The organism is Streptomyces sp. NPDC057099, from assembly GCF_042671245.1.
Lineage (GTDB): Bacteria > Actinomycetota > Actinomycetes > Streptomycetales > Streptomycetaceae > Streptomyces > Streptomyces purpurascens.
Genome location: NZ_JBHUTX010000057.1, coordinates 1 through 47487 on the forward strand (window position 1 = coordinate 1; position 47487 = coordinate 47487).

Annotated in this window: 48 protein-coding genes and 1 pseudogene; 18 read left to right on the plus strand and 31 right to left on the minus strand. The window is 71.0% G+C overall.

What is annotated here, in order from left to right; translation table 11 throughout:
* Positions 1-37: 37 nt before the first annotated feature.
* From ACFT4A_RS37490 to ACFT4A_RS37550, 13 genes are all read right to left on the minus strand, one after another.
* Positions 38-1123 (minus strand): ABC transporter ATP-binding protein, encoded by a 1086-nt coding sequence (locus ACFT4A_RS37490; protein WP_382839738.1) that lies wholly within the window; start codon positions 1121-1123, stop codon positions 38-40.
* Positions 1120-2211 (minus strand): ABC transporter ATP-binding protein, encoded by a 1092-nt coding sequence (locus tag ACFT4A_RS37495; protein ID WP_382839740.1) that lies wholly within the window; start codon positions 2209-2211, stop codon positions 1120-1122. The genes ACFT4A_RS37490 and ACFT4A_RS37495 overlap by 4 nt, the downstream gene beginning before the upstream one ends.
* Positions 2212-2237: 26 nt before the next feature.
* Positions 2238-3230, minus strand: coding sequence for an ABC transporter permease (locus tag ACFT4A_RS37500; RefSeq protein WP_382839743.1), 993 nt, complete (start codon positions 3228-3230; stop codon positions 2238-2240).
* Positions 3231-3304: 74 nt separating this feature from the next.
* Complete coding sequence (locus tag ACFT4A_RS37505) at positions 3305-4981, minus strand: ABC transporter substrate-binding protein (RefSeq protein ID WP_382839746.1); 1677 nt, start codon at positions 4979-4981, stop codon at positions 3305-3307.
* 76 nt (positions 4982-5057) lie between these two features.
* Entirely contained in the window at positions 5058-6089 is a 1032-nt protein-coding gene (locus ACFT4A_RS37510; protein ID WP_382839748.1) for an ABC transporter permease, read from the minus strand.
* Positions 6090-6394: 305 nt separating this feature from the next.
* Complete coding sequence (locus ACFT4A_RS37515; protein WP_382839751.1) at positions 6395-7438, minus strand: NUDIX domain-containing protein; 1044 nt, start codon at positions 7436-7438, stop codon at positions 6395-6397.
* A gap of 148 nt (positions 7439-7586) precedes the next feature.
* Positions 7587-7826, minus strand: coding sequence for a hypothetical protein (locus ACFT4A_RS37520; RefSeq protein WP_382839753.1), 240 nt, complete (start codon positions 7824-7826; stop codon positions 7587-7589).
* 66 nt (positions 7827-7892) lie between these two features.
* Positions 7893-8117: a hypothetical protein gene (locus ACFT4A_RS37525; RefSeq protein ID WP_382839756.1), complete on the minus strand. Its 225-nt coding sequence runs from the start codon at positions 8115-8117 to the stop codon at positions 7893-7895.
* 73 nt (positions 8118-8190) lie between these two features.
* Positions 8191-10584 carry an ATP-binding cassette domain-containing protein gene (locus tag ACFT4A_RS37530; RefSeq protein ID WP_382839758.1) on the minus strand — a complete coding sequence of 798 codons (2394 nt, stop codon included), beginning with the start codon at positions 10582-10584 and terminating at the stop codon, positions 8191-8193.
* Between the two features lie 98 nt (positions 10585-10682).
* Positions 10683-11096, minus strand: coding sequence for a VOC family protein (locus ACFT4A_RS37535; RefSeq protein ID WP_382839761.1), 414 nt, complete (start codon positions 11094-11096; stop codon positions 10683-10685).
* Positions 11097-11106: 10 nt separating this feature from the next.
* Positions 11107-11580: a helix-turn-helix transcriptional regulator gene (locus ACFT4A_RS37540; protein WP_382839764.1), complete on the minus strand. Its 474-nt coding sequence runs from the start codon at positions 11578-11580 to the stop codon at positions 11107-11109.
* Between the two features lie 47 nt (positions 11581-11627).
* A complete protein-coding gene (locus ACFT4A_RS37545; RefSeq protein WP_382839767.1) occupies positions 11628-12095 on the minus strand; it encodes a hypothetical protein in 468 nt (155 codons plus the stop codon).
* 31 nt (positions 12096-12126) lie between these two features.
* Positions 12127-13080 (minus strand): ROK family protein, encoded by a 954-nt coding sequence (locus ACFT4A_RS37550; protein ID WP_382839770.1) that lies wholly within the window; start codon positions 13078-13080, stop codon positions 12127-12129.
* Positions 13081-13251: 171 nt separating this feature from the next.
* Between ACFT4A_RS37550 and ACFT4A_RS37555 the strand changes: the two genes are divergently transcribed.
* Positions 13252-14316 carry a LacI family DNA-binding transcriptional regulator gene (locus tag ACFT4A_RS37555; protein ID WP_382839773.1) on the plus strand — a complete coding sequence of 355 codons (1065 nt, stop codon included), beginning with the start codon at positions 13252-13254 and terminating at the stop codon, positions 14314-14316.
* Positions 14317-14323: 7 nt separating this feature from the next.
* On the plus strand, positions 14324-15142 hold the full coding sequence (locus ACFT4A_RS37560; protein ID WP_382839776.1) for a hypothetical protein: 819 nt from the start codon (positions 14324-14326) through the stop codon (positions 15140-15142).
* Here the strand turns inward: ACFT4A_RS37560 and ACFT4A_RS37565 are convergent.
* Both ACFT4A_RS37565 and ACFT4A_RS37570 read right to left on the minus strand, forming a co-directional pair.
* Entirely contained in the window at positions 15088-16773 is a 1686-nt protein-coding gene (locus tag ACFT4A_RS37565) for a protein kinase (RefSeq protein WP_382839778.1), read from the minus strand. The genes ACFT4A_RS37560 and ACFT4A_RS37565 overlap by 55 nt on opposite strands.
* A gap of 85 nt (positions 16774-16858) precedes the next feature.
* Positions 16859-18160: a DUF6986 family protein gene (locus ACFT4A_RS37570; protein ID WP_382839781.1), complete on the minus strand. Its 1302-nt coding sequence runs from the start codon at positions 18158-18160 to the stop codon at positions 16859-16861.
* A gap of 192 nt (positions 18161-18352) precedes the next feature.
* Between ACFT4A_RS37570 and ACFT4A_RS37575 the strand changes: the two genes are divergently transcribed.
* Complete coding sequence (locus tag ACFT4A_RS37575; protein ID WP_382839784.1) at positions 18353-19258, plus strand: endonuclease/exonuclease/phosphatase family protein; 906 nt, start codon at positions 18353-18355, stop codon at positions 19256-19258.
* Positions 19259-19313: 55 nt separating this feature from the next.
* On the opposite strand, the gene ACFT4A_RS37580 is transcribed toward ACFT4A_RS37575, so the two are convergent.
* The 4 genes from ACFT4A_RS37580 to ACFT4A_RS37595 all read right to left on the minus strand — a co-directional run bounded on the left by ACFT4A_RS37580 (position 19314) and on the right by ACFT4A_RS37595 (position 22349).
* Positions 19314-20276 (minus strand): electron transfer flavoprotein subunit alpha/FixB family protein, encoded by a 963-nt coding sequence (locus ACFT4A_RS37580; protein WP_382839786.1) that lies wholly within the window; start codon positions 20274-20276, stop codon positions 19314-19316.
* Between the two features lie 55 nt (positions 20277-20331).
* A complete protein-coding gene (locus ACFT4A_RS37585; RefSeq protein ID WP_382839789.1) occupies positions 20332-21129 on the minus strand; it encodes an electron transfer flavoprotein subunit beta/FixA family protein in 798 nt (265 codons plus the stop codon).
* 219 nt (positions 21130-21348) lie between these two features.
* The gene (locus ACFT4A_RS37590; protein WP_382839791.1) at positions 21349-21840 is read right to left on the minus strand and encodes a flavin reductase family protein; all 492 of its coding nucleotides are present in this window, start codon (positions 21838-21840) and stop codon (positions 21349-21351) included.
* A gap of 95 nt (positions 21841-21935) precedes the next feature.
* Complete coding sequence (locus ACFT4A_RS37595) at positions 21936-22349, minus strand: thioredoxin family protein (protein WP_382839849.1); 414 nt, start codon at positions 22347-22349, stop codon at positions 21936-21938.
* A 77-nt stretch (positions 22350-22426) separates the two neighbouring features.
* On the opposite strand from ACFT4A_RS37595, the gene ACFT4A_RS37600 reads away from it, so the two are divergent.
* Both ACFT4A_RS37600 and ACFT4A_RS37605 read left to right on the plus strand, forming a co-directional pair.
* Complete coding sequence (locus ACFT4A_RS37600) at positions 22427-22843, plus strand: DUF4395 domain-containing protein (RefSeq protein WP_382839793.1); 417 nt, start codon at positions 22427-22429, stop codon at positions 22841-22843.
* Between the two features lie 187 nt (positions 22844-23030).
* On the plus strand, positions 23031-23759 hold the full coding sequence (locus tag ACFT4A_RS37605) for a lysophospholipid acyltransferase family protein (RefSeq protein WP_382487870.1): 729 nt from the start codon (positions 23031-23033) through the stop codon (positions 23757-23759).
* 7 nt (positions 23760-23766) lie between these two features.
* On the opposite strand, the pseudogene ACFT4A_RS37610 reads toward ACFT4A_RS37605, so the two are convergent.
* Positions 23767-24024: pseudogene (locus tag ACFT4A_RS37610) on the minus strand (transglutaminase); the annotation flags it as partial.
* Positions 24025-24289: 265 nt separating this feature from the next.
* Here ACFT4A_RS37610 and ACFT4A_RS37615 point away from each other — a divergent pair.
* Complete coding sequence (locus tag ACFT4A_RS37615; protein WP_382839795.1) at positions 24290-24649, plus strand: hypothetical protein; 360 nt, start codon at positions 24290-24292, stop codon at positions 24647-24649.
* 10 nt (positions 24650-24659) lie between these two features.
* On the opposite strand, the gene ACFT4A_RS37620 is transcribed toward ACFT4A_RS37615, so the two are convergent.
* Genes ACFT4A_RS37620 through ACFT4A_RS37630 form a run of 3 tightly spaced genes read right to left on the minus strand, consistent with a single transcriptional unit; the run spans position 24660 to position 27924 of the window.
* Positions 24660-25730, minus strand: a complete 1071-nt coding sequence (locus ACFT4A_RS37620; RefSeq protein ID WP_382839797.1) for a threonine aldolase family protein — start codon at positions 25728-25730, stop codon at positions 24660-24662.
* Positions 25727-26476 carry an SDR family NAD(P)-dependent oxidoreductase gene (locus ACFT4A_RS37625; protein ID WP_382839852.1) on the minus strand — a complete coding sequence of 250 codons (750 nt, stop codon included), beginning with the start codon at positions 26474-26476 and terminating at the stop codon, positions 25727-25729. The genes ACFT4A_RS37620 and ACFT4A_RS37625 overlap by 4 nt, the downstream gene beginning before the upstream one ends.
* Positions 26477-26526: 50 nt before the next feature.
* Complete coding sequence (locus ACFT4A_RS37630; RefSeq protein ID WP_382839799.1) at positions 26527-27924, minus strand: DUF6421 family protein; 1398 nt, start codon at positions 27922-27924, stop codon at positions 26527-26529.
* A 250-nt stretch (positions 27925-28174) separates the two neighbouring features.
* Between ACFT4A_RS37630 and ACFT4A_RS37635 the strand changes: the two genes are divergently transcribed.
* A complete protein-coding gene (locus tag ACFT4A_RS37635; protein ID WP_382839801.1) occupies positions 28175-28858 on the plus strand; it encodes a glycerophosphodiester phosphodiesterase in 684 nt (227 codons plus the stop codon).
* A 3-nt stretch (positions 28859-28861) separates the two neighbouring features.
* Here the strand turns inward: ACFT4A_RS37635 and ACFT4A_RS37640 are convergent, their stop codons facing one another.
* Positions 28862-29401, minus strand: coding sequence for a GNAT family N-acetyltransferase (locus tag ACFT4A_RS37640; RefSeq protein WP_382839803.1), 540 nt, complete (start codon positions 29399-29401; stop codon positions 28862-28864).
* 71 nt (positions 29402-29472) lie between these two features.
* Here ACFT4A_RS37640 and ACFT4A_RS37645 point away from each other — a divergent pair, with 71 nt between their 5' ends.
* Entirely contained in the window at positions 29473-29865 is a 393-nt protein-coding gene (locus ACFT4A_RS37645; RefSeq protein ID WP_382839805.1) for a VOC family protein, read from the plus strand.
* A 2-nt stretch (positions 29866-29867) separates the two neighbouring features.
* Here the strand turns inward: ACFT4A_RS37645 and ACFT4A_RS37650 are convergent, their stop codons facing one another.
* The 3 genes from ACFT4A_RS37650 to ACFT4A_RS37660 all read right to left on the minus strand — a co-directional run bounded on the left by ACFT4A_RS37650 (position 29868) and on the right by ACFT4A_RS37660 (position 33489).
* Positions 29868-30794 (minus strand): N-acetyltransferase, encoded by a 927-nt coding sequence (locus ACFT4A_RS37650; protein ID WP_382839807.1) that lies wholly within the window; start codon positions 30792-30794, stop codon positions 29868-29870.
* Positions 30795-30916: 122 nt separating this feature from the next.
* Positions 30917-31396, minus strand: a complete 480-nt coding sequence (locus tag ACFT4A_RS37655; RefSeq protein ID WP_382839853.1) for a MarR family winged helix-turn-helix transcriptional regulator — start codon at positions 31394-31396, stop codon at positions 30917-30919.
* A 428-nt stretch (positions 31397-31824) separates the two neighbouring features.
* On the minus strand, positions 31825-33489 hold the full coding sequence (locus ACFT4A_RS37660; protein ID WP_382839810.1) for an FUSC family protein: 1665 nt from the start codon (positions 33487-33489) through the stop codon (positions 31825-31827).
* A 161-nt stretch (positions 33490-33650) separates the two neighbouring features.
* Here ACFT4A_RS37660 and ACFT4A_RS37665 point away from each other — a divergent pair, with 161 nt between their 5' ends.
* The 5 genes from ACFT4A_RS37665 (at position 33651) to ACFT4A_RS37685 (ending at position 37557) form a co-directional block, all read left to right on the plus strand.
* Positions 33651-34172, plus strand: a complete 522-nt coding sequence (locus ACFT4A_RS37665) for a DUF5134 domain-containing protein (protein ID WP_382839813.1) — start codon at positions 33651-33653, stop codon at positions 34170-34172.
* 71 nt (positions 34173-34243) lie between these two features.
* Positions 34244-35179 (plus strand): M56 family metallopeptidase, encoded by a 936-nt coding sequence (locus ACFT4A_RS37670; RefSeq protein ID WP_382839815.1) that lies wholly within the window; start codon positions 34244-34246, stop codon positions 35177-35179.
* A gap of 115 nt (positions 35180-35294) precedes the next feature.
* Complete coding sequence (locus ACFT4A_RS37675) at positions 35295-35963, plus strand: phosphatase PAP2 family protein (RefSeq protein WP_382839818.1); 669 nt, start codon at positions 35295-35297, stop codon at positions 35961-35963.
* A 40-nt stretch (positions 35964-36003) separates the two neighbouring features.
* Complete coding sequence (locus tag ACFT4A_RS37680) at positions 36004-36693, plus strand: HAD family hydrolase (RefSeq protein WP_382839821.1); 690 nt, start codon at positions 36004-36006, stop codon at positions 36691-36693.
* A gap of 177 nt (positions 36694-36870) precedes the next feature.
* Positions 36871-37557 (plus strand): TetR/AcrR family transcriptional regulator, encoded by a 687-nt coding sequence (locus ACFT4A_RS37685; RefSeq protein WP_382839824.1) that lies wholly within the window; start codon positions 36871-36873, stop codon positions 37555-37557.
* Here ACFT4A_RS37685 and ACFT4A_RS37690 read toward each other — a convergent pair.
* Positions 37545-39047, minus strand: a complete 1503-nt coding sequence (locus ACFT4A_RS37690) for an LVIVD repeat-containing protein (RefSeq protein WP_382839827.1) — start codon at positions 39045-39047, stop codon at positions 37545-37547. The genes ACFT4A_RS37685 and ACFT4A_RS37690 overlap by 13 nt on opposite strands.
* Before the next feature lie 140 nt (positions 39048-39187).
* Between ACFT4A_RS37690 and ACFT4A_RS37695 the strand changes: the two genes are divergently transcribed.
* On the plus strand, positions 39188-39841 hold the full coding sequence (locus ACFT4A_RS37695) for a DUF305 domain-containing protein (protein ID WP_382839830.1): 654 nt from the start codon (positions 39188-39190) through the stop codon (positions 39839-39841).
* Between the two features lie 39 nt (positions 39842-39880).
* On the opposite strand, the gene ACFT4A_RS37700 is transcribed toward ACFT4A_RS37695, so the two are convergent.
* Complete coding sequence (locus tag ACFT4A_RS37700; RefSeq protein WP_382839833.1) at positions 39881-40351, minus strand: DUF6214 family protein; 471 nt, start codon at positions 40349-40351, stop codon at positions 39881-39883.
* A 210-nt stretch (positions 40352-40561) separates the two neighbouring features.
* Here ACFT4A_RS37700 and ACFT4A_RS37705 point away from each other — a divergent pair, with 210 nt between their 5' ends.
* The gene (locus tag ACFT4A_RS37705) at positions 40562-41905 is read left to right on the plus strand and encodes an FAD-dependent oxidoreductase (RefSeq protein WP_382839837.1); all 1344 of its coding nucleotides are present in this window, start codon (positions 40562-40564) and stop codon (positions 41903-41905) included.
* A gap of 80 nt (positions 41906-41985) precedes the next feature.
* On the opposite strand, the gene ACFT4A_RS37710 is transcribed toward ACFT4A_RS37705, so the two are convergent.
* Entirely contained in the window at positions 41986-42336 is a 351-nt protein-coding gene (locus ACFT4A_RS37710; protein WP_382839840.1) for an ArsR/SmtB family transcription factor, read from the minus strand.
* A gap of 118 nt (positions 42337-42454) precedes the next feature.
* Between ACFT4A_RS37710 and ACFT4A_RS37715 the strand changes: the two genes are divergently transcribed.
* On the plus strand, positions 42455-43534 hold the full coding sequence (locus ACFT4A_RS37715) for an NADH:flavin oxidoreductase/NADH oxidase (protein WP_382839843.1): 1080 nt from the start codon (positions 42455-42457) through the stop codon (positions 43532-43534).
* Between the two features lie 31 nt (positions 43535-43565).
* Here ACFT4A_RS37715 and ACFT4A_RS37720 read toward each other — a convergent pair whose 3' ends face one another.
* Positions 43566-44828: a PHB depolymerase family esterase gene (locus ACFT4A_RS37720; protein WP_382839855.1), complete on the minus strand. Its 1263-nt coding sequence runs from the start codon at positions 44826-44828 to the stop codon at positions 43566-43568.
* Between the two features lie 692 nt (positions 44829-45520).
* On the opposite strand from ACFT4A_RS37720, the gene ACFT4A_RS37725 reads away from it, so the two are divergent.
* Both ACFT4A_RS37725 and ACFT4A_RS37730 read left to right on the plus strand, forming a co-directional pair.
* Positions 45521-46498: a polysaccharide lyase family 1 protein gene (locus ACFT4A_RS37725; RefSeq protein WP_382839845.1), complete on the plus strand. Its 978-nt coding sequence runs from the start codon at positions 45521-45523 to the stop codon at positions 46496-46498.
* A 61-nt stretch (positions 46499-46559) separates the two neighbouring features.
* Entirely contained in the window at positions 46560-47348 is a 789-nt protein-coding gene (locus ACFT4A_RS37730; protein ID WP_382839847.1) for a pectate lyase, read from the plus strand.
* Positions 47349-47487 lie beyond the last annotated feature (139 nt).

Below are 47487 nucleotides of genomic sequence, written 5' to 3' on the forward strand. Positions count from 1 at the left end.
GGCCCGCCACGCCGTACGGCGACGGAGCGCGGGGCGTCTAACCGAGGGCTGGGTCCAGGACGATGTCCTCCTCGCGGGCGGTGACGGACGGCTCCTCGGGAAAGTGACAAGCGGTCAGATGACCGGCGGGGCTGCCCTCGACGCGCACCAGCTGGGGTTCCTCGAGGGCGCACTTCTCCTGCGCCTTCCAGCAGCGGGTGCGGAAGCGGCAGCCGGAGGGCGGGTCGATCGGGGAGGGCACGTCCCCGGCCAGCCGGATGCGTTCGCGCCGCAAAGTGGCGTCCGGGTCGGCCTCGGGTACGGCGGACAGCAGCGCGTGGGTGTAGGGGTGCCGTGGGCGGGTGTAGAGCGACTCGCGGTCGGCGATCTCGACGATCTTGCCGAGGTACATCACGGCGACCCGTTCGGAGAAGTGCCGTACGACGGCGAGGTCGTGGGCGATGAAGACGAAGGCGATGCCGAACTCCCGCTGGAGGTCCTGGAGCAGGTTGACGACCTGCGCCTGGATGGAGACGTCCAACGCGGAGACGGGCTCGTCGGCGACGATCAGCTTCGGGCGCAGGGCGAGGGCGCGGGCGATGCCGATGCGCTGGCGCTGGCCTCCGGAGAACTCGTTCGGGTAGCGGTTGTAGTGCTCGGGGTTGAGGCCCACGGTCTCCAGGAGTTCCTGGACGCGCCGCTTGTGGCCCTGGGGCGGGTTGATGCCGTTGAGCCGCATCGGTGTCTCGATGATGGTGCCGACGGTGTGCCGGGGGTTCAGCGACGAGTACGGGTCCTGGAAGATCATCTGGAGGTTGCGGCGGGCTTCCCGCATCCGTGCGGCGGGCCGGTGGGTGATGTCCTCGCCGTCGAACAGGACGGAGCCGCCGGTGGGTTCGAGCAGCCGGGTGATCAGCCGGCCCGTGGTCGACTTGCCGCAGCCGGACTCGCCGACCAGACCCAGCGACTCGGCGGGCCCCACCGCGAAGTCGATGCCGTCGACGGCTCGGACGGCCCCGATCTGCCGCTGGAAGATGATGCCCTGCCGGAGGGGGAAGTGCTTCTGAAGACCGCGCACTTCGAGGAGGTTCTCGCCGGTGGGGCGTTCGGTGGTCGGCCCGGTGAGGGGCTGGGTGGTGCTCACGGCGTGTTCCCTTTCGTCGGCTCGTCCCCGTCGGCCCCGCCGCGGATCTCCTGCTTGGCCTCGTCGGTGAGATGGCACGCGGCGAGGTGCCCCGCCGTGCCGGAGACGAGGCGCAGCTCGGGCCGCTCCACGGTGCAGCGCCCCTGCGGCTCCCAGCCCTTGTAGGCGCAGCGGGGGTTGAAGGAGCAGCCGTCCGGCAGGTTGATCAGGCTCGGCGGTGTGCCGGGGATCGGGTTGAGCCGCTCGCCGACGTCGCCGGTGAGGTGCGGCATCGACTGCAACAGGCCCCAGGTGTAGGGGTGCTGAGGCTGCTTGAGCACCTCACGGGTGGTGCCGTACTCGATCCGGCGGCCGCCGTACATCACCAGGATGTCGTCGGCGATGTCGGAGACCACGCCGAGATCGTGCGTGATGATGACGACGGCGGAGCCGAACTCCTCCTGCAGATCGCGGATCAGGTCGAGGATCTGGGCCTGGACGGTGACGTCCAGGGCGGTGGTGGGTTCGTCGGCGATGAGCAGGGCGGGGTCGCAGACCAGGGACATGGCGATCATGGCGCGCTGGCGCATGCCGCCGGAGAACTGGTGCGGATAGTCCCTGACGCGGTGCTCGGGCTGCGGGATGCCGACCCGCTTCAGCATCTCCACGGCCCGCTCCCTGGCCTCCTTCTTGGAGACCTTGTGGTGCACGCGGTAGGCCTCGGCGATCTGGGCGCCGACGGTGAAGAAGGGGTGCAGCGCGGAGAGCGGGTCCTGGAAGATCATGGAGACCGTACGGCCGCGCAGTTCACGCATCTCGGCCTCGGGCAGGGCGACGAGTTCCCTGCCCTCCAGGCGGATCTCTCCGGAGACCTTGGCGCGGGTGCCCTTGTGCAGTCCGAGCAGGGCCAGCGAGGTCACCGACTTGCCGGAGCCGGACTCGCCGACGATGCCGAGGGTCCTGCCCTTCTCCAGGCTGAAGGAGACGCCGTCGACGGACTTGACGATGCCGTCCTCGGTCGGGAAGTGCACCCTCAGGTCGCGTACGTCGAGGAAGGGTGCGGGCGCGGGCGTGACGTCCGCGGGCTGCGGTGAGGTCTGAACGGACACGGGTGTTCCTAAGGACGATGAAGGGCTCAGGCGAGGCGTACGCGCGGGTCGACGAGGCCGTACACCAGGTCGACGACGACGTTGGCGAGGACGACGAACGTCGCGGCGAAGAGCGTGGTGCCGAGGATGACCGGCAGGTCGGAGTTCTGGACGGAGTCGACGGCGAGCTTGCCGATGCCGTTGATGCCGAAGACCGACTCGGTGATGACCGCGGAGCCTCCGATCAGGGAGCCGACGTCCATGCCGAAGATGGTGATGATGGGGGTGATGGCGGCCCGCAGCCCGTGCTTGAGGACGACGCTGGAGGCCGTCAGTCCCTTGGCGCGGGCGGTGCGCATGTAGTCCTCGGCGAAGACTTCCAGCATGGAGGAGCGAGTGAGCCTGGTGTACATCGCGAGGTAGACGATGACCAGGGTGGTCCACGGCAGGATCAGCCCCTGGAACCAGCCGGCCGGGTCCTCGGTGATCGGTGTGTAGCCGGAGGTCGGCAGGATCTGGAACTTGTCGACGAAGAGGTACAGCAGAAGCAGGCCGATGAAGTAGATCTGCACCGACACGCCGAACAGGGCCAGTCCGACCGCCGCCTTGTCGGCGGCCCGGCCCCGTCGGACCGCGGCGACGGTGCCGAGGCCGACCCCCAGGATCAGGAACGCCACCGCGGCGCCGAGACCGAGGGAGAGGTCCGCCGGGAAGTCCTGGAGCAGGGTCGTCAGGACGGGGGTGTCGGTCTGGAAGGAGACGCCGAGGCAGGGCGCGCCGCAGTGGATGCGGACGCTCTGGTCGCCGAAGTCACGGCCGGCGACCAGCCCCTTGAGGAACTCCCAGTACTGCGTCAGGTAGCCCTGGTCCAGGCCCAGCGAGTGTTTGATCTCCGCGAGGCGGGAGGGGGAGCAGGTCTTGCCGCAGGCCAGGAGTGCGGGGTCGGACGGCAGCGCGAAGAAGATGAAGAAGGTGATCGTGGTGATCACCAGCATGATCACGGCCGCTGCCAGCAGGCGTCTGATGAGGTAACGAAACATGGGGTGCCAGGACCTGACGTGAGTGGGCTGCCCGCCGGCGGCCAAAGCCGCCGGCGGGGTTCAGAGGAGATGCGTCAGTGCTTGACGTAGACGTGGACCAGGCTCGGCTCGGCCAGGATCGTGTCGGGGATGACACCGCCGACCTTGGAGCCGGACATGTCGCTGAAGTTCATGTACGTCAGCGGGACCACGGCGGCGTCCTTCAGGATCTGCTGGTCCATCCGGCCGTAGGCGGCGTTGCGCTGCTTGACGTCGGTCATCGTGGCGGCCTTGTCGATCAGCGCGTTGACCTTCGGGTCGTTCAGGTACGACAGGTCCTGGTTGGCCTGCGGGTTCTTCTTGATGAGCCGGCCGTCGAAGAGGGTGGGCAGCACCGTGGAGGCGTTCGGCCAGTCGGCGATCCAGTCGCCCCAGGTCAGGTCGTACTGGTTCTTCGTGTTGTTGACGGTGCTGAAGTAGTTCGCCGCGTCGATCGGGCTGATGTTGACGTGGATGCCGATGCGCTCCAGCGCGGTCTTCACGGCGTCGGCGAAGTGCTCCTGGGTGGGGGTGTTCTCCACGGCGATCGACATGGCCGGCTTGGGGTTGCCTGCCTGCTTCATCAGCGCCTTGGCCTTGGCGAGGTTGCCGGCCGGGTTGGCGCTGTACAGGTTGAACTTCCGGTAGCCGCCGATGCCGGGGCTCAGCATGGTGGTGGCGTAGTCGCCGTACGCGGAGCCGCCGAAGGCGCCGCGGACCGTGGTCTTGTCGATGGCGTACTCGATCGCCTGGCGGACCTTGAGGTCCTTGACGCGGGTGGTGTTGATCGCCAGGTAGTTGATGCCGGGCGCGGGGATCTTGTAGTAACGGCTCTTCAAGGACGGGTCGTTGGCGAGCGACGCAAGGTCGGAACCGGCGATCGGCCACTGCTGGATCGACGTCTGGGCGGTTCCCGCGTCGGCCTTGATCTGCTGGTCGATGGCCGACTCGTCCTGGCCGAACCTGACGTCCATCGCGTCGACGTTCTGCTGCCGGATCGGGTCGGTCGCCTGGGACCAGTGCTTGTTCCGGGTGAGGACGAGTTCCTTGTTCTTGGTGTACGACTTGATCATGTACGGGCCGTCGGACCACACATGGGTGTCGTAGGTCGAGCCGGTGTCATGGGCCTTGGGCACGGCGGCCCAGCCGGGCATGGCGGTGGTCTCGTTGAAGTCGGCCACCGGCTGGTTCAGATGGAAGACGATGGTGTACTTGTCCGGCGTCCCGATGGAGCCGAGTTCCTTGCCCTGGTACGGGCCCTTGTAGTCGGAGCCGCCGACGAGCCACTGGCCCGCGTAGGGCGGTCCGCCGTTGATGTCGGAGGAGAAGAACCGCTCGACGCCGTACTTGATGTCCGGTGCGGTGACCTCGGTGCCGTCCTGGTACTTGACGCCGTGCCGCAGGTGGAAGGTCCAGACGGTGGCGCCCTTGCTGGGCGTTCCGGTGTCGGTGGCCAGGTCGCCGACCAGTTTCGGCGTCGAGCCCGTCTCGTCCCAGCCGGTGAGGGTCCGGACGATCTCCTCGTCCATGCTCGAACCCTCGGTCGTGTAGACGCGCTGGGGGTCGAGGTGGTCGAAGTCCGCCTTGTCGAGAATGGTGAGTGTGCCGCCCTTGCCGGGGGCGCCGCTTCCGCCGGTGCCGGAGGACCCTCCGCATGCGGTGGCTCCCAGGGCGATCACCACGGCGGTTGCCGTGAGAGCGACCGTGCGCGATCTGCGCGTGCTGCGCGTCATTGAGGAAACTCCTTCTTGCTACGGGCGCGGCGGCCGTTCGTGGGGCCGCCGGGCCGACACTCGGGGGGTGGCTCGGTCAGCCGCGCCGGGCGCGGGGATCCAGGGCGTCCCGGACGCCGTCCCCGAGGAGGTTGAGCGCCAGGACCAGGAGGAAGAGCAGGACGCCGGGCACGAAGAGGTACATCGGGTCCTGGAGGAAGAACTGGGAGGCGTCCGAGAGCAGGGCTCCCCAGTCGGGGTTGGGCGGGATGACGCCGACGCCCAGGTACGACAGGGCCGCCTCGGTGGTGATGTTCTGCGGGACGGCCAGCGCGAAGGAGATCAGGATCGGCGCCCACAGGTTGGGCAGCAGCTGCCGGAAGAGGATGTGCCGCCGGCCGGCGCTCATCAGCCGCGCGGCGTCGACGAACTCCCGCTCGCGCAGGGACAGTACCTGTCCGCGCACCAGACGGGCGGTGTACGCCCAGGCGAAGACGGCGATGTTGAGGACCAGGACGAGGAGGCGGAGGTTCTCGTCGGTGCCGCCGTGGGTGTTGGTCTGCAGCGCGTTCTGGATCACCGGGGTGAGCGCGATGATGAACAGCAGCTGCGGGAACGCCAGCATCACGTCCATGACCCGGGACAGCAGGGAGTCGACCCAGCCGCCGAAGTAGCCGGCCGCGAGCCCCGCGACGACACCGACCACGGTGGACAGCACGGCCGAGGCGAAGCCCACGTACAGGGAGGTGCGCAGGCCGTAGACGATACGGGCGAACAGGTCGTAGCCCGTGCCCGGTTCGACGCCGAGCAGATGCCGGGCGCTGATGCCGCCCAGCGACCCGTAGGGGAAGTTGCCCGTGTCCGGGTTGATCGCCTTGTTGTCGGGGGTGATCGGCCCCCAGCCGGTCAGCGCGGTGAGGACCGGCGCGAGCAGGGCGATCACGATGAACAGGGCGGTGGCCACCAGGGCGGCCGTGGTGACCTTGTCCCGCCTGATCCGTCGCCAGGCCATCCGGGCCGGTGAGCGGCCGGCGACGACCGGGCCGCCGGGTCTGCTGTCCTGCGTCGACGGCTCGGTCAGCAGCGCGGTGCCGCCGCCGGTGTCGACCGGCTGGTGTTGCGTGGTCATCGTACGGACATCCCGGATCTGCCCCTGAGGCAAGGAAATTGAGTGGCGGTCGTGAGCGCCGCCGTGAGACATTGCGGACTTTCGCAATGCCGTGCGAGGGCGGTCAAGCCGCGCAGGGGCCAGAAAAGGGATTGTTTGCGGTCATGGAAAAGTGTTGACGAGAGCAGGGAATGTGATTACCCGCCACGTGAGGGAACGAGGGAGATTCCTTGGGCGGTGTTTGACATTGCCTCCGGGTGCGTTTCCTCTTGCTTTTCCCTCGGAATCCCCCGCGCCGGGTAAAGGGCACGAACCCAGCCCCCGGCTCAGCCGACCGGCACCCCGGCCTCCAGGTAGAACGCCGCTCCGCGTTCGCGCGCCCTCAGGGCCCAGCGCAAGCGCTCGTAGCGCACCGGTGGCAGCAGGTCGGCGGCCTCCTCCTCGGTGACGAACCGCCACTCGCGCAGCTCCGGCCCGGGCAGCAGCACCCGGCCGGCCTCCGCTGAGTCGAGGAGACCGCCGTCGAAGAGGAGGCGCAGGCCGCCGAAGCCGGGGGGCGCGGGGCGCTCCCAGTCGACGACGAGCAGGCTCGGCACCTCGTCGAGGTGGATGCCGGTCTCCTCGGCGACCTCCCGCACACCGGCCCGCGCGGGCGCCTCACCCGGCTCGACGACTCCGCCGGGGAACTCCCAGCCGGCCTTGTAGGTGGGGTCGACGAGGAGCACGCGGTCCTGTTCGTCGAAGAGGAGCACACCGGCGGCGAGTGTCTCGGCGGTGGGCTCGGGCGTCTGCACGATGTCGCAGACGGGCACGGAGCCGTTGTTCACGGCCTCGGCGATGCGGGCGGCGGTCTCGTACGGCGTGAGGTCGCTGGTGTCGACCGGGTGCGCGTCCGCGGTGAGCCAGGAGGCGAGCGCGGCCCGGTACGGCTCGATGTGGTCGGAGGACCACTGGCGTATTCGTATCTCGCCGTCGGGGAGGTCCCGCGGCACCTCGCGGCCCGCCACCCGCTCCCGCAGTATCGTTTCGGCCGGAGCGAGCAGGATGTGGCTGACCGGAATCCTGCGCGCGGCCAGGCCGCCGAAGATCTCGTCGCGGTACTCCTGACGCAGCAGCGTCATCGGGACGACCAGGGTTCCGCCGAGCTCGGCGAGCATCGCGGCCGCCGTGTCGATCACGAGCCGTCGCCAGATCGGCAGGTCCTGGAAGTCGCCGACCTCGGCGAGGCGCTTGGGCGGCAGCAGATACCGCAGCGCTCCGCCGATGACCTCGGGGTCGAAGAGCGTGCTGTTCGGGATCAGTTCGATCAGTTCCTGTGCGGTGGTGGTCTTCCCCGCACCGAACGCGCCGTTGATCCAGACGACGGTCACAGGTCCCCCTCTTCTGTTGGCCCCCTGAGGCTTGCCCGCTCCACCCTGCCACGGAAACCAGCCCCAGTTGAGGGCGCATGACGACGGCGCCGGCGCTCCCCGTGCGAGGGGGAGCGCCGGCGCCGTGGGCCGAGGCTGGAGCGGCTCGTCAGCCCTTCTTCTGAACGCCCTTCTTCTGGGCACCCTTCTTCTGAGCGCCCTTCTTCTGGACGCCGTCCTTCCCTGCCACGGACAGCCCGTCCTTGCCGACGGCCTGGTTGAGCGTGTTGAGAGTCTCGTCCACGTTGATCCCGGGGAGCTTCTCTCCGACCGCGTGCGACGGAGTGACCGCCGCGACGACGAAGCCGGTGGCCAGGGAGGCGATGGCGAGCATGCTGCGCTTCTTCATGACCGATTCAACTGCCGAACCCGCTCCGGGGTCACGCCACTGGGCCGTTCGGGCGACGCGACGGCTTCATTCGGGACCGTTGTCCCAGGTCGCGGGCCCGCCGCCGCGCCATTCGATCAGCCCCGACGACGCCGCGTACGCCGCGTCCGCGTCCTCGATCCCCGCCCGCCGCAGGAACTCGGCCACGTCCAGCAGTCCGTACGCGATCCCGAGGAACTGATCGTCCACACGGACCCGCCGGCCACCGTCCACGGCCGGCGGGTAGACCACGACGGGCTTCACGGACGCCATGGCACCAGGGTGCGCGGGGACGGCGCCGGGCGCGCGCCGGGATGGGCCGTTCAGCCTGCCTTTCGCCTCCGTGTCAGGCGCCCACGTAGGCCGCGAGATGCTCCCCGGTCAGGGTGGAGCCGTCCGCGACCAGTTCGGCCGGGGTGCCCTCGAAGACGATCCGGCCGCCGTCGTGTCCGGCGCCCGGGCCGAGGTCGATGATCCAGTCGGCGTGCGCCATGACCGCCTGGTGGTGCTCGATGACGATGACCGACTTGCCGGCGTCGACGAGCCGGTCCAGCAGGCCGAGCAGCTGCTCCACGTCGGCGAGGTGGAGACCGGTGGTCGGCTCGTCGAGTACGTAGACACCGCCCTTGTCGCCCATGTGCGTGGCGAGCTTGAGCCGCTGCCGCTCGCCGCCGGAGAGGGTGGTGAGCGGCTGGCCGAGGGTGAGGTAGCCGAGTCCGACGTCCGCCATCCGTTCGATGATCCGGTGGGCCGCCGGGGTGCGCGCCTCACCGGCGCCGAAGAACTTCTCGGCCTCGGCCACCGACATCGCCAGCACCTCGCTGATGTCGCGGCCGCCGAAGCGGTACTCCAGCACCGACGCCTCGAACCGCTTGCCTTCGCACACCTCGCAGGGGGTCGCGACGCTCTGCATGATCGCCAGGTCGGTGTAGATGACACCGGCACCGTTGCAGGTGGGGCAGGCGCCCTCGGAGTTGGCACTGAAGAGCGCCGGCTTCACGCCGTTGGCCTTGGCGAAGGCCTTGCGGATCGGGTCGGCAAGACCGGTGTACGTCGCCGGGTTGCTGCGCCGGGAGCCGCGGATCGCGGTCTGGTCGATCGACACCACGCCCTCGGTGGTGGGGATCGAACCGTGCACGAGCGAACTCTTGCCGGAGCCGGCGACACCGGTGACGACGGTGAGCACGCCGAGCGGGATGTCGACGTCGACGTTGTCCAGGTTGTTCGCTGTCGCGCCGCGGATCGCGAGGGTGCCGGTGGGCTCGCGGACCGTCTCCTTCAGCGCTGCCCGGTCGCCGAGATGACGGCCGGTGACGGTGCCGCTCTTGTGCAGTCCCTCCAGGGTGCCCTCGAAGCAGACGGTGCCGCCCGCCGTGCCCGCGCCGGGGCCGAGGTCCACGACATGGTCGGCGATGGCGATCGTCTCCGGCTTGTGCTCCACCACCAGAACGGTGTTGCCCTTGTCGCGCAGCCGCAGCAGCAGGTTGTTCATCCGCTGGATGTCATGGGGGTGCAGTCCGATGGTCGGCTCGTCGAAGACGTAGGTGACGTCGGTGAGCGAGGAGCCGAGGTGCCGGATCATCTTGGTGCGCTGCGCCTCGCCGCCGGAGAGCGTGCCCGAGGCCCGGTCGAGCGAGAGATAGCCGAGCCCGATCTCCACGAACGAGTCCAGGGTGTGCCGGAGCTTGGCGAGCAGCGGCGCCACCGACGGATCCTCGATCCCACGGGCCCATGCGGCCAGGTCTCGGATCTCCATCGCGCAGGCGTCGGCGATGTTGACCTTGCCGATCCTGGAGGAGCGGACCAGCTCGCTGAGCCGGGTGCCGTCACACTCGGGGCACTCCGTGAAGGTGACCGCCCGGTCCACGAAGGCCCGGATGTGCGGCTGCATCGACTCGCGGTCCTTGGCGAGGAAGGTCTTCTGGATCTTCGGGATCAGCCCCTCGTACGTGAGGTTGACGCCGTTGATCTTCACCTTGGTCGGCTCGCGGTACAGGAAGTCGTGCCGCTCCTTCTTGGTGTACTTGCGGATCGGCTTCTCCTTGTCGAAGAAGCCCGACTCGGTGATGACCCGCACCACCCAGCCGTCCCCGGTGTAGGTGGGGATGGTGAACGGGTCCTCGGAGAGCGACTTGGAGTCGTCGAACAGCTGGGTGAGGTCGATGTCGGAGACCTTGCCCCGGCCCTCGCAGTGCGTGCACATGCCGCCGGTGCGGCTGAAGGTCACCTTCTGCGTCTTGGTCTTGTCGGCACCCCGGTCGACCGTGATCCCGCCGCTCGCCGAGACCGAGGCGACATTGAAGGAGAACGCGCCGGGCGGGCCGATGTACGGCGTGCCGAGCCGGCTGAAGAGGATGCGCAGCATCGCGTTGGCGTCGGTGGCGGTGCCGACGGTGGAGCGCGGGTCGGACCCCATGCGCTGCTGGTCGACGGTGATCGCGGTGGTCAGCCCGTCCAGTACATCGACCTCGGGCCGGGCCAGGTTCGGCATGAAGCCCTGGAGGAAGGCGCTGTACGTCTCGTTGATCAGCCGCTGCGACTCCGCGGCGATCGTGTCGAACACCAGCGAGCTCTTGCCCGAGCCGGAGACGCCCGTGAACACCGTGAGCCTGCGCTTCGGAATCTCGATGCTGACGTCCTTGAGGTTGTTCTCGCGCGCACCGTGCACACGGATCACGTCATGGCTGTCGGCAGCGTGCGGCCCGGGCGACTGTCTGTCCGTCGTCGTGGCCTTGCTCATCGTGTCTCCATCTGTCGCTCGGACGTTCTGTCCCCCGCACCGGACCGGTGAGTTCGGCGCGGGGGATGGGGTGCGTGGGGCCGGCCGCCGCTACGGCGTCACGGCTTCAGCTGCTGGATGCGGATCATGTTGCCCGCGGGGTCGCGGAAGGCACAGTCGCGGACGCCGTACGGCTGGTCCACCGGCTCCTGGACCACCTCGGCGTCGCCCGCCTGCAGCCGATCGAAGGCGCCGTCGACGTCGGTGGTGGCCAGGACGATGCTCGCGTAGGTGCCCTTGGCCATCATCTCGGCGATGGTGCGGCCCTCGTCCTCGGTGATGCCCGGGTCGGCGGCCGGCGGATGCAGGACGATGTTGGTGCCGGGCTGGCCGACGGGCCCGACCGTGATCCAGCGCATGCCCTCGTACCCGACGTCGTTGCGGACTTCGAAGCCGAGGGTGTCGCGGTAGAACGCCAGAGCGGCGTCCGGGTCGTCGTGCGGCAGGAAACTGGCGTGAATGTTGAGGTCCATGGCCACCACGCTAGTTTCGGCTCGGTGCGGGCGCTTCTCGATTCCTGACCGGTCTGGTGACCTGCTTCGCCACGCACGACGGGATGCCCGCGGTCGCGCGCGCCGCCTCGCGCCGGTAGGCGCTGGGCGGCATCCCGACCAGCTCGGTGAAGCGGGTGCTGAAGGTGCCCAGCGACGAGCAGCCGACCTCGAAGCACACCTCGGTGACACTGCGGTCGCCCCGGCGCAGCAGGGCCATCGCGCGCTCGATGCGCCGCGTCATGAGGTAGCTGTATGGCGACTCGCCGTACGCCTGCCGGAACTCCCGGCTGAGATGCCCGGCCGACATGTGCACACCCCGGGCCAGCGCCTCCACGTCCAGCGGCTGTGCGTACTCCCGGTCGATCCGGTCCTTGACCCGGCGCAGACGGGCCAGGTCACGCAGGCGCTGCGCCGAGGTGGGTCTGCTGGTCACATGCGGGATCGTGCCACATCGCACGGACATTCGGTCGATTTCGGAGGGAAAAAGCCGGTGTCCCGGGCCGGGGCCCGTCAGGTGAAGTACGTGTCGAACGTTCCGATCCACCAGGCCGCGAGCGGCAGGACGCACATCTGCACACCCGCTGTGATCCAGCAGCGGCCGAGCACCGCGATCCCGAAGGTCCACCACGCGGTGGAGCGCAGCGCGCTCACGACTGCGGCCTGGTAGCCCTGACCGGTGGAATCGACCATGCCGGGGTAGCCCATCCAGTCCTCGGTGAAGACACCGTCCGCCCCGAACACGAGGATCGCCGACACGAACCACAGGTCGGCCAGGAGGGCCGTCACAGCGAGCGCCACGTCGAAGCGCCGGAACGCGGGCGCCGGCAGCAGCAGCCGTACCGCGAAGTGCCCTTGGCGGCGCACCCAGTCCCGCCGCCGGACCCGCACCAGCGTGACGACGGCGAACACCAGCGCCCCGAGAGCCGCCGCCCACCCGCCCGTGAAGAACAGCCCGAAGAACAGCATCCCGGCACTCACGTCGGGACCGCCTGAACGTTCCTGCCCGGTCTCACACCCCCGCCGCGGCCGTGTCCGGCCGCTTCGCGAGTGCTGCCGCCGCAGCGCCCACCAGGCCGGCGTCGGTGCCCATCTGGGCCGGTGCCACCGTCAGGTTACGGACGAAAGACAGGGTCGCGTAGGCGCTCAGAGCCTTGCGCAGCGGGGCGAAGAGGATGTCGCCCGCCTTGCCCACTCCCCCGCCGATCACCGCTATGTCGATCTCCACGAGGGTCGCGGTGGCGGCGATCCCTGCGGCCAGGGCCTGGGCGGCACGCTCGAAGGAGGCGAGGGCGACCGGGTCGCCGGACCGGGCGGCGGCGGCCACCGCGGCGGCGGAGGTGTCACCGTCGGGGCCGGGCCGCCAGCCGTTCTCCAGGGCGCGCCGGGCGATGTTGGGGCCACTCGCGATGCGCTCGACGCAGCCGTGCGAGCCGCACGGGCACAGATCGCCGTCGAGGTCCACGCTGATGTGGCCGATATGGCCGGCGTTGCCGGTGGGCCCGGGATGCAGCCGGCCGCCGAGCACCAGGCCGCCGCCGACCCCCGTGGAGACGACCATGCACAGCGCGTTGTCGTGACCGCGGGCGGCGCCCTGCCAGTGTTCGGCCGCCGTGATCGCCACACCGTCGCCGATCAGCTCGACGGGCAGGTCCCCGGCCGCGGCCCGGACACGTCCGACGAGCGGGTAGCCGCGCCAGCCGGGCACGTTCACCGGGCTCACCGTGCCCGCCGAGGCGTCCACGGGCCCGGCGCTGCCGATGCCCACGGCCGTGGCGCGCTCCCACAGCGGCGACACGGTGAGCTCGCCGAGCACCTCCTCCACGGCCCGCATCACGGTGTCGCCGTCCTCCCGGGCGGGCGTCGGCCGCTGGGCGCGGACCAGGATCCGGCCGTGGCCGTCCACCAGAGCGCCGGCGATCTTGGTACCGCCGATGTCGAGCGCGGCCACGAGGTCGGTGTGCATCAGTGTCGGATCTCCCCGTCAACCATGAGAAAGAACGCCGAGCGGCACCGGTCCCGCACGGGTGCGCGGGCCGGACATTGCGGTGGACAGTCTCCCCCGAGCCTGACAACGTTGTCCAGGCTCTATGCTCGACGCCACATCCTCATACAAACCCAGGACCGACGCACCCCCGTGGACGACAGGACAGGACACCGCACCGTGCCCCAGACCCCCCTCCGATCCGCAACGCGCTACGGCACCCGGCCGACCATGAAGGACGTCGCGGCACGCGCCGGAGTCGGGCTCAAGACGGTCTCCCGGGTGGTGAACGGGGAACCGGGGGTCACCCCGGAGACGGAGCGGCGGGTCCAGGAGGCGATCGACGCCCTCGGCTTCCGCCGCAACGACAGCGCGCGGGTGCTGCGCAAGGGCCGCACGGCCAGCATCGGCCTGGTCCTGGAGGACCTCGCGGACCCGTTCTACGGGCCGCTGAGCCGCTCGGTCGAGGAGGTGGCCCGCGCGCACGGCGCCCTGCTGATCAACGGCTCCAGCGCGGAGGACCCGGAGCGTGAGCAGGAGCTGGTGCTGGCGCTGTGCGCGCGGCGGGTGGACGGGCTGGTGGTGATTCCTGCCGGTGACGACCACCGGTATCTGGAACCGGAGCTCAAGGCGGGTGTCGCCACGGTGTTCGTGGACCGGCCGGCCGGGTACATCGACGCCGACGTGGTCCTGTCGGACAACTTCGGGGGCGCCCGCGGCGGCGTCGCCCATCTCATCGCGCACGGGCACCGCCGGATCGGCTTCATCGGCGACATGCCCCGCATCCACACCGCCGCCGAGCGGCTGCGCGGCTACCGGGCCGCGCTGGAGGACGCGGGCATACCGGTGGCGGACTCCTGGATGTCCCTCGGCGTCACCGACCCCGAGCGGGTGCGCAGGGCGGCCGAGGAGATGCTGTCCGGCCCGGACCCGGTCACCGCGATCTTCACGGCCAACAACCGGGTGACGGTCACCGTGATCCGCGTGCTCGCCGAGCACGCCCGCCGGGTCGCCCTGGTCGGCTTCGACGACATCGAGCTGGCCGACCTGCTCCAGCCGGGCGTCACGGTCGTCGCCCAGGACGCGGCGGACATCGGCCGCACCGCGGCGGAACGTCTCTTCCGGCAGCTCGACGGCACCCAGATCGCCCCCGAGCGGGTCGAGCTGCCGACCCGGCTGATCACCCGCGGCTCCGGTGAGCTGCCCCCGGCGGACTGAGCGGCCCATGGACCACCTCACCGATCGCACGCTGCGGGCACTCGGCCTGGCCGAGGCACCGCGCGAGCATCCGCTGCTGTATCCGGGCGCGTGGCCGGCCGACTCCGGGCTCCTCGACGGGGACTGCTTCCTGCCGTTGGAGCAGCTGGTGCACGAGGACCGCACCCCGGTCCTCGCCATCGGCTCCAACGGCTGCCCGGGACAACTGCGGCACAAGATGGCCGAGTTCGGGATCAGGTCTCCTCTCCCGATGGTGAAGGCCCGGGTGCGGGGTGTCGACGCGGGCGTCTCGGCGCATGTGAGCCGCATGGGGTACATGTCCGCCTCGCCCGTCAGCGCCCCGGACACCGTGCGGGAGCTGTTCGTCCTCTGGCTCGACGACGAGCAGCTCACGGTGATCGACGCGAGCGAGGGCGCGCCGCTGCCGAACGGCAACTTCAACCGTGCCTGGCTGCCCGCGCCCGATGTGCGGATCGACCTCGCGGACGGCACCCGGCTGCCCGGCGCGTACGCGTACGTCAACCGGCACGGGGTCCTGCACGACGGCAGCGGCGTGCCGCGCACCCACCCGGGCCAGCGGGAGCTGCTCACCGAACTGCTCTCCGGCCTGCCGCGGTTCAGGGAGCTCTTCGGCGTGGTGCCCGAGGAGTTCAGCGCGCGGGCCCGCGGTGACCGGCGGTTGTGCGAGCGGGGCACGCGGCTGTTCATCGAGGAGAAGCTGGTGATCGCCTCCGGCCTGGAGCGGTACGTCGGCTCCCGGCCGACGGGGTCTCAGCAGACGGGGAGCCCGGGGACCGGCCCGTCGTTGTCCCCGCCCTTGACGTAGACGTCGCTGACCCAGACGTTCGTGTTGCCGCTGTCGTCGTCGGTCTTCGCCCACCAGACGTTGGTCCACCGGCCGTCCGTCTCGCGGCGGCCCAGGTTCTGCTGGCAGTAGAAGTAGTTGGTGCCGGCGTTGAGGACACCGACCTTGGTGCCGGAGGCGGTGTAGGAGTCGGCGGTCTTCCAGACCTGGCAGTTGTACTTGCCGCCGCCGATGGCGTGGCAGGCCGGTTCGGGGGCCGGGGTGGTCGGAGCGCCGTCCGTCCCGTCGTTGCCGGAACCGCCTGCGGTGTCGCTGCCGCCGGAGGGCTTGGACGGGGCCGAAGTGGTGGGCTCCGGAGCCTTCTTGTCGCCGGACTTCTGGGACGGGGCCTTGCCCTTCTCGTCGCCCTGCTGGGTGGGCCGGGGTGCGTTCGAGCCGTCGTCGGTAGGGCGGGGCTCGGAGGAGGCCGCGGCATCCGCACGGGCCGCGTCGGTCCGGGTGCCCGTTTCCTTGTCGCCGGATTCGCTGAGCACGGCGGCCGTGACACCGGCTGCGGCGAGAACGACGGTGGCGGCCGCTGTGGCGAGCAGGACGCGGGACCTGCGGCGGGGCGGGCGGCCGGAGTCGACCGGGCTCGTGGGAGCGGAGGAGGCGGGGGCGGTGCCGCCCGGCTGTACGTGCTGCGGTGGTCCGAACCCCGGCGGTACCGCAGGAACGCTCCGCTCCGTCTCCGGGCGCGAGGGTGTGGACGATGCCGCGGGGCCTCGCAGCGGAGAGGTCGGCGTGTCCGTACCGCCCGAGTCCGCCACCGACCGCAGCAGCTCTCGGGCCTGGTCGGCCTCCGGGCGGGACTCGGGGCGCTTGTCCATCAACCGATGGAGGACGGGGCCGAGCGGGCCGGCCCGCAGGGGCTCGGGCATCGGCTCGGTGACGATCGCCGTGAGGGTCGAGAACGTGGACGTACGGCGGAAGGGCGAGGCCCCCTCGACGGCCGCGTACAGCGTGGCGCCCAGGGCCCAGATGTCGGAGGCGGGGCCCGGGTCGGCGCCCTGGGCACGCTCGGGGGCCAGGTAGTCGAGGGAGCCGACGAGTTCACCGCTGCGAGTGAGGTGGGTGGTCGAACCGTCGCCCGGGTCGTCCATGGTGGCGATGCCGAAGTCGGTGAGGACGACCCGGCCCGAGCGGTCGAGCAGGATGTTGCCGGGCTTCACGTCTCGGTGCAGGACGCCCGCCCGGTGGGCGGCGGACAGCGCGTCCATGACCTCGGCGCCGATCCCCGCCGCCTCGCGCGGGTCCAGCGTGCCGCGTTCGCGCAGGACATCGTCCAGGGACGGCCCGTCGACCAGTTCCATGACGATGAGCGGCCGGCCGTCGACCTCCGCGATGTCGTGCACGGCGATGACGCCGGGGTGGCGCACCCGGGCCGCCGCACGCGCCTCGCGCTGCATCCGCAGACGCAGAGCGGCCAGTTCGGGGCCGGCCACGTCCGTGTAGGTGCGCAGTTCCTTGACGGCGACCTCGCGGCCGAGGACCTCGTCGACGGCCTTCCAGACGATGCCCATGCCGCCGCGTCCCAGCCGGCCCGCGACGCGATAACGGCCCGCCAGCAGCCGACCGGCCCCCTCGGTCTGCCCGTACTCCCCCGTTGACACCGCTGCCCCGTTCCTGTGACACCGCTGGATCCACCGACACGTCAGTACGTGGCGTACAGAGTACGGGGCGGCCGGAGCGATGCCGTCAGGCGGACGCCGTCAGGTCCGCCCGCCTGGGCGTCGCGAAGCTCTCCAGGTCGGCGCGGGTCAGGCCGGTCAGCCGGGCGACCTCGCCGATGTCGAGGGCGCCGCAGTCCAGGCCCCGGAGCAGGTAGCCGCTGAGGGCCTTGGCGGTGGCGGGTTCGTCCATGACGTCGCCGCCGGTGCGGTTGGCGTAGCGGGCGAGACGGGCGGCGGCCTGCTCGTAGCCCTCGCGGTAGAAGGCGAAGACGGCCGCGTACCGGGTCGGGATGTGGCCGGGGTGCATGTCCCAGCCCTGGTAGTAGGCACGGGCCAGGGCACGGCGGGTGAGTCCGTAGTGCAGGCGCCAGGCGGCGTGCACCTTCTCGGTGGGGCCGACGGGCAGCACATTGGTGGAGCCGTCCGAGATGCGGACGCCGGTGCCGGCCGCCGCGACCTGCATGACGGCCTTGGCATGGTCGGCGGCGGGGTGGTCACTGGCCTGGTGGGCGGCGGAGACGCCGAGGCAGGCGCTGTAGTCGAAGGTGCCGTAGTGCAGGCCGGTGGCGCGGCCCTCGGCGGCCTGGATCATGCGCGCGACGGTGGCGGTGCCGTCGGCGGCGAGGATGGACTGGCTGGTCTCGATCTGGATCTCGAAGCCGATCCGGCCGGGCTCCAGGCCGTGGGTCTTCTCGAAGGCGTCCAGCAGCCGCGCCATGGCGGTGACCTGCTCGGCGTAGGTCACCTTGGGCAGGGTGAGCACCAGCCCGCGGGGCAGGCCGCCGGCCTCCATCAGGCCGGTGAGGAAGATGTCCAGGGTGCGGATGCCCCGGTCGCGTACGGGCGCCTCCATGCACTTCATCCGGATGCCCATGTACGGGGCCGCGGTGCGCTCCTCGTACGCCTCCGCGATCAGCCGGGCGGCGCGGGCCGCGGCCTCGTCCTCCTCGGCGTCGGGGCGGTTGCCGTAGCCGTCCTCGAAGTCGACGCGCAGGTCCTCGATCGGCTCGCGCTCCAGCTTGGCGCGCACGCGCGCGTGGACGGGCTCGGCGAGTTCCTCGGCGAGGCCGAGGGCGGCGGCGAAGGACGCGGCGTCCGGGGCGTGTTCGTCGAGGGCCGCCAGGGCACGGTCGCCCCAGGAGCGGACGGTGTCGGCGGCGAAGACGTCGCCGGGTACGTAGACGGTGTGGACGGGCTGGCGCGTGCCGGGGTCGCCGGGGTAGCGGCGCTCCAGTTCGGCGTCGACCGCCGTGAGGGAGGCGCTGATCTCCTCGCTGACGGCGCCCGCGAGGCTCGTCGCCACCTTCTCCTGCCGGCCCTGCCCCATCTGACACCCTCCATTTTCCGTACAGCGGAATCAATAATCCGTATGACGAAGCTAACTGTCGATCTTCGCCCAGGTCAACACCCTCTTGAAGTGGGATTCCCCATCCTTCACCCTTGGTCACTGCCGACCCGCCCTCATCTTCCGTATTCAGAAGGCAAGCTTCATCCTGACGTGCAAGGGGAGGGAGACCACGTGCCGAACGAGGTCGGAGTGACGCGCCGCCACGGGCTCAAGGCAGCGGCGGCCGCCGCCATCGCAGGACCGCTGCTCACCACCGCGGGTCCCACACATCCCGCTTCCGCCGGCGAGCACGAGGGCGCCCTGAACGTCATGACGTTCAATGTGCGTTTCGGGACCGTCGTCGACAAGACACCGCGCTGGACCGTGCGCCGACCGGTGATGCGGGAACTGCTGCGCCGCGAGCGACCGCACGTCATCGGCACCCAGGAAGGGCTCTACTACCAGCTGCGCATGATCGAGAAGGATCTCGGCGAGCACTACGACTGGATCGGCACCGGGCGCGGGGGCGGCAGCAAGGACGAGTTCATGGCGATCTTCTACGACACGCGCAGACTCGACCCGCTCGAGTTCGATCACTTCTGGCTGTCCGGCACCCCGTACGCGATCGCTTCGAACACCTGGGGCGCGGACTGGCTGCGGATGGTGACCTGGGTCCGTTTCGCCGATCTCGCCGACGGGGGACGGGAGTTCTACGTCCTCAACACCCATCTGGACAGCGTCAGCCAGTACGCCCGGGAACGCTCGGTGGGGCTCATCGGCGAGACGATCGCCGGGTGGGACCGGTCGTTACCCGTCATCGTCACCGGCGACTTCAACGCCGGCGCCCACGACAACCGGGTCTACGACCTCATGCTGGACATCGGGCTGGTGGACGCGTGGGACGCGGCGGCCTCGCGGGGTCCGGCGTACGGGACGTACCACGGCTACCGGGAGCTCACGCCCGGCGGCCGGCGCATCGACTGGATCCTCACCACGCCCGGGGTGACCACGCACTGGGCCGGGATGAACACCTTCTCCGCGGACGGGACGTACCCGAGCGACCATCTGCCGGTGCAGGCCTCCATGACCCTGAGATGAAGAACCCCCGTGACCGTTCGCGCGGTCACGGGGGGCCTTGTGCAGCCGGGGTCGATCAGCCCTTGCGGGTCTTGATCTCCTCGGTGAGGGACGGGACGACGTCGAAGAGGTCGCCGACGATGCCGTAGTCGACGAGGTCGAAGATCGGGGCCTCGGCGTCCTTGTTGATCGCGACGATGGTCTTCGAGGTCTGCATACCGGCGCGGTGCTGGATCGCGCCGGAGATGCCGGAGGCGATGTACAGCTGCGGCGAGACACTCTTGCCGGTCTGGCCGACCTGGTTGGTGTGCGGGTACCAGCCGGCGTCCACCGCGGCACGCGAGGCGCCGACGGCGGCACCGAGGGAGTCGGCGAGGGCCTCGATGATCGCGAAGTTCTCCGCGCCGTTGACGCCACGGCCGCCGGAGACCACGATCGCGGCCTCGGTCAGGTCCGGACGGCCCGTCGACTCACGCGGCGTACGGCCGGTGACCTTGGTGCCGGTCGCGGCGGCGGAGAAGGACACGGACAGCGCCTCGACCGCACCGGCGGCCGGGGCGGCCTCGACGGCCGCGCTGTTGGGCTTGACCGTGATGACCGGGGTGCCCTTGGAGACACGGGACTTGGTGGTGAAGGACGCGGCGAACACCGACTGCGTGGCCACCGGGCCCTCGTCGCCGGCCTCCAGGTCGACGGCGTCGGTGATGATGCCGGAGCCCAGACGCAGCGCCAGACGCGCGGCGATCTCCTTGCCCTCGGCGGAGGACGGGACCAGCACGGCGGCCGGGGACACGGCCTCGTGGGCGGCCTGCAGGGCGTCCACCTTCGGTACGACCAGGTAGTCGGCGTACTCGGCGGCCTCGTGGGTGAGGACCTTGACCGCGCCGTGCTCGGCGAGCGTGGCGGCGGTGTCGGCGGCGCCGTTGCCCAGCGCGACGGCGACCGGCTCGCCGATGCGGCGGGCCAGGGTCAGCAGCTCCAGGGTGGGCTTGCGGACGGCGCCGTCCACGTGGTCGACGTAGACGAGAACTTCAGCCATGGGACTTCTTCTCTCCTGCTTGCGAAAGATGAGGGGCGGTCAGCGAATGCCGGGCTCAGATGAACTTCTGGCCCGCGAGGAACTCAGCGAGCTGCTTGCCGCCCTCGCCCTCGTCCTTGACGATCGTGCCCGCGGTACGGGCCGGGCGCTCGGCCGCGTTGTCGACCGTGGTGTAGGCACCCTCGAGGCCGACCTCCTCGGCCTCCAGGTCCAGGTCGGACAGGTCCCAGGACTCCACCGGCTTCTTCTTCGCGGCCATGATGCCCTTGAAGGAGGGGTAACGCGCCTCGCCCGACTGGTCGGTCACCGACACGACCGCCGGCAGGGAGGCCTCCAGGCTCTCCGTGGCGGCGTCGCCGTCGCGGCGGCCCTTGACGGTTCCGTTGGCGCCACCCTCGACCGACACCTCGGACAGCAGGGTGACCTGCGGGACGCCCAGGCGCTCGGCGAGCAGTGCGGGGACGACGCCCATGGTGCCGTCGGTGGAGGCCATACCGGAGATGACCAGGTCGTAACCGGCCTTCTCGACGGCCTTGGCCAGGACCAGGGAGGTGCCGATGGCGTCGGTGCCGTGGATGTCGTCGTCCTCGACGTGGATCGCCTTGTCGGCGCCCATGGACAGCGCCTTGCGCAGGGCGTCCTTGGCGTCCTCGGGGCCCACCGTCAGAACGGTGATCTCCACGTCGTCGTCGGAGTTCTCGGAGATCTGCAGCGCCTGCTCGACCGCGTACTCGTCGAGCTCGGAGAGCAGACCGTCCACGTCGTCCCGGTCGACGGTCAGGTCATCGGCGAAGTGCCGGTCGCCAGTGGCGTCGGGCACGTACTTCACAGTGACAACGATCCTCAAGCTCACGCCGGCTCTCCTACTGCAATCGTCATTTCTCGGCTGCCTACTTGCAGGCAGCATAGGCGCCTCAAGCGGCCGATTCCGGTCGGGGCGACCCACGCTCCGAGCGAAATATTACTCGTCAGTACACCTAGTTCGTTCCCGCTAAGCAAGCGCTTTGAACTGTGACCTTCGCAACGCAGCGTAACCGGAACTCGACGGTCCCGCAGCCCGGGGGTACGTCCCTCAGTCGGGCAGTCTCCGGAAACGCCCCTGGTGGTAGAGGAGCGGACGGCCGGTACCCGTGGGGTCCCCGTGCTGGACCTCGGCGAGCACGAGCCGGTGGTCCCCGGCGGGTACGCGGGCGACCACCCGGGCCACCAGCCAGGCCAGCACTCCGTCGAGCAGGGGCACGCCCTCGGGTCCCTCCCGCCAGACGGTGGGCGGAGCGAAGCGGTCGGCTCCGTTGCGGGCGAAGGTGGCGGCCAGCTCCTGCTGGTGCTCGCCGAGGATGTGGACGCCGACGTGCTCGGCCGCCGCCATCGCGGGCCAGCTGGAGGAGCCGGTGCCGACGCCGAAGGACAGCAGGGGCGGTTCGGCCGAGACGGAGGCGAGGGAGGTGGCAGTGAAGCCCACCGGACCGGTGTCGCCACGAGCGGTGATCACGGCGACCCCCGCCGCGTGTCGCCGGAAGACCGAGCGCAGGAGATCGGGCGTGGCGAGGAGGTCCGAAGGCATGGGGTCAGGCTGACGATAAATGGTGTGCACAGTCAAGTTCGTTTCGTGAGGTGGGAGATGACTCACTGGACGCCCTCACCGGCCGCGCCGGGACCTCACACCGCCTCCCCCAGCGCGGCGATCACATCGGCCTTGCGTGGCTGTCCGGTGGCCCGTCGCACCACCCGGCCGTCGGCGTCGAGGACCAGCACGGTCGGGGTCTTGAGGATGTCCAGCCGTCGTACGAGGTCCAGCTGGGCCTCGGCGTCGATCTCGACATGGGTCACGCCCGGGACCACGCCGGCGACCTCTCCGAGGACCCGCCGGGTCGCCCGGCAGGGCGCGCAGAACGCGCTGGAGAACTGGACGAGCGTGGCCCGCTCGCCGAGTTCCGCGCCCAGCTCCGCCGCACCCAGCCGCTTGCCGTCGTCCCGCCCGCGCACCCGCACTCTCCCGCTCCGCCGCCGTTGCAGCACTCCGTAGGCGCTCGCCGCCGCGAGCACCAGGACACACACCACCAGTCCGGTCATCACCTGGTTCAAGCGTTAACGAGACCGCAAAGATTCCCGCCCCCTCAACGGGGCCGCGTTGCGGAATGCTTGGTTCCATGGACATCGATGCGAGAGGGCCGCGTTTCGGCGCGGCCGTGACGGCCGTCGTCCTGGCGGTCGTTCTGGTCACGGGGAGCGCGTGGCTGCTGGCCTGGCAGACGCTGGCGTTCCTGCTCGGCGCGGCGGGCGGGGTGGGCCGGTCGCCGTACGGCCTGCTGTTCCGGAAGGCCGTACGGCCGCGGCTCGGACCGCCGGCCGACTTCGAGGCGCCCGAACCGCCGCGTTTCGCCCAGGCGGTGGGGCTGCTCTTCGCCGGACTCGGGCTCGTCGGCTACACCCTGGGGCCCGACTGGCTGGGACTCGCGGCAACCGGCGCGGCGCTCGCGGCGGCCTTCCTGAACGCGGCATTCGGGTACTGCCTGGGCTGCGAGTTGTACCTGCTCGTGCGGCGGGTTGCGGTGCGCGCGGAGTAATACGGGCGTAAAAGCACGAGGTGGGGTCACACGGGCGACGTGACGAGAATCTCCTCCCCGGCGGGCACGAGGACTGGCTACCCGGCCGTTCTTCGGGCACGATCTGCGACAAGCCGTAAACCTACGGCTGCGTAACTTTCCGCTGGGAATCCCTTCCCAGGCAGAGCAGGAAGGGTCCGACCCGCCCATGGCAGAGCTCGTCTACCGTCCCGTCGTCGGTTTCGCCCGCACGCTGTTCAAGGCGTGGGACCTCAAGATCGACTGCCAGGGTTCGGAGAACATCCCGCGCTCGGGCGGCGCCGTGCTGGTGAGCAATCACATCAGCTACCTGGACTTCGTCTTCGACGGCCTGGCGGCCCTGCCGCAGAAACGTCTCGTGCGCTTCATGGCGAAGGAGTCCGTGTTCCGGCACCGGGTCTCCGGCCCGCTGATGCGCGGCATGAAGCACATCCCCGTGGACCGCAAGCAGGGCGAGACGGCCTACGCGCACGCCCTGGACTCGCTGCGGTCGGGCGAGATCGTCGGGGTCTTCCCCGAGGCCACCATCTCGCAGTCGTTCACGCTGAAGAGCTTCAAGTCGGGCGCCGCGCGCATGGCGCAGGAGGCCGGCGTCCCGCTGATCCCGATGGCGGTGTGGGGCACGCAGCGGCTGTGGACGAAGGGTCACCCCCGCAACTTCAAGCGCAGCCACATCCCCATCACGATCCGGGTCGGCGAGGCCATCGAGGCCTCCCGCGACAAGTACGCGGGCGCGATCACGCGTCAGCTGCGCGAGCGCGTCCAGGAGCTCCTCGAGGCCGCCCAGCGCGCCTACCCCGTACGCCCGAAGGGCCCGGAGGACACCTGGTGGATGCCGGCCCACCTCGGCGGCACGGCACCGACTCCGGAGCAGGTGCGGGCGGCGGAGGCGCACTGACGGGCCCTCACAGCGTGGTGGGCAGCGTCTCCCACAAGTGGGGCCGGTCGCGGGCCCACGTGAGGGCGCCCAGCACGGCCGGGTGAGGCGCGGCGTACAGGACCGGACAGTCCGTCTCACCGGACGCCGGGTCGAGTGTGAAGGCGAGCCGCTCACCGTCGAGGGAGAACCGCGCGTCCACACCCAGTTCCTGGTAGCACAGCGCGGTCGGAATGTCCTCGGCCCGCAGCAGCGCCGCGAGGGCGTGGGGCTTGGCGTAGCAGACTCACGCCGGGCACCCGGACGAGTCTGCCGACGACGCTCTCCAACAACGGCAGCCGCACGGCGGAGCGCACCCTGCTGTGGTTCTACGCCTCGTACGGGCTGGACTTCGAGAAGCGGCACGCGAACTGCGAGTACCGGGAGGAGGACATCGGCACCTTCGCCCTGTGCGTACTGGACGAGGCCGTCGCGCCGGGGCAGCGGTACGCGCTGCCCACCGAACTCGGCGTCGGGCAGCAGGCGTTGTACGAACGGTTCGACGTGACACAGTGACCGCCCGTGTCACCGTGCACAACGACGGCCCGGCCTGGGTCGCCTCGCTCGGTGTGGGCGCCGCCGTCGCCACGGTGTCGTTCCGGGCATCGGAGGGCACCACGATCACGGGCCTGCCGGAGGAGGACTGCTGGGCGTCGGCGGGCTCGGCGTCCCCGAGGACCTACTACTGCAAGACGCCCATCCCTCTGCGCGACGGGGCCTCCCACACCTTCGAGATCCCGTTGCGGATCGACCGTGTGGTGCCCGGCGCCCGCGGCACCGTGGCCACCGCCGACGACGATCCCGAGCTGAGCATCAGGAAGTTCGACCCGGACCTGAGCAACAACCGGGCGGAGATCGTCGTCGACCGGTGAACAGCGCGGGTCAGCGGGCCATCTCCTCCTTGAGCGCCGTCACGAACATGTCCACGTCCTCCTCGGTCGTGTCGAAGGCGCACATCCAGCGGACGACGCCCGCGGCCTCGTCCCAGAAGTAGAAGCGGAAGCGCTTCTGCAGACGCTCGCTCACGTCGTGCGGCAGACGGGCGAACACCGCGTTGGCCTGCACGGGGTAGAGGATCTCGACCCCGTGCACGGCGCGTACGCCCTCGGCGAGGCGCTGGGTCATCTCGTTGGAGTGGCGGGCGTTGCGCAGCCAGAGGTCCCGGGCGAGCAGGGCCTCCAGCTGCACCGACACGAAGCGCATCTTGGAGGCGAGCTGCATGGACAGCTTGCGCAGGTGCTTCATGTGGCGGACGGCGTCCTGGTTCAGGACCACGACGGCCTCGCCGAACAGGGCGCCGTTCTTGGTGCCGCCCAGGGAGAGGAGGTCGACGCCGGCGGCGTCGGTGAACGTCCGCATCGGGACGTTCAGGGTGGCGGCGGCATTGGCCAGCCGGGAGCCGTCCAAGTGCACCCTCATGCCGTGCGCGTGGGCGTGCTCGCAGATGGCGCGTATCTCGTCCGGCGTGTAGGCCGTGCCCAGTTCCGTGGTCTGGGCGAGGGAGACGACCTGCGGCATCGCGCGGTGCTCGTCGTCCCAGCCGAACGCCTGCCGGTCGATCAGCTCGGGCGTGAGCTTGCCGTCGGGCGTCGGAACGGTGAGCAGCTTCAGGCCGCCGACCCGTTCGGGAGCCCCGCACTCGTCGACGTTGATGTGCGCGCTCTCGGCGCAGATCACCGCGCCCCAGCGGTCGGTGACCGCCTGGAGGGCGACGACGTTCGCGCCGGTGCCGTTGAAGACCGGGAACGCCTCGGCCGTGGCGCCGAAGTGGCTGCGGACGACGCTCTGCAGGTTCTCGGTGTACGCGTCCTCGCCGTACGAGACCTGGTGCCCGCCGTTGGCCAGGGCCAGGGCGGCGAGCACCTCCGGGTGGGCGCCGGCGTAGTTGTCGCTGGCGAAACCGCGGATGTCCGGGTCGTGATGGCGGCGCGCGTCGGTCTTCGGCGGGTTCACGGCTTCTCGGTGAGCCACAGACGGTTTCCGTTCACTTCGGCGGCGGGCTTGTCCCAGACACCCACGACGGCCTCGGCCAGGTCCTTGACGTCGGTGAAGCCCGCGAACTTCGCGTTGGGTCGCTCGGCGCGCATCGCGTCGTGCACCAGCGCCTTCACCACCAGGATGGCAGCGGCGGACGTCGGGCCCCCGGCGCCCCCCGCCTTGCGGAAGGCGTCGGCCAGCGCGAGCGTCCAGGCCTCGGCGGCGGCCTTGGCGGCGGCGTACGAGGCGTTGCCCGCGGTCGGCTTCGTGGCACCGGCCGCGCTGATCAGCACATACCTGCCGCGCTCGCTGCGCTGCAGGGCCTCGAAGAAGGCCAGCGACGTGTGCTGCACGGTGCGGATCAGCAGCAGCTCCAGGAAGTCCCAGTCGTCGAGACTCGTCTTGGTGAAGGTCTCGCTGCCGCGCCAGCCGCCCACGAGGTGGACCACGCCGTCGACGCGGCCGAAGTCCTTCTCGATGTGCGTGGCCCAGTCACGGGTGGACTGGAGATCCAGCAGGTCGACGGGCTCACCGGTGACGGTGGCGCCGCCCGACGCGTAGCGGGCCGCGTCCACGGCGTCCGCGAGCCGCTCGGGATCGTTGTCGGCGGCGGCGACGGTCGCCCCCGCCTCGGCCAGTCGCAGCAGCGCCGCCCGGCCCGCGGGCCCGCCCGCACCGGCCACCGCGATCACCGCACCGCTGAGAGCTCCGTTCCCCGCCATCTTCTTCGCCTCCTGAGCAGTGTTCTCGGTTCCGCGGACGATTCCGCCGCTCATGCGGCGATCCGCTCGGCGCCGTCCGCCGTGATGCCCTTGGTGGAGGCGATCACGTTCTTCAGCTTCTTGGACAGTGCCTCATAGAACATGCTCAGCGGAAACTCGTCCGGAAGCACGTCATCGACGAGTTTCCGGGGCGGCTGTGTCACGTCCAGGGCCTCGGGGCCCTTGGCCCACTTCGAGCCCGGGTGCGGGGAGAGGTACGTGGAGACCAGCTCGTATCCGGCGAACCAGTGGACGAGCTTGGGGCGGTCGATGCCGTCGCGGTAGAGCTTCTCGATGTCGGCGCACAGCTGGTTGGTGACCTGCGGGGCACGCTCCCAGTCGATGGTCAGCTTGTTGTCGGTCCAGCGGACGACGTCGTGTTTGTGCAGGTAGGCGAAGAGGAGCTGGCCGCCGAGGCCGTCGTAGTTGCGCACGCGCTCGCCGGTGACCGGGAAGCGGAACATCCGGTCGAGGAGCACCGCGACCTGGACGTCACGGGCCTGCGGGACGCCCTCGGCCGACAGCTTCACGGCCTCCCTGAAGGCGGTGAGGTCGCAGCGCAGCTCCTCCAGGCCGTACATCCAGAACGGCTGCCGCTGCTTGATCATGAAGGGGTCGAACGGCAGGTCGCCGTGGCTGTGGGTGCGGTCGTGGACCATGTCCCACAGGACGAACGCCTCCTCGCAGCGCTTCTGGTCGTGGACCATCGCGGCGACGTCCTCGGGCAGCTCGAGGCCCAGGATGTCGACAGCGGCGTCGGTCACCCGGCGGAAGCGGGCGGCCTCGCGGTCGCAGAAGATGCCGCCCCAGGTGAACCGTTCGGGTGCCTCGCGCACGGCGATGGTCTCGGGGAACAGGACGGCGGAGTTGGTGTCGTAGCCGGCCGTGAAGTCCTCGAACTTGATGCCGCAGAACAGCGGGTTGTCGTAGCGCGTGCGCTCCAGTTCGGACAGCCAGTCCGGCCAGACCATGCGCAGGACGACCGCCTCGAGATTGCGGTCCGGGTTGCCGTTCTGCGTGTACATCGGGAAGACGACCAGGTGCTGGAGGCCGTCCGCGCGGCTCGCGGCGGGCTGGAAGGCCAGCAGGGAGTCGAGGAAGTCGGGCACCTCGAAGCCGCCGTCGGCCCATCGGCGCAGGTCCTTGACCAGGGCCTCGTGATAGGCGGCGTCGTGCGGGAGCAGCGGGGAGAGCTCCAGTACCGCGTCGGCGGCCCTGCGGACGGCCTGCTCGGCGTCGGCGCGGTCCGGCGCGCCCTCGGCGTCGAAGTCGATCGACCCGTCCTTGGACTGCCATGGCCGGATCCGCTCCACGGCATCCTTGAGCACGGGCCATGCCGGGTGCTCCACCACCCTGGCCACGGGAGGAACCAGGTCCTCCGAACCCACCTGCACAAGAATTTCCGTCATGTCCCACCTTCCACGGGAGAATCTCGCGTACCCAGACCGTATACACACGAGGTTCCTCCCAGCAAGGAAAAGCTCGGGAAATTATCCTGTCTCACCCGGGCCCCTGCCGCACTTTTTCCTGTCGGCCCTGCTTGTGCCCGGATGTACGCCGACCATGCCCTCGCCCTCTGCACGGGGCCGGTGCAGGCGATACGGTCCAGGTGGGCCGTAAGGCCCCCAGTGCCGCCTGTCGACGGAAGAGAGTCGCGTCTTGAACTTCCTCACCATCGGTCACCGCGGAGTCATGGGTGTGGAACCCGAGAACACCCTCCGTTCCTTCGTCGCCGCCCAGGAGGCGGGTCTCGACGCCATAGAACTCGACCTGCATCTGAGCAAGGACGGCGCGCTCGTCGTCATGCACGACACGGACGTGGACCGCACGACCGACGGCAGCGGGCCCATCGCCGAGAAGACCCTCGCCGAGCTGCGCGCCCTGGACGCGGGCCGGGGCGAGCGGGTGCCGGTCTTCGAGGAGGTCCTGGAGGCCGTCCAGACGCCGATCCAGGCGGAGATCAAGGACGCTCAGGCGGCGCGGGCCCTGGCCGAGGTGATGAACCGGCGCGGGCTGGCCGGCCGGGTGGAGGTCTCCTCGTTCCATGATGAGGCGATCGCCGAGATCAAGCCACTGGTGCCGGGGGTGCGTACCGCGCTGATCGCCAGCCGCTACGGCACCGACATCGTGGACCGCGCCGTGGCGGTCGGCGCCGAGACCGTCTGCCTGAACATCCGCCGGCTCACCCTGGAGACCGTCGAGCGTGCGCGCAAGGCCGACCTGAGGATCATCGGCTGGGTGGTGAACACGCAGGACCATCTGCGGCTCGTCCGGGCATTCGGTCTCGACGGCGCGACCACCGACCACCCGGACATCAAGCGCACGGGCCGTTTCACGGCATAGCCGCTAGCGGAGCTCCTTGATCAGCAGCTCGAACTTCAGGTCGTCGCGCTGCGGGATGCCGAAGCGCTCGTCGCCGTACGGGAAGGGGGTCATCCGACCCGTACGGCGGTAGCCGCGCCGCTCGTACCAGGCGATGAGGTCGTCGCGTACGGAGATCACGGTCATGTGCATCTCCGTCACGCCCCACGTCGCGCGGGCCAGCCCCTCCGCCTCCGCGATGATCACCTTGCCGAGGCCCTCGCCCTGGAGCCGGGGGCTGACCGCGAACATGCCGAAGTAGGCGTGGTCCCCGCGGTGCTCGAGCTGGCAGCACGCGACGACCCGACCCTCCCGCTCCACGGTCAGCAACCGGCTGTCGGGCGACTTGATGACGGCCCGCACGCCCTCCGGGTCGGTCCGCTGCCCCTCGAGAATGTCCGCCTCGGTGGTCCACCCGGCCCGGCTGTCGTCGCCCCGGTACGCCGACTCGATCAGCGCGACCAGCTCGTCCACGTCGGCGTCGGTGGCATCGCGGTAGGTCAGTCCGGTGGCGGCGGTGTCCATGGGCGTATGTCTCCGTTTCGCGGCGTGATTCGGGCACGGATGAGAGTAGCGCCGCCACTAGGCTCTCGTGCATGGTGCATGTACTCAGCAGCCGAATCCTGCTCCGCCCGTCCGACCCCGAGCGCGCCCGTGCCTTCTACGGCGAACAGCTCGGCCTCGCCGTCTACCGGGAGTTCGGCACGGGTCCCGAGCGCGGCACGGTCTACTTCACGGGCGGTGGCTTCCTCGAGGTCGCGGGCCGGTCCGAGACTCCCCCCTCGCCCGCCGTACGGCTGTGGCTCCAGGTCGACGACGTGGCCGCGGCGGAGGAGGAGCTGCGGGCGAAGGGCGTCGAGATCGTGCGGCCGGCGGTGAAGGAGCCGTGGGGCCTGGTCGAGATGTGGATCGCGGACCCGGACGGCACGCCGATCGTGCTGGTCGAGGTCCCGGCGGACCACCCGATGCGGTACCGGCCCGGCATCTGAGGTCACCCGGGGCGGTGCTCCCAGCCCCGGTCGGTACGGGTCAGCTCGCGGAAGCCCGCACCCGCCAGGAGGTCGAGCCTGGCGGTGTCGGCGGCCGTTTCAGCGGCCGTTTCATAGGCGACGAGCCGGTCGACGCCGCACAGGCGGAGCCAGTCGGCGGCCTGGGCCAGGAGCCAGTTCTCCAGGCCCGTGCCGTGCTGCGCGGGGTCGACGTGGAGGTTGCCGATGTCGGCCAGGCCCGCGGCGCGGGCGTGCCGTTCGGGGCGGGCCAGGGCCGTGTCCACCTCGACGAAGCCGAGGGCGCGCGCGTCGGCGTAGGCCGTGAAGCGGGTGCCGCACTCCCCCAGCGTGCGTTCGACCGTGACGCCCGGCCGGGGTTCGTGCGCCGGCAGGTCGGCGACCCGGGCGATCAGGATGACCTCGGTGTCCCCGGTGTGCCGGAACCCCGCGCGTTCGTAGACGGCCCGGATGTGGGGCCAGTTGCGGGGCAGGCCGTGGACGAGCGGGGCGGGCAGTGCGCCGTCGGCGTACCGGACACGGACGTCCCAGCGGGCGAGCTGTGCCAGGCACGCCCGCATCAGCAGGTCGGCGGCCCGGTCGGAGTCCGGCCAGTGCGAGGCCGTCGGGCGGTGCACGAACCAGTTGATCTCGGCGCTGTCCCGGTAGGTCTCGCCGACCTCGGCGTCGGCGCGGTAGCGCAGCAGATGGGCCGCGGCGACGACGCACCGGCGCTGCTCGGCGACGAGCGTCGTCCGCTCGGCCACCCACGGGTCGGTGATGAACTCGCCGGGCTGCCGCTCCAGGTCGCCGAGGACGGTGTTCACGGAGACGGAGACGCCGGGGACGACGGCCGCCACGTGCATGTTGACCAGGTCGGTGAGCTGGTCGCGGTCGGCTCGGCGGAAGGGGCGCACCTCGAGTGCGGGCATGGGGTACCTCCGGGCAGATGAAGGAGCTGGAGGCCGCCACGCGGTGCGGTACGGGGTGAGGGTACGTCGGGGCCGGTGCGGCACGCCAGAGGGGGCGGACGGCCCCGGCCAGACAGGTCCGGTCAACCCCGCAGCGCGCCCAGGCGACCCTCCAGCTGGCCGAGCAACTCTCCGAGAAGAGCCGCGAGTTCACCCTGCTCGGGGGCGTCAAGGCCGGACAGGACCGCGGTCTCGTAGGCGAGCTGGGCGGGCAGGACGCCGTCGACGAGTTCGCGTCCGGCGTCGGTGAGGCGGAGGTGGGCGACGCGGCGGTCGCGGCTGTCGATTCGGCGTTCCACCAGACCGCGTTCGGACAGCTGCTTGAGGCGCTTGGTGACGGCGGCGCCCGAGGAGAAGGTCTCCCGGGCCAGCTCCCCAGGGGTCAGTTCGTGCCCGGTGCGACGCAGCGCGCCGAGCAGATCGAACTCCGGGCGGCTCAGACCCGCCCGGCGCAGCGGCGCGTCCTCGGCCTGCTGAAGGAGCGCGGCACAGCGGTTGATCCGGCCGATGACCTCCATCGGCCCGGTGTCGAGCCCGGGGTGCACGGCCCGCCACTGCCGCACGACACCGGCAACGGTGTCACCCCGCCGGCCACCGGCCGGGGCGGGTTCGACGGCAGGGGCCTCGCCGACCGGCTCCGTTCCGGCCGTACCGGTCCCGTCGGCAGCCTGCTCCCCGTGGGCCGCGTGCTCCCCGTGGGCCCCACCGATACGTTCCCCTCCGGCCACGGAAGCCGCATCGCCCGCCGTACCGCCGGCGGGGCCATCCCCGGCCCCATGGGCCCGGCCGGCCCCGCGACCACCGGCCCGTTCCTCTCCGGTCGCGCGCGCCTCGTCGGATGCCCGCCCGTGAGCCAGGTCCCCTCCGGCCGTCCGCGCCCGGTCAACGGCAGGCCCCTCGGCGAAGTCGTCCCCTGCCCGCCCGGTCCCGGCCGCCGGTTGTGGTTCGGATCCCGGCTCGTCCCCCGTGGGCGATGACCCTTCCGTCGCCGTCATGGCCGTGCGTCCTCCGTCTCTGTGCCCGTGCCCCGGTCCGGGAGCAGCCCCTGGCGTCGTGCCGTAGCGGCGAGCGTACGGTGTCCGGCCTGCTCCGCGAGCACGACCCGCTCCTGGGGCAGGGCACGCTGCCACCATTCGCCGGCCGCGGCGTCGGCGGTGGCCCGCAGGTCGACCAGGGCGACGGCGAGGCCCCGGCGGGCCGACTCCAGGGCGGCCGCGTCGGGGTCCGCCTCGGCCAGGAGGCGGGCGGCCTGCTCGCGGGCCCGTTCGGCGGTGGCCAGGGCCCGTTCGACACGGTCGCCCGCGCGCCGGTTGGTGACGGCCACGGCGGCGACGAAGCCGACCAGGGCGCCGACGACGGTGTCCACGACGCGCTCCGTGATCAGCTCGCCGGGCTGCTGGGATCCGGCGAACTCGGTGATGAGCAGGGCCATGGGGGTCACGCAGACACTGCCGAGCCAGTAGTTGCGGCTGATCAGCACCTCGGCACCGAAGCTGAACGCGAGGCAGCACAGCACGAGGACCGCCTGGTCCAGGTGCGCGAGCGGCGCGACGGCCGCGAAGACGAGCACACCCACGACGTTGCCGACGACCCGCTGGACGGCCCGGCTCCAGGTGAGGGCGATGTTGGCCTGGTAGAGCGAGGCGGCGGTGACCAGGGCCCAGTACGGGCGGCCGATACCGAGGGCGAGGGAGGCGTAGCCGGCGAGCGCGCAGCCGAGCGCGGTCCGCACCGCGAGCGGGGTCAGCGGGCCGAGCCGGGTCCAGAGGGAGCGCGCCGCGTCCACACCGAGCAGTTCGTCGGCGGCCGCCCGCGGCAGACCGGCCTGCGGGACGGGCCCGGTACCGCGCAGCACGCGGGCCCACGCACGCAGCCGGCCGGCATCCGCCTCCGCCGGTGCCGCGAGGGCGACCTCGGCCCGTACGACGAGCCGTTCGAGGGCGCGCCGGGTCCGGGAAGGCGCGCCGGTGGACAGCAGCGACTGCCAGGCGGCCTGGACGGCGGCGTAGCCCGCGGCACGGGCCCGGGCGTGGCCCTCGCCCGTGCCGCCCATGTCGGCGTACGCGGCCGCGGCCTTCAGGGCACCGGCGGTGGCGCGGCGCTCGGGGCCGTGCGGCCGGAGCAGCGCGGGCGCCATGCAGACCAGCCAGGCCCAGGCACCCGTCGCGGCGGCCAGAGCCAGATGGCCGGGAACCTGGTCGAGGGTCTGCGGCGCGAACAGCGAGGCGGAGCTGACGAACGTGAGGACGACATTGCCCGGCGGGCCGACGCGGGTGGCGTCGCACAGCACCTTCTGCGCGGCGGCCAGCAGGGCGCCGACCGTGACCAGCACGACGGCGCTGCCGGTGAGCGAGGCGGCGACCAGGGCGACGGCGAGCCCGCCGAGCATGCCGAGCACCACCCACACCAGGGCCCCGGCCCGGGCGGCGTAGGGGCGGTTGTGGGCGTAGAGCGCGCACAGGGACCCGGCCATCGAGTACATGGCCAGGTCGAGCCGGCCGAGCGCCAGGAGGGTGAGGTTGGGCGGGGCCATCGACGCGACCACGCTCAGCGCGGGCTTGAACCAGATCTCGGCGGGCCGGCCGACGCGCAGCACGCCCGCCAGCGGAAGACGCCGGGCGGGCGGGGAGGCGGGTGGGGGGTTCGTGCTACTCATTCCCACAACATTAGCAGGTGTTTTACTCGTAAAAGATGCGCGGCGATCGAGCCGCTCACCTGCTGTGCTCCGTCGCATGCTCCCCGTGTACACCCTTGCGCTCGCGTGCGCACCGCATGGCCGGGGCATCGAATGACCGACTGTCGAGCGGGGAGGTGCGCGTGCACGGACCGGCTTCGTCCGGCTGGCTGCTGGTGGCGCTCTGCGCGGTGACCGGCGGCTACTGCCTGGTGCGGATGCGCAGCGGAGGCGAGGCGCTGATGGGCTTCGGGATGGCCGCGATGGCGGTTCCGGCGGCGGTGTTCACTCCGCCCTCGTGGGCCTGGCTCGCGTACGCGTCCGTGTTCGGGGCGGCAGCGGTGCACGCGCTGTGGGCGGCGCGGGCCGGGGCGCGCCATCTCCATCATCTGGCGGGTGCCGCGGCGATGGTCTACATGTCCGTCGTCATGGCGGGCTCCCCCGCACACGCGCACGGTCAGGGCGGATCGGGAGTCCCGCTCCTGACGGGAGCGCTGCTGCTGTACTTCGCCGGATACGTGCTGCTGACCGGCGTCCGGCTCGTGCCGGTGCCCGCCGTGGCCGGGAGCGGCGGGACGGCCGGGTGGGGCGACCGGCCGGAGCTGGCGCGGGCGTGCCGGCTGTCCATGGGGATCGCGATGGTGGCGATGCTGCTGACGCTGTGATCCGTTGCCTGCGTCACTTTGACGGCACAACTCGTACCCCTGGGCGGCACCGCGCTCATAGGCTGCGTCCCATGATGCTCCCCGCGGCACTGTTGCTGCTCGGCGCCCTGACCGCCGTGGTGGCTCCCCGGCTGCTCGCCAGGGCGGAATGGCCGGATCGTGAGCCGGTGGTGGCGCTGTGGGTGTGGCAGTGCGCGGTGGCGGCCGTACTCGTGTGCTGTGCGCTGTCGATGACGCTCAGCGCGGCGGCGGCCTGGCACGCGGTCGGCGGGCATGTCTTCGCGACGGCCCCGAGCGCCGCCGTCGAGGCCTATGCCCTCGGTACGGCGGGCCCTTGGGCGGCGACCACGGCGGTGGCACTGGCCTGCGGGGGTCTGTGGAGCGCGGCGATGCTGGTCCGCGAGGTCGGCCGGGCGCGCACCCGGCGCCGCCGCCGGCGCGCCGACCTGCTGGTCCGGGCCCCGCTGTTGCCGGGCGAGGTGGCCGTGTCCGGACGGCTCGCCGTCCTGGAGAGCGAGCGGCCCGACGCCTGGTGGCTGCCCGGCGCCCCGCCGCAACTGGTCGTCACCACGGCCGCGTTGCGCCGCCTGAAGGGCCGGCAGCTGGATGCCGTGCTCGCCCATGAGCAGGGGCACGCGCGGGCCCGGCACGATTGGCTGCTGAACTGTTCCTCGGCCCTCGCGGGCGGATTTCCGCAGGTGCCGGTGTTCGCCGCGTTCCGCGACGAGATGCACCGTCTGGTCGAACTCGCCGCCGACGACACGGCCTCCCGCCGCTTCGGCCGTCTGACCACGGCCCTCGCCCTGGTCGAACTGAACGAGCATCGCGGGGTGTTCGGTCCGTGTCCGACGCCGCAGGCCCATGTCCCGGCGCGCGTGCACCGCTTGCTCACTCCCCCGGACCGGCTGACCGCGGCACACCGCCTGCGGCTGACGGCGGCGGCCGCGCTGGTGCCCGTGGTGCCGGTGCTGCTGGCGTTCGTACCGGGGCTGCGGGCGCTGGGGTAGCAGCCGGATCCGACCCGGGCGCCGGGGCCTCGGAGTGGCCGAAGCATGTGGTCCCCGGGTGCGAAGATCGCCGCCGCACTGGATCCGGACCCCCCGGTTCGGCGAGGATCGCATCATGCACTCCCCGTCCGTCGACTCCCCGCCCCGTCCCGAGCACCGCACCGCCGCCGGTTCCGCCGGTGTCCTCGCCCTGTGCTCGGCTCTGCTGCTGACCCTCGTCGCGGTCAGATGGAGCCCGTTGATCACCACGGACGGAGACATCTCCGGCACCACCCACCGCTGGGCGGTCGACGAACCCGGCCTCACCCAGACGTTCCGCGTCCTCACGGACTGGGTGTGGGATCCGTGGACGATGCGACTGCTGTGCGCGGCCGTCGTCGTCTGGCTCGTCGTGCGGCTCGCGGCACGCTGGACGGCGGTGTGGCTGGCGCTGGCCGTCACCCTGGGCACGCTGCTGCAGCAGGCTCTCAAGGCGGCTGTGGACCGTCCCCGCCCGGTCTGGCCCGACCCCGTGGACTCGGCACACTATTCGGCCTATCCGTCGGGTCACGCCATGACCGCCACGGTCGTGTGCGGCCTCCTCCTGTGGCTCCTGCACCGCCACGGTGTGAGCCCCGCCGTGTGGCGTACGGCCCTGACCGTGGCCGTCGTCTCGGTGATCGGGGTCGGGCTGACCCGCATCTGGCTGGGCGTCCACTGGCCGTCGGACGTGCTGGGCGGCTGGCTGCTGGGCGCGCTGGTGGTGGCCCTGGCGGTGTGGGTGCACCAGCGCCGGCATCCCTGAACAGCCGTCGGAGCCAGGCGTGTCCTCGTAGGATCACCCCATGACCGCCGTGCTGTTCGACTTCTCCGGAACCCTCTTCCGTGTCGAGTCCACCGACTCCTGGCTGCGCGGCACGCTGGCCGGGACCGCGATCCGGCTCGCCGAGGCGGAGGTGATCGCCGCGGCGCGGGCGCTGGAGGCCGCGGGCGCGCTGCCGGGCGGTGGCGATCCCGCGCGGGTGCCGGAGGAACTGGCCGACGCCTGGCGGATCCGGGATCAGAGCGCCGAGCTGCACCGGACCGCGTACACCGGCGTCTCCCGCCAAGTCACGCTGCCCGACCCGACGTTGCACGACGCGCTGTACGACCGCCACATGCACCCGGACGCGTGGGCCCCGTACCCGGACGCCGTCGAGGTGCTCCGCACCCTGCGCGAGCGGGACATCCCGGTCGGGGTGGTCAGCAACATCGGCTGGGACCTGCGCCCGGTCTTCCGCGCGCACGGCCTGGATCCCTACATCGACGTGTACGTCCTGTCGTACGAGCACGGCATCCAGAAGCCCGACCCGCGGCTGTTCGCCACCGCCTGCGAGGCGCTGGGCGCCGATCCGCGGCGGACGCTCATGGTCGGCGACGACCGCAGGGCGGACGGCGGGGCCACGGCCCTGGGCTGCGGGGTGCACTTCGTGGACCATCTGCCGGTGACCGACCGGCCGGACGGGCTGCGGCCGGTCCTGGATCTGGTGAGCTGAGGGCCGCACTCCACCGGAACAAGCTGCCCGAGGCGACCATCCGGGCTTCCGCTCGCCCGCCTCGGACGATCCCCCGTGTCGCCCGAGGCAGACGGCATCCCCGGCTGGGACCGCGCGGCCCCGGCCGGACGCTCCGAGTATAGTTGGCTGGCAGCCAGTCAACGCAGGAGTTTCAGCATGTCCCCGCGCAGCGCCTCGGTCAATGAAGAGTTGCGGAGACGTTCGAAGGAGCGGCTTCTGCAGGCGGCGGTCGAGCTGGTCGACGAGCGCGGGTTCGAGGCGACGACGCTCGGCGACATCGCCGACCGGGCGGGTTCGGCGCGCGGTCTGGTCTCGTACTACTTCCCCGGCAAGCGCCAGCTCGTGCAGTCCGCGGTGCACCGGCTGATGCACCGCACGCTGGAGGAGGCGCTGGAGCGCGAGCCGCGCACCGAGGACGGCCGGGAGCGGATGGCGCGGGCCATCGACGCGATCCTGGGCCTGGCCGGGGACCGGCCCGTGCTGATGCGCCAGCACATGGCCGGGCTGCTGCAGGCCGAGGGCTTCGTGCCCTGCCCGGAGCAGCGGCGGCTGGCCGAACTGCTGCGGGACACCGTCGCCCGGCTCGGGTCGCGGGACGTCGACGGCGACTATCCGATGCTGCGCGCCCTGCTGATGGGCGCGGTGTACGCGGCGCTGGTGCCGGGGGTGCCGATGCCCGTCCCGGTGCTGCGGGCCGAGTTGTTCACGCGCTACGGGCTCGACCGGGAGCTCGGTGTCCCGCCGGAGACCGGAGCCTCCGACGGGACGGGCGACAGGGATCTGTCGCGGTTCTTCGCGACCGGGGCCGCACCGGGGTGCGGCCCGGAGGGTCAGTCGAAGTAGTCCGGCTGCGTCTGGACGTTGAGTTCGCGCAGATGGATCCGGCGGGCCGGGTCGGTGCGCCGGTCGTCGATCTTCAGGACGTCGAAGCCCCTGGCGTACTCGTTCGACCAGATGTAGCCGTTGTAGTAGTACGCCGACCACGAGCCGCCCGACTTGATCGTGTCCGTGGTCAGCGGACCGCGGTCGAAGTAGGCGATCTCCTTAGGCTTGGCCGAGTCGGTGAAGTCCCAGACGGAGACACCGCCCTGGTACCAGGCCTGGACCATCAGGTCCTTGCCCTTCACCGGGATCAGCGAGCCGTTGTGGGCCACGCAGTTCTCGGTGTCCGCCTGGTGGCGGGGGATCTTGAAGTAGCTGCGGAAGACGAGCTTGCGCTTGTCGCCCTTGCCGACGATGTCGTAGATGCCGTCGGCGCCGCGGTTCGGTCCGATCTCCGCGTTGCAGGTGGCCGCGCCGCCGCCGCCCAGCTCATCGGTGAAGACGACCTTGTTCGCCTTCTGGTTGAAGGTCGCCGAGTGCCAGAACGCGAAGCTGACGTTGTCCTGGACGCGGTCGATGACCTTGGGCCGCTCCGGGTCCTTGATGGAGAACAGGATGCCGTCGCCCATGCAGGCGCCCGCGGCCAGGTCCTTCGACGGCAGCACGGTGATGTCGTGGCAGCCGGTGGTCTTGGAGACGCCCGGGTTGGTGGGTCCGCCCGGGTTGCCGCCGCCGTCCGGCCCCTCACCGGGGAACAGCACGGGGAAGCCCACGACCTTCGCCTTCTCGGGGGCGTCGCGCGGCACCTTGATGACGGAGATGCCGTCGTGCGGCGGCTGGCAGTCGGGGTAGGCGGCGTTCGGCGAGTACGAGGAGACGTACACGTAGACGTTGCGGCGCTCGGGCACCAGCGTGTGGGTGTGCGAGCCGCAGGCGGTCTCGACGGCGGCGACGTACCTCGGGTTGCGCTTGTCGCTGATGTCGAAGACCTTCATGCCCTCCCACGAGGACTTCTCGGTCGCCGGCTGGGTGGTGCTGGTGCAACTGCTGTCGCTGCGCGAGGAGTCGGTGGACAGGAACAGCAGGTCGCCGGAGACGGAGATGTCGTTCTGCGAGCCGGGGCACAGCACCTGGGCGACGGTCTTCGGCGCCTTGGGGTTGCTGATGTCGAAGATGCGGAAGCCGTCGTAGTTGCCCGCGAACGCGTACCTGCCCTGGAAGGCGAGGTCCGAGTTCGTGCCCTGGAGCACGTCCTTGGGGACGAACGCCAGGTGCTGGATGTTGTCGGAGTGGACGATCTCGTCCTGGGTGGGTATCTCGCCCTTCTCGATGGCCTCACGGACCTCGGCCTGGGCACTCTTGGAGACCTTCTTCGGCGCGGGCGGCGCGTCCCCCGGGTCGGGGGTGGCCCCTGCCGGTGCCGCTGTGAGGAGCGCGGCCAGCAGTCCACCGGCGGCCGCGACGACGCCCAGGCGTCTGCTGCGTGTTCTGCGGTCGTTCAACAGGATCACTGTTTTCCTCCCTGGTTCCGTTCGCTGCGGAACGGTTCACGCACCACGCAGTATCGTCTTCGTCATGCACATACCAACAGGGGGCAACAGAATCGCAATGAAGTGTTGGCGCCCCGACTCGCCCGTCACAGGAGGTCGTTGTGCTCTTCCGCCGTGTGTCTCGTGCTTCCGCCGTCACGACGGGGCTGGTCGCCCTGGCCGTGCTCGCGGCCGGGGGCTGTGACTCCGGTCCGGACCGGAAGCCGGCCGCCGCCGACGGGCCCGCCGTGATCGCGCCGGGCGAGCCCGGCGAGGCGAACCGCACCCTGTCCGCCGAAGAGGCCGCCGACCAGAACCCGGAGAACGACTCCCCCAACGCGGCGGACGTCTCCTACGCCCGCATGATGATCGAGCACCACGCCCAGGCCCTGGTGATGACCGAACTCGCCCCGAAGCGTGCCGAGTCGAACAAGGTCAAGCGCATCGCCGAGCGCGTCGCGGCCGGCCAGAAGCCCGAGATCGAGGCCATGAAGGGCTGGCTGAAGTCGTACGGAAAGCCCCTGAAGGCCGAGCGGCACGAGCACGCCGCGATGCCCGGCATGGCGACCGAGGCCCAGCTGAAGAAGCTCCGCGCGGCCGACGGCAAGGCCTTCGACCACCTCTTCCTGACCCTGATGACGACCCATCACCAGGGCGCGATCACCATGGCCACGGATGTGAAGGGGCAGGGCAACAACATCCGCGTCGAGGAGATGGCCGACGAGGTGATCGCCCAGCAGACCAGCGAGATCACGCGAATGCGGGACATGCTCTGAGCGGACCCCGGGTCACGGTCGCGCGCCGGGCCGGTCCGCTCAGCGTCGTGCGCGACGGGGCGCGAGCAGGCCCGCGTCCCGGGCCTGGCCGATCAGCCTCAGCGACTTGCGGCGGCTGTGCCCGGTCGCGCACATCACGGCGAGGACCGGGTCGGCACCGTCCTGCTGGGCCGCGCGGTACTCCTGTGCCACCAGCCACCGCCCCTCGGCGCCGCCCGGCCAGACCGGCCGGGCCCGGCGCCCCGGGCCCGCGCAGCTCTCGGGAGCCGGGCCCGCGCCGGCGCCGGCGCCGCACGCCTCGGCCAGCGATTCCTCGAACCAGTCGGCGAGCACCGCCAGGTCGTCGAGGGACAGCGCGGGCTGGGCGCGTACGTCCTCGACACCCACGCATCCGCCGGTCACGACCGCCAGCGCGTCGACGTGGGCGCCGTCCGTGAAGGCGATCCGGACGTCGAACCACCGCGTGGCGTCCTCGTTCTCCCGCACTTCCCACGCGGGCCGCACGGACACCGCGCCGTCCACCGGAGAGCGATCAGAAAGATTAAGAAAGGATGCTTCCAGCACACACGGAACGTAACCGCATGATCACATTCGCTATAGATCCGACACGCGCCCCGGTCGGAGCACAGCACCCTGTCAGCGGAGCCCGGCCGGTGCGATGCTGGAGACATCAGCACTCTCCGGAGATCCCCCGGGATCCCACGGGTAAGGAGTTCCGCCGTGCTGCGAGTCGCCGTCGTAGGCTCAGGGCCGAGCGGGTGCTACACCGCCCAGAGCCTCGTCCAACTGGACTCCGGGGTGTGCGTCGACGTCCTGGACCGGCTGCCGTGCCCGTACGGCCTGGTCCGCTACGGCGTGGCACCGGACCACGAGAAGATCAAGTCACTGCAGAACAATCTGCGCGCGGTCCTGGAGCACGACCGGGTCCGGTTCCTCGGAGGTGTGCAGGTGGGCCCCGGCGGAGTGCCGGCCGCCCGGCTGCGGGAGCTCTACCACGCGGTGGTGTACTGCGTGGGCGCCGCCACGGACCGCCATCTGGGCATTCCCGGGGAGGATCTGCCGGGGAGCTGGTCGGCGACGCAGTTCGTGTCCTGGTACAGCGCCCACCCGGACGCCGTGGACGGCGGTTTCCTGCGGGACGCGCGGTCGGCCGTGGTCATCGGCGTGGGGAACGTCGCCGTGGACGTCACCCGGATGCTGGCCCGGGGGCTGGCCGAGCTCAGCCCGACCGACATGCCGCAGGCGGCCCTGACCGCGCTGGCGGCGAGCCGGGTGACCGAGATCCACATGGTGGGCCGGCGCGGTCCGTCCCAGGCCCGCTTCACCACCAAGGAGCTGCGCGAGCTGGGCACCCTGCCGGGGACCGACGTCGTCGCGGACCCGGCGGAGCTGGCGCCGGACCCGGGGTACACGGACCCGTCCGCGCTGCCCGCCCCGCAGCGGCGCAACGTGGAGGTCGTGCGCGGCTGGGCCGAGTCACCGCCGGCGGACGCCCCGCACCGGATCCATCTGCGCTTCTTCCTCCGCCCGGTCGAACTGCTCGCCGAGCGGGGCCACGTGGGCGCGGTGCGGTTCGAGCGGACGGCCCCGGACGGGCACGGCAGCGTGACGGGCACGGGCCGCTACGAGGACATCGAGGCGCAGTTGGTGCTGCGTTCGGTGGGCTATCTCGGAGTGCCGATGGAGGGGCTGCCGTTCGACGCGAAGACCGGCACCGTGCCGAATCTGGCCGGACGGGTCCTGCGCGAGGGCGTCGTCACCCCGGGCGAGTACGTGGCCGGCTGGATCAAGCGCGGCCCGACGGGCGTGATCGGCACGAACCGCCCCTGCGCGAAGGAAACGGCGATGTCCCTCCTGGAGGACGCCCCGCTCCTCGCCGCCCGGGATGTCCCCCAGGACACACTCACGGCCCTGCGCGCGGCGGGCGCCGACCCGGTCGAGTGGACGGGCTGGCAGTCGATCGAACGGGCGGAGGCGGAGCTGGGAGCATCACTCGGCAGGGGCGTGGTGAAGCTTCCGGATTGGCAGTCCCTGATGACCGCCGCGCAGGGCAAAGGGCTTTAGGGGCGCGGGGCTGTGTCGATGTGCGACTCCGCCGCGTGGGCGCGACAAGCCACCGGCGGCCCGCAGCGAACCACGAACGATCACCCCCCGAGCCTCCCAGCCTGCCTCCCCGCCGCATCGAGCAACGCATCCAGCAACCCCGGAAACAGCCCCTCCAGATCATCCCGCCGCAGCCCGTTCATCTTCGCCGTCCCCCGGTAGACCTGCCGGATCACCCCACTCTCCCGCAGCACCCGGAAGTGATGCGTGGTCGTGGACTTCGTCACCGGCAGATCGAAATCCGAACAGGACAACTCCCCGCTCACCGCGGCGAGCTCCCGCACGATCCGCAACCGCATCGGTTCGGAGAGCGCGTGCAGCACCTCCTCCAGCCGGATCTCGTCGCGCTCGGGATGCGGCAGGGCGCGGCTGCTCACGGCGGGGGACGTCACGGCGACTCCACTTCCTAGGGGACCTCCATAGTACGAGAACCATCGTAGTTTGACATCCACCGTACTACGATGCCTATCGTACGAGTCGACACCGGCCCCGCAATGAATGGAGTCCGCCGTGACCGCGCTCTTCGAGCCCTACACCCTGCGCGATGTGACGATCCCGAACCGCGTGTGGATGCCCCCGATGTGCCAGTACTCGGCGGCACCGGAGGGCCCGGAGACCGGCGCCCCCACCGACTGGCACTTCGCGCACTACGCCGCCCGCGCGGCCGGGGGCACGGGCCTGATCATCGTCGAGGCCACCGCCGTGTCCCCGGAGGGCCGCATCTCCCCGTACGACCTCGGCATCTGGAACGACACGCAGGTGGCGGCGTTCCGCCGCATCACCCGCTTCCTCGCCGCGCAGGGCACCGTGCCCGCGATCCAGCTCGCCCACGCCGGCCGCAAGGCCTCGACGGACCAGCCCTGGAAGGGCGGCGCCCCGGTCGGCCCGGAGGCGTACGGCTGGGACTCCGTGGCGCCGAGCCCTCTCGCGTTCGACGAGAAGCACCCGGCCCCGGCCGAGCTGACCGTGGACCAGATCAAGGACGTCGTCGGGCAGTTCGTGGCAGCGGCCCGCCGCGCCCTCGCCGCGGGTTTCGAGATCGCCGAGATCCACGGCGCCCACGGCTACCTGATCAACGAGTTCCTCTCCCCGTACTCCAACCACCGCACCGACGCCTACGGCGGCTCGTACGAGAACCGTGTCCGCTTCGCCCTCGAAGTGGTGGACGCCGTACGGGAGGTGTGGCCGCACGACAAGCCGCTGTTCTTCCGTATCTCGGCGACCGACTGGCTGGAGGACGGCGGCTGGACCGCGGACGACACCGTCCGTTTCGCCGCCGAGCTGCGGGCCCACGGCGTCGACCTGCTGGACGTCTCCAGCGGCGGCAACGCCTCCGGCGCCCGGATCCCCACCGGCCCCGGCTACCAGGTGCCCTTCGCCGCCCGGGTGAAGGCCGAGACGCCCCTGCCGGTCGCCGCGGTGGGGCTGATCACCGACGCCGAGCAGGCCGAGAAGATCCTGGCCAACGGCGAGGCGGACGCCGTCCTGCTGGGCCGTGAACTGCTGCGCAACCCCTCGTGGGCCCGGCACGCGGCGCGGGAACTGGGCGGTGAGGTCCGGGTGCCGGACCAGTACCACCGGTCGGTCTGACCGGCACCCGGATCTCGGAGCAGCCGGTGCGTCAACCGGCCGTGCACGCCGTCCCGTTGAGCGTGAACCCGGCCGGAGCGGCGCTGTTGCCGCCGTGGCTCGCCTGGTAGCCGATGCTCACACTCGCGCCCGGCGCGATCGTGCCGTTGTACGTCACGTTGGTCGCGGTGACCGTCCCGGACGACGGCGCGTACGTGGCGCCCCAGCCGCCCGTGACGGTCTGGCCGGCGGGGAGTGTGAAGCCGAGCTTCCAGCCGTTGACCGTCGTCGTACCGGTGTTGGTGAGGGTCAGGGACGCGGTCAGGCCGGTGTTCCAGGCGTTGACCGTGGACGTCACCTTGCAGGCACCGGGCTGGGGCTGCGGCGCCGGGCCCGCGCTGTCCAGGCCGAAGAAGGTGAGCACCCGGGACGCCATGCCCTGGGCGTACAGGTTGTGGCCGACGCCCTGGAGGCTGATGGCTTCCACGGGCGCCCGGTCACCCGTGCCGCCGTAGCGGGTGCGGGTCCAGCCGGACTGGGGCGTGTCCGTGGCGGTCGGCGTCTGGCTCACCCCGTGCACGTTCGTCCACTGCTTGATCTGCTCCCCGAAGTTGGGGTAGCGCAGGACGTCGTCCTGGGTGCCGTGCCAGATCTGCATCCGCGGGCGGGGGCCGGTGTAGCCGGGGTGGGCGTTCCGGACCAGATCGCCCCACTCCTTGGGGGTGTGGGTGAGCGTGCCGCCCGAGCAGTTGCTGTTCCACTCGGAGCCGTCGGTGGTGGCGAAGCAGGCGAACGGGACGCCCGAGAAGGCGGCGCCCGCCGCGAACACGTCGGGGTAGTCGCCGAGCAGGACGTTCGTCATCATCGCGCCGGAGGAGATGCCGGTGGCGAACACCCGGCCGGTGTCGGCGTCGTAGGTGCGGGTGACCCAGTCGATCATCGACTTGATGCCGACGGGGTCGCTGCCGCCGCCGCGGCGCAGCGCCTGGGGCGAGGAGACGTCGAAGCATTTGCTGCTGCGGGTGACGGACGGGTAGAGCACGATGAACCCGTAGTGGTCGGCCAGCGTGTCGTACTCGGTGCCGTTGTACATGTCCGGGCCCGAGCCGGTGCACCAGTGCACGGCGACCACGACCGCCGGGTTCGGCGTGACGCTTTCCGGCACGTACAGGTACATCCGCAGATTGCTGGGGTTCGTGCCGAAGTTCGTGACCTCGGTGAGGGCGGCGGCGGGCACGGCCTCATCGCGGGCGGACCCGCCGGCCGGCTCACGGGCGGCGGCCGAGGGTGCGGTGAGCACCGTGGCCGCGAGCATCGGCAGCAGCGCGGCGACGAGGGCGAGGAGGAGCGACCGCAGCGGTCTCCTCGCCGTGGGACGGGGGGTGGCAGGCACGTCCGTGTCCTTCCGTTGTGGGGTGCGGCTCGCAGGACGTCGTACGGCGGTTCGGCAGGTGGAGTTCGTCCGGGTCAGCAGGGCGGGCCGCCAGGGCAGCCGGTGGTACGCCGCGAGCATGAGGTGGACGTTGCAGGCGGTGTCGCGGACGGTCCCGGTAGCGGAAGACCGCCGGGTCCTTGACCGAGAGGATCGGGTGGGCCGCGTCCGCCTCGGGGCTGCTCAGCGGGCCGCTCGACGACCACGTGAACGACCCCGGCAGCGCGCTCTCGTGACCGGGCGAGTCCACCGACGAACGTACGCATGCGCGGAGTCCTCATCGACCCGCCCTCTCATGAAGCGAAGCGTCCGTCGGCATGGTGACATGCACATGGCTTTCATGGAAGCGCTCCCACGCCACCCTTGCGGCACCCCCCGCCCTGACCAGGAGCGGCCGAATGTGTTCTGCGCGAGGCGTTGACTAGAAAGCGCTTGCCCCCTACGTTCCGTTCAGCAGTGTGACCGACCCCTCCGGGTCGGTCGTACGCAGCACGCGCGGTGAACAACATGGCGAACGTCATTCACGTAGATGACCGACCTGCACCATGACGGCACCACGAAGGGACGCACCCCACATGCGTACTCCCCCACGCACACGCGTACACAGATCCACCCTGGCCGTCGCCGCCGCGTCCGCGTTGGCGACCGTGGCGGTCCTGGCCGTTCCCCAGCCGGCCGGGGCCGCCGAGACCTCGCCGATCGGGTTCGGCGCGGGGACGACCGGCGGCGGCAGCGCCTCGGCGGTCACCGTCTCCACGCTGAGCGCCTTCAAGTCGGCGGTGACCGGCAACTCGGCCAAGGTCGTCCGGGTCAACGGCCTGATCTCACTGAGCGGTCAGGTCGACATCGGGTCCAACACGACCGTCCTGGGCGTGGGTTCCGCGTCCGGCTTCACCAGCGGCGGACTGCGGCTGAAGAAGGTCTCGAACGTTGTCGTCCGCAACCTGAACATCAGCAAGCCGGTCGCGCCCGCCGACGGCATCACCGTCGAGGCGTCCACCAAGGTCTGGATCGACCACAACTCCTTCTCGGCCGACCGCGATCACGACAAGGACTTCTACGACGGTCTGCTGGACGTCAACCACGGCGCGGACAACGTCACGGTGTCCTGGAACACCTTCAAGAACCACTTCAAGGGCTCGCTCGTCGGCCACAGCGACAACAACGCGAGCGAGGACACCGGCAAGCTGAGGGTGACGTACCACCACAACCACTTCGCCAACGTGTACTCGCGCATCCCCAGCCTGCGCTTCGGCACCGGGCACTTCTACAACAACTACGTCGAGGGCGCCGACACCGCCTGCCACTCGCGCATGGGCGCCCAGATGCTGGTCGAGAACAACGTCTTCCGCTCGACGAAGGTCGCGGTCACCACGAACCGCAGCAGCGACGTCGACGGATACGCCAACCTGCGCGGCAACGACCTCGGCGGAGCCGCGACCGAGGTCTCCCGCGTCGGCGGCTTCACCAGCCCGCCGTACGGCTATGCGGCGGAGCCGGCCTCGTCCGTCGTCACCTCGGTGACGTCGGGTGCGGGCGCCGGAAGGCTCTGACACCCCGTCCGTCCGGACACCCCTCCTCCCCCACCCACTCCACGACAGAAGGAATCGGGACATGACTTCTGCGACACGTCCGCGCGCCCGCAGGCGCGCACTGACCGGCGCGCTGGCCACCCTCGGCCTGTCGGTTGGCATGATCATGACTACCAACGCGCCCACGGCGAGCGCGGCGACCTGGCCGACCCCCAACGGCAGCCAGGGCACGTCCACCACCATCTCCGTCTCCGGCACCAAGGACTACGGGATGAAGCGGTACTACGGGACCGGCGCCCTGGCCGGTGACGGCCAGGAGGAGGGCCAGGACCCGATCTTCAAGCTCGCGGACGGCGCGGTGCTGAAGAACGTCATCCTCGGTGCCCCCGCGGCCGACGGCATCCACTGTGAGGGCAGCTGCACGCTGCAGAACGTCTGGTGGGAGGACGTCGGCGAGGACGCCGCCACCTTCCGCGGCGGCAACGGCGCCACCTACCAGGTGATCGGCGGCGGTGCGAAGAAGGCGGCGGACAAGGTCTTCCAGCACAACGGCGGCGGCACGCTGAACATCTCCAACTTCGCGGTGCAGGAGTTCAAGACGCTCTACCGCTCGTGCGGCGACTGCTCCACGCAGTACACCCGCAAGGTCAACCTCAGCAACATCGACGTGACCGGCACGGGCTCCACCGCGCGCATCGTCGGCATCAACGTCAACCGCAACGACGCGGCGACGCTGCGGGGCATCACGATCCGCAACGACTCCGGCCGCAAGGTCGTCCCCTGCCAGAAGTACAACAACAACACCGCTGTGGGGTCGGGCCCCGACAGCAAGAACTGCCTGTACTCCACCTCGGACGTCACCTACAGGTAGTACCTGAGGCACCCCCCACGGTGAAGGCGGCCGTGCGCGGCGTCCCGGCGGGCGCCGCGCCCCGCCGGCCGCGGAAAGCGCCCCCCACCCGCGCGCGGACCACCCCCAACCGCTCCCCCGGGTAGTCGGTGTAGGCCAC

Excerpts from the sequence above, each read along its gene's own strand:
- ACFT4A_RS37660 (WP_382839810.1), bottom strand. The coding sequence starts at position 33,489 with ATGAGTAGCACGAACCCCCCACCCGCCTCCCCGCCCGCCCGGCGTCTT.
- ACFT4A_RS37675 (WP_382839818.1), top strand. The coding sequence starts at position 35,295 with ATGCACTCCCCGTCCGTCGACTCCCCGCCCCGTCCCGAGCACCGCACC.
- ACFT4A_RS37570 (WP_382839781.1), bottom strand. The coding sequence starts at position 18,160 with ATGGGGCAGGGCCGGCAGGAGAAGGTGGCGACGAGCCTCGCGGGCGCC.
- ACFT4A_RS37540 (WP_382839764.1), bottom strand. The coding sequence starts at position 11,580 with ATGTCCGTGCGATGTGGCACGATCCCGCATGTGACCAGCAGACCCACC.
- ACFT4A_RS37725 (WP_382839845.1), top strand. The coding sequence starts at position 45,521 with ATGCGTACTCCCCCACGCACACGCGTACACAGATCCACCCTGGCCGTC.
- ACFT4A_RS37730 (WP_382839847.1), top strand. The coding sequence starts at position 46,560 with ATGACTTCTGCGACACGTCCGCGCGCCCGCAGGCGCGCACTGACCGGC.
- ACFT4A_RS37500 (WP_382839743.1), bottom strand. The coding sequence starts at position 3,230 with ATGTTTCGTTACCTCATCAGACGCCTGCTGGCAGCGGCCGTGATCATG.
- ACFT4A_RS37525 (WP_382839756.1), bottom strand. The coding sequence starts at position 8,117 with ATGGCGTCCGTGAAGCCCGTCGTGGTCTACCCGCCGGCCGTGGACGGT.
- ACFT4A_RS37505 (WP_382839746.1), bottom strand. The coding sequence starts at position 4,981 with ATGACGCGCAGCACGCGCAGATCGCGCACGGTCGCTCTCACGGCAACC.
- ACFT4A_RS37680 (WP_382839821.1), top strand. The coding sequence starts at position 36,004 with ATGACCGCCGTGCTGTTCGACTTCTCCGGAACCCTCTTCCGTGTCGAG.
- ACFT4A_RS37605 (WP_382487870.1), top strand. The coding sequence starts at position 23,031 with ATGGCAGAGCTCGTCTACCGTCCCGTCGTCGGTTTCGCCCGCACGCTG.
- ACFT4A_RS37640 (WP_382839803.1), bottom strand. The coding sequence starts at position 29,401 with ATGGACACCGCCGCCACCGGACTGACCTACCGCGATGCCACCGACGCC.
- ACFT4A_RS37670 (WP_382839815.1), top strand. The coding sequence starts at position 34,244 with ATGATGCTCCCCGCGGCACTGTTGCTGCTCGGCGCCCTGACCGCCGTG.
- ACFT4A_RS37650 (WP_382839807.1), bottom strand. The coding sequence starts at position 30,794 with ATGCCCGCACTCGAGGTGCGCCCCTTCCGCCGAGCCGACCGCGACCAG.
- ACFT4A_RS37530 (WP_382839758.1), bottom strand. The coding sequence starts at position 10,584 with ATGAGCAAGGCCACGACGACGGACAGACAGTCGCCCGGGCCGCACGCT.
- ACFT4A_RS37720 (WP_382839855.1), bottom strand. The coding sequence starts at position 44,828 with ATGCTCGCGGCCACGGTGCTCACCGCACCCTCGGCCGCCGCCCGTGAG.
- ACFT4A_RS37600 (WP_382839793.1), top strand. The coding sequence starts at position 22,427 with ATGGACATCGATGCGAGAGGGCCGCGTTTCGGCGCGGCCGTGACGGCC.
- ACFT4A_RS37645 (WP_382839805.1), top strand. The coding sequence starts at position 29,473 with ATGGTGCATGTACTCAGCAGCCGAATCCTGCTCCGCCCGTCCGACCCC.
- ACFT4A_RS37685 (WP_382839824.1), top strand. The coding sequence starts at position 36,871 with ATGTCCCCGCGCAGCGCCTCGGTCAATGAAGAGTTGCGGAGACGTTCG.
- ACFT4A_RS37595 (WP_382839849.1), bottom strand. The coding sequence starts at position 22,349 with ATGACCGGACTGGTGGTGTGTGTCCTGGTGCTCGCGGCGGCGAGCGCC.
- ACFT4A_RS37560 (WP_382839776.1), top strand. The coding sequence starts at position 14,324 with ATGGACCACCTCACCGATCGCACGCTGCGGGCACTCGGCCTGGCCGAG.
- ACFT4A_RS37510 (WP_382839748.1), bottom strand. The coding sequence starts at position 6,089 with ATGACCACGCAACACCAGCCGGTCGACACCGGCGGCGGCACCGCGCTG.
- ACFT4A_RS37550 (WP_382839770.1), bottom strand. The coding sequence starts at position 13,080 with ATGCACACCGACCTCGTGGCCGCGCTCGACATCGGCGGTACCAAGATC.
- ACFT4A_RS37590 (WP_382839791.1), bottom strand. The coding sequence starts at position 21,840 with ATGCCTTCGGACCTCCTCGCCACGCCCGATCTCCTGCGCTCGGTCTTC.
- ACFT4A_RS37580 (WP_382839786.1), bottom strand. The coding sequence starts at position 20,276 with ATGGCTGAAGTTCTCGTCTACGTCGACCACGTGGACGGCGCCGTCCGC.
- ACFT4A_RS37625 (WP_382839852.1), bottom strand. The coding sequence starts at position 26,476 with ATGGCGGGGAACGGAGCTCTCAGCGGTGCGGTGATCGCGGTGGCCGGT.
- ACFT4A_RS37630 (WP_382839799.1), bottom strand. The coding sequence starts at position 27,924 with ATGACGGAAATTCTTGTGCAGGTGGGTTCGGAGGACCTGGTTCCTCCC.
- ACFT4A_RS37535 (WP_382839761.1), bottom strand. The coding sequence starts at position 11,096 with ATGGACCTCAACATTCACGCCAGTTTCCTGCCGCACGACGACCCGGAC.
- ACFT4A_RS37520 (WP_382839753.1), bottom strand. The coding sequence starts at position 7,826 with ATGAAGAAGCGCAGCATGCTCGCCATCGCCTCCCTGGCCACCGGCTTC.